Consider the following 55,604-nt stretch of genomic DNA (forward strand, 5'->3'; position numbering starts at 1 on the left):
ACCAGACCGGCCTCGGTCAGCGCGGCGCGCAGGGTCTCCGGGGCCAGCTCGTCGAGCGAGCCGCGCCCGAACAGCGCCTGGCTCGCCGCCACCGCCTGCGCCATCTCCCGCTCGCCGTGCACCAGCGTGGTGAGCTCCTCGGCGAGCGCCCGCTGGGCCAGGCGCGCCTGCGGGCGTTCCGCTGTCGCCTTCTCCAGCTCCTCCAGCTCCTCGCGGGAGCGGAAGCTGAAGTACCGCAGGTAGCGGCTGACGTCGCGGTCGTCGGCGTTGACCCAGAACTGGTAGAACGCGTACGGGCTGGTCATCTGCGGGTCGAGCCAGACCGTGCCGGTCTCGCTCTTGCCGAACTTGGTGCCGTCGGCCTTGGTGACGAGGGGCGTGGTGAACGCCTCCACCGGCCCGGCGCCGCGCCGCCGGATGTAGTCCACCCCGGCGGTGATGTTGCCCCACTGGTCGGAGCCGCCGTACTGGAGCCGGCAGCCGTGCCGGCGGTGCAGCTCGAAGTAGTCGTTGGCCTGCAGGAGCTGGTAGCTGAACTCGGTGTAGCTGATGCCCGTCTCCAGCCGCGCCTTGACCACCTCGCGGGCGAGCATCTTGTTCACCGGGAAGTGCTTGCCGACGTCCCGGAGGAACTCGACCACCGACATCTCGCCGGTCCAGTCCAGGTTGTTGACGAGTTGCGCCGCGTTCTCCCCGGTGTACGTGACGAACGGCGAGAGCTGCTCGCGGATGCGCTCGACCCAGCCGGCGATCACCTCGGGCGGGTTCAGCGTCCGCTCCGCGCTCTCCTTCGGGTCGCCGATCTGCCCGGTGGCGCCACCGACGAGCAGCAGCGGCCGGTGCCCAGCCTGCTGGAGCCGGCGGGCCATCACGACCTGCATCAGGTTGCCGATGTGCAGGCTCGGCGCGGTGGGGTCGAAGCCCACGTAGAAGGTGGTGCTCCCGCCGTCGAGCAGCTCGCGCAGTTCGTCGAGGCCGGTCGAGTCCTGGATCAGGCCCCGCCACAGCAGGTCGTCGGTCAGGGAGTCCCGCCCCTGCGGGAGGTTGCTGTCGGTCACGGTCACCGATTCTCCCCCATTGCCGGGCCCGGCCCGTACCGGGTTTGCCGAGGTGCGGCCGACTAGGCTGGCGGCGCCGTCGAACGCGAGGAGGAACCGCGGTGGACATGCCGAACCTGACCGGTGGCTTCGTGGCCCTGCTGGGCCTGACGTTCGACGAGGTCAGCGGGGACCGGGTGGTGATCCGGTGGAAGGTGCGCCCGGAGCTGCACCAGCCGTACGGGATCCAGCACGGCGGCGTCTACTGCTCGGTGGTGGAGACGGCGGCCAGCATCGGCGGCGCGCTCTGGCTGGGCGACAAGGGCAACGTGGTCGGGGTGTCGAACCAGACCGACTTCCTGCGCGCGGTGCGCGACGGCGAGCTGACCGCCGTCGGCACGCCGGTGCACCGGGGCCGCAGCCAGCAGTTGTGGCTCGTGGAGATCACCGACGCCGACAGCCGGCTGGTGGCCCGCGGCCAGGTGCGGCTGCAGAACCTCACCGCCTCCTGACGCATTCGCCCGAAACCGGGCACTGACGGCGATATCGTCGCCTCGGTGAGGACGTTCGCTCCCGGCCCGACGTGAGGAAGCTGTTCGCCGCCACGCTCGGCGTGCTGTCGGCCGTCGGCGGCTTCGTCGACATCGGTGACCTGGTGGCGGCCAGTCAGGCCGGCGCACTGTTCGGCATGGCCCACACCTGGGTGCTGCTGGTCGGAGTGGTCGGCATCTGCGCGTACGCGGAAATGGCCGGCCGGATCGCGGCGGTGAGCGGACGGGCGGTGTTCGACCTGGTCCGGGAGCGGCTCGGGCCGCGGGTGGCACTGCTCAACCTGGTCGCGTCGTGGCTGGTCACCGTCGTCACGCTCGCCGCGGAGCTGGGCGGGGTGGCGCTGGCGCTGCAACTGGCGACCCGGCTGAGCCACCTGTTCTGGGTGCCGCTCGCAGCGCTGGCGGTCTGGCTGGTGCTGTGGCGGCTGCGCTTCGAGCTGATGGAGCGGATCTTCGGCCTGGCCGGGCTGGCGCTGCTGGTGTTCGCGGTCGCGCTGGTGGCGCTGCCGACCGACTGGCCGGCACTCGGGCAGGGCGTGTGGCAGGTCAGCGCGTCCGGGCACGGCTGGCCGCTGTACTGGTTCGTGGCGGTGGCGCTGTTCGCCTCGACTGTGAGCCCGTACGAGGTGTTCTTCTTCTCCTCCGGCGGCGTGGAGGAGCGGTGGGGCGCGGCGGACCTGGCGCGGGCCCGCTCGAACGTGCTGATCGGCTTCCCGGTGGGCGGGTTCCTGGCGTTGTCGCTGGTCGCCGTCGCGACAGTGGCCTACCACCCGTCGGAGGCGTCGTTGAGCACGCTCGACGAGGTGGCGCGGCCGGTGGCGACGGCGCTCGGCGGCGCCGGCCTGGCCGCCGCGGTGCTCGCGTTCTTCGCGGTGACGTTCGGCGCGGCGCTGGAGACCGGGCTGTCGGCGGCGTACGCGGCGGCGCAGTACTTCGGGTGGCAGTGGGGCAAGCGGGTCCGCCCCCGGGAGGCGGCCCGGTTCCACAGCGTGCTGCTCGTCGGGCTGCTGCTCGGTGTGGTGATGCTGATGACGACGGTGGACCCGGTGCGGCTGACCGAGTACATGCTGGTGCTGAGCGCTGTGGTGCTGCCGCTGACGTACCTGCCGATCCTGGTCGTCGCCAACGACCGCGGGTATCTCGGCGACCGGGTCAACGGGCGGTGGATGAACCTGCTCGGCGCGGTGTTCCTGCTGCTCATCGTCGCGGCGTCGGTGGCGGCGATCCCACTGGCGATCATGACGGGGATGGGGCGATGAGGGTCCAGCTCGCCAAGCGGCTGCTCGACCGGCAGATCGTCGACGTGGACGGGCGGCTGGTCGGGCGGGTCGACGACATCGCGTTCGCCGTCGACGACGAGGGTTTCCCGTACGTCGACTGCCTGCTCACCGGGCAGGGCGCCCTCGGGGAGCGGATCGGCGGGCGGGTCGGGCGGCTGCTGGTGGCGGTGGCGGACCGGTTCACCGACGACCCGCCGGTGCCGCCGTTACGCGTACCGCTGTCCCAGGTGGCCCGCGTGGACAGCGCGGTGCGGCTGCGCTGCCCGGCTTCGGACCTGCCGCCGTCACCGGTGGAGGCGTGGCTGCGCCGGCACCTGATCGAGCGCATCCCGGGGTCCGGCCGTGCGAGCGGGTGAGCTGCTCGGCCGCACCGCGTACGACCTGCACGGGCGGAGGCTGGGCCGGGTGGTGGACGTGGTGGTGCGTGGCGGGTGGCCACCGGACCGGCTGCTGATCACCGACGTGATCGTCGCCGGGCACTGGTGGACCCGGGTGATCAGCGGGCTGATCGGCCCCGAGCTGCACCCGTCCGGGCCGTGGCTGTTGCGGGTGATCGCCCGGCTGGTCGGGCGGAGCACCCGTCAGCTGCCCGCCGACGCGGTGCAGCTGCTCCCGCCGGTGCCCGGTTTCCCGTTCGGCCCGCCGGCCGGAGGCCGCTGAACCGGGCACCGGGAGAACCGGCGCCGGTCAGCGGCGGGCGTCGTCGAGTTCCGGCGCGTCGGCCGGGTCGGCCGCGTCGCCTGTGGTGTCGTCGTCCGGGGAGCCGTCGTGGCGGCTGCGGCGGCGTACGTGCACCTCGGTGATGGCCCGCTGGTCGACGTCGGCCACGGACAGCTCCCAGCCGTCCACGGTGACCTGCTCCCCCGCCACCGTCGGGATGTGCCCGAGGCAGATCAGCACCAGCCCGGCGACGGTGGTGTAGTCGCCGGCCGGCCGGTTCGGCAGCTCCACGCCGAGGTCGGTCAGGTCGTGCACCGGGAACGTGCCGGGCAGCACCAGCGTGCCGTCGGCCTCGGTCCGCACGGCGCGCAGGTCCCGGTCGGTCTCGTCGTAGATCTCGCCGACGATCTCCTCCAGGATGTCCTCCAGCGTCACGATCCCGTCGACCGCGCCGCGCTCGTCGACCACGAGCGCGATGTGCTGGCGTTCGGCCTTGAACTGGCGCAGCGCGTCGACCACCGGCAGCGAGTCGGGCAGCAGCATCGGCGGGCGGGCGATCTCGTCGACCGGCCGGTCGTCGGAGACGCCGACCAGGTCCCGCAGGTGGATCACGCCCACCGCCTCGTCCAGGCCGCCGTGGCGGACCACCGGCGCCCGGGAGTGGCCGGTCGCCGCCAGGACGAGCCGGGCGGCCTCCGCGGTGGTGCCGCTGTCGAGCGTGAAGACCTGCAACCGGGGTACGAGCACCGCCCGCAACTGCCGGTCGGCGATCTCCACCGCGCCGGCGATGATCGTGCGCTGTTCCTTGGTGAAGCCGTGGTTGCCGGCCACGATGTCGCGCAGTTCGTCCGGGCCGATCTCGTCCGGCTCGGCCTTCGGGTCCAGACCGAACAGGCGTACCACCAGGTCGGTGGTGGCGCCCAGCAGCCAGACGGCGGGCCGGGTGATGCTGGACAGCACGTCCAGCGGGCGGGCCACCAGCAGCGCCCACCGCTCGGCCGACTGCATCGCGATCCGCTTCGGCGCCAGCTCACCGAAGACCAGCGTGACGAACGTGAGCACCAGCGTGACAGCGACGATGGCGACGGTCTCGGCGGCGTTGCCGAAGACGCTGAGCAGCGGCACGAGCGGCCGGGCCAGCGACACCGCGGCGGCGGCGGAGGCCAGGAACCCGGCGAGCGTGATGCCGATCTGGATCGTGGCCAGGAACCGGTTCGGATCCTTCGCGAGGCGGGCCAGGGTCCGTCCGCCGCGGCTGCTGCGCTCCAGCCGCTGCACCTGGCTGTCGCGCAGGGACACCAGTGCCATCTCGCTGCCGGCGAACGCCGCGTTGAGGATCACCAGCACACCGACCAGGGCAAGCTGGCTCCAGTAGCTCTGCACGACCGGTTATCTCCCTCGGCCCGATCCGGGTCGGCCGATGGCCGACTCGCCGGCCGGCAGATCCGGTCGGCGTGGCCCTCTGTTGCCCCGCGGGCCCGCCGCTGAATCATGACCGGCTCCGGCGTGGACCGCCGGAGCCGGGTCTCAGGCCGGTACGGGCAGGTCGAGCACGTACGCGCCGCCCTCGGAGCGGAATCCGAGCCGGTGGTAGTAGGGGGCGACCATGCCGGGCGGGCTGACCACCCGGCGGAAACCCCGGTCGGTGAACAGCCGGCTGCGCCGGTAGACGAACTCCCCGGGCGTGAAGTCGCGGAACGGCGGGGTCACGTAGTCCAGGTCGATCTGGGCCACCCCGCCCGGTTCGGCGTGCGAGAGCATCACGCCGACCACCTCGTCGGCGCGTACCACCAGGAAGGCCGAGCGGTCCGGAGCGGCCGGGTCCCAGTGGAAGCCGGGGTTGAACCGGGCGATGTCGGCGGCGTGCACCCGCAGCGTGTGCGCCAGGAACGCGTCGCCGGTGCCCACCTCGACCACCTGGTAGGTCTGCTCGTCGTGCCGGGTGGCCAGCAGCTTGCGCAGGTACCAGACGTTGATCACGGCGAGCACCACGTTCAGCCCCACCATCGGCCAGACCTGCACGGCGGCGTTGTAGCCGATCAGGATGAGGCAGCCGACGAGGTTGAGCGCGCGCAGCCGCAGGATCCGGGTCTGCAGCAGGGACCAGACCAGCAGCGCGGAGCCGGCCCAGCCGACGAGTTCCAGCCAGTTCACCCGGGGAGACTAGCGGTCTGCCTGGTCAGACCCCTCGGCGGGCAGCTCCAGCACGTACTCCTCGACCTCGGTGCCGCGCGACGGGGCGTACCCGGAGTCCTCGCCGACCACGACGAAGCCGCACTTGCGCAGCACCGCGAGCGAGGCGGCGTTGTCCTTCGCGGCGCGGGCGTGCAGCGGCCGGTGCGGCACCTCGCGCAGCAGCGCGCGCAGCGCAGCGGTGGCGTGGCCGCGCCCCCAGTGCGCCGCGTCGATCCAGTAGCTGACCTCGGTCTGCTCGCCGACCGGGAACGCGGCGACCCGGCCGATCACCTGGCCGTCGACGGTGACGGCGCGGTTGACGATGCGCGCGTCGGCGCGGATGCGCGCCCAGTGCGCGTCGAACGCGGCCCGGTCGGACGGGTCCTTCGGGCCGAACGCGGCCATCCAGTTCGCCTGCGGGTCCTGCTCGTGGGCGAAGAAGGCGGGCAGGTCGTCGTCGCGCACCGGGCGGAGCAGCACCTCGTTGGTCACGGCCGGGACGATACGTGGCCCCACCGACACTCTCGGGACCTCCGGCCCGGTGTGTGTCCCGTCCGGCCCTGCCGCGCCGCCGCCCGCCCCGGTTACCAAGGAGGTGGAACGACGCAGTCGAGGAGGCCGGACCATGTCGAAGTACGTCTACGACTTCATCGAGGGTGACCGCAGCCGGGCCGACCTGCTCGGCGGCAAGGGCGCGAACCTCGCCGAGATGACCCGGCTCGGGTTGCCGGTGCCGCCCGGGTTCACCGTCACCACCGACGCGTGCCGGGCGTACCTGGCCACCGGCGCGCCGCCGGACGGCCTGTACGAGGAGATCAACGCGCACCTGCGGGAGGTGGAGGCGCGGCTGGACCGGTGGCTGGGCGACCCGAGTGACCCGCTGCTGCTGGCGGTGCGCTCCGGCGGGCGGTACTCGATGCCGGGGATGATGGAGACGATCCTCGACATCGGGCTCAACGACACCACGGTGGCCGGTCTGGCCGCACGCACCGGCGACGAGCGGTTCGCCTGGGACTCGTACCGGCGGCTGATCCAGATGTTCGGCCGGACCGTCCACGGCATCCCGGCCGACGAGTTCGAGCACGAGCTGGCCGCCCTGCGCGCCACCGCCGGGCCGGACGGGCCGGGCGCCGGGCAGCTGCGCGACCTGGTCGAGACGTACAAGAAGATCTTCGTCCGGCACGTCGGGCACGACTTCCCGCAGGCCCCGCACGAGCAGCTGTTCCTGGCCGTCCGCGCGGTGTTCGAGTCCTGGCACTCGGAGCGGGCCCGGATCTACCGGCGGCAGGAGCGCATCCCGGACGACCTGGGCACCGCCGTCAACGTGATGGCGATGGTGTTCGGCAACCTCGGCCCGGACTCCGGCACCGGGGTGGCGTTCACCCGCGACCCGGCCACCGGCGCCCCCGGCGTGTACGGCGACTACCTGACCGACGCGCAGGGCGAGGACGTGGTGGCGGGCATCCGCAACACGGTGCCGCTGACCGAGCTGGCCCGGCTGGACCCGGTCAGCTTCCACCGGCTGCGGGAGATCATGGCGACGCTGGAGCGGCACTACCGCGACCTGTGCGACGTCGAGTTCACCATCGAGCGCGGGAAGCTGTGGATGCTCCAGACCCGGGTCGGCAAGCGCACCGCGGCGGCGGCGTTCGTGATCGCCGCGCAGCTGGCCGAGGAGGGCCTGATCACCGCGGACGAGGCGCTGACCCGGGTCAGCGGGGCGCAGCTCGCCCAGCTGATGTTCCCGGCCTTCGACGCCGCCGGCGCGCCCGAGCCGCTCGCGGTCGGCGTCGGCGCGTCGCCCGGCGCCGCGGTCGGGCGGGTGGTGTTCGACTCGGCCGCCGCGGCGGCGGCCGACGGACCGGTGATCCTGGTCCGCCCGGAGACCAACCCGGACGACCTGCCCGGCATGATCGCCGCGACCGGGGTGCTCACCTCGCGCGGCGGGAAGACCTCGCACGCCGCGGTGGTGGCCCGGGGCATGGGCCGGACCTGCGTGTGCGGGGCCGAGGCGCTGGGCATCGACGTCGAGCGCGGCGAGTTCGCCGTGGGCGATCAGGTGGTCCGCGCCGGCGACCTGATCTCGATCGACGGCACCAGCGGGCGGATCTGGCTCGGCGAGGTGCCGGTGCAGCCGTCGCCGGTGGCCCGGTACCTGACCGGTGAGCTGCGGCCCGAGGCCGACCCGCTGGTCGCCGCCGTGCACCGGCTGCTCGGGCACGCCGACGCGGTGCGCACGCTCGGCGTCCACGCCAACGCGGACACGCCCGACGACGCCCGCCGGGCCCGTGAACTCGGCGCCGCCGGGATCGGGCTGTGCCGCACCGAGCACATGTTCCTCGGCGAGCGCCGGGAACTGGTCGAGCGGCTGATCCTCGCCGACGGCCCGGCCGAGGTGGGCGCGGTGCTGGACGAGCTGCTGCCGTTGCAGCGGGCCGACTTCCTCGGGCTGCTCACCGCGATGGACGGGCTGCCGGTCACCGTCCGGCTGCTCGACCCGCCGCTGCACGAGTTCCTGCCTCCGCTCGCCGAGCTGACCGCCCGGGTGGCGGGCGCGCAGGCGCGCGGCGAGGAACCGGGCCACGACGGCGTGCTGCTGGCCGCGGTGCGGCGGATGCACGAGACGAACCCGATGCTGGGGCTGCGGGGCGTACGGCTCGGCCTGGTGGTGCCGGGACTGTTCGCCATGCAGGTGCGGGCGCTGGCCGAGGCGGCCGCGCAGCGGATCCGGGCCGGCGCCGACCCGCGCCCGGAGATCATGGTGCCGCTCGTCGGGGACGTGCGGGAACTCGCCGCCGTGGCGGACGAGGCACGGCGGGTGCTGGCCGAGGTGCCCGACGCACCGGACATCCCGATCGGCACCATGATCGAAACGCCCCGGGCGGCGCTGACCGCCGGGGAGATCGCCGCCGAGGCGCGGTTCTTCTCCTTCGGCACCAACGACCTGACGCAGATGACCTGGGCGTTCTCCCGCGACGACGTGGAGGGGGCGTTCTTCTCCACGTACCTGGAACGGGGGATCTTCCCGGTCTCGCCGTTCGAGAGCATCGACGCCACCGGCGTGGGCCGGCTGGTCCGCCTCGCCGTCGCCGAGGGGCGGGCGGCCCGGCCGGACCTGACCGTCGGCGTCTGCGGTGAGCACGGCGGCGACCCGGACTCGATCGGGTTCTTCGCCGACGCCGGGCTCGACTACGTCTCCTGCTCGCCGTACCGGGTGCCGGTGGCGCGGCTGGCCGCCGGCCGCGCCGCCGTCGAGGCCCGTACCGAGAAGTCCGACTCCCGCTAGGAGGGCAGCGCCATGACCGCCATCTTCAACCCGACCGGACCGGCGCTCACGCCGCTCCCCCGGCCCGCGCCGCCGCAGGCCGCGACGCCCGCCCCCGCCCCGGCCGCGACGCCGGACGGGCCGGTCGGCCCGGTGCTGGAGCTGCCCGGGGACGCCGCGCTGGTGCCGGTGAACCGCGACGGCCGCCCGGTCGGCGTGTTCGTCGCGGCGGGCGGCCGGGTCCGCTACCGGCGCGTGGTCGAACCGGATCAGCTCGTCGCCGCCGCCACCGGGGCGTTCGCGGTCGCCGCGCTCACCGCCGCCGTGGCGCTGTGGTCGCGGCGCCGGCCGCCGTCGGTCGGCACCGTCACCATGGGCCCGGGCGGATGGGTCAGCCTGCGCGGAGTGCCGGCGCCGCGGCTGCGCCCGGACCACAGGCCCTGGTGGGCGCGCGTGCTGCGGGCCCGCCGCCTGGTCGTCGATCGCTGACCACCCCAGGGGTACGGCCGCCGGTACGTCACCGGCGGCCGTACCGCCGTTCCCGGCCGGGAAGGGGCCGTTGGTCCCGGGTCACCGCGGTCCTGCGCCCCTGCCCGGCAGCGCCCGGACCGACGACGCTGAGGGTGAGAACGAGACCGAGGGAGGCCCCCGATGCGCGCCAGTGTCGTCACCGCGTTCGACCGTCCGATGGAGATCACCGAGCGTCCCGTGCCGGAGGCCGGCCCGGGCGAGATCCTGGTCCGCATCGAAGCCAGCGGACTCTGCCACACCGACATCCACGCCGCCCGCGGCGAGTGGCCGGTCAAGCCTGCCCCGCCGTTCGTACCCGGTCACGAAGGCGTCGGCCTGGTCGAGCAGGTCGGCCCCGGCGTCACCGAACACGCCGTCGGCGACCGCGTCGCGCTGCCCTGGCTCGGCTGGGCCTGCGGCACCTGCTCGTACTGCGTGACCGGCTGGGAGACGCTGTGCGAGTCGCAGCGCAACACCGGCTACAGCATCGACGGCGCGCACGCCGAGTACGCGGTGGCCTCGGCCCGCTACGCGGTCCGCGTACCCGACGGCGTGGACCCCCTCGAAGCCGCGCCGCTGACCTGCGCGGGCGTCACCACGTACAAGGCCGTCAAGGTCGCCGGAGTACGGCCGGGCGAGCGGGTCGCGATCTTCGGCATCGGCGGCCTGGGCCACCTCGCGCAGCAGTACGCGCAGATCTTCGGCGCCGAGACTGTGGCGGTGGACGTGACCGCCGAGAAGCTGGACCTGGCCACCTCGCTGGGCGCGGCGCACACGGTCGACGCCGCCACCACCGACCCGGTCGAGCGGATCACCGCGCTGGGCGGCGTGGACGTGGCGATCGTGCTGGCCGCGAGCCCCCGGGTGATCGAGCAGGCCCACCTCTCGCTGCGCCGCGGCGGCCGGCTGGTGCTGGTGTCGCTGCCGGCCGACAACGCGATCACCCTGCCCGTCTTCGAGACGGTGCTCAAGGGCATCACGGTGCTCGGCTCGATCGTCGGCACCCGCGCCGACCTGGCCGAGGTCTTCGCGCTGCACGCCGCCGGCCGTACCCGGGTCGTCTACGAGACCCGCAAGCTGGACGACATCAACGACGCGGTGGACGACGTCCTCGCCGGCCGGGTCGCCGCCCGGCTCGTGCTCCAGCCCTGACCCCGCCCCCGGTCCCCGCAACCGGCGGGGACCGGGCCACCGCCGACGCCCGGAGAGGGACCGACATGACCGCCACCGAACCCCTGGCCCCCTGGCGCGGATTCCACGCCGGAGCGTGGCAGGAGACAGTCGACGTGGCCGACTTCGTCCGCCACAACCACGAGCCGTACACCGGGGACGCGTCGTTCCTCACCGGGCCGACGCCGCGCACGCTCGCGGTGTGGGACCGGCTGCGGGAGATGTTCCCGGAGGAGCGTCGGCGCGGCGTGTACGACGTCGACGCGGCCACGCCGTCGTCGATCACCTCGCACGCACCCGGGTACATCGACCGGGAGCGGGAACTGATCGTCGGGTTGCAGACCGACGCGCCGCTGCGGCGGGCGATCATGCCGGCCGGCGGGCTGCGGATGGTGGAGACGGCGCTGCGCGCGTACGGGCGTGAGCCGGACCCGCGCGTGCACAAGATCTTCACCCGGTACCGCCGCACGCACAACGACGCGGTCTTCGACGCGTACCCGGAGACCGTGCTCGCGGCGCGGCGGTCGCACGTCATCACCGGGCTGCCCGACGCGTACGGGCGCGGGCGGATCATCGGCGACTACCGCCGGGTGGCGCTGTACGGCGTGGACCGGCTGGTCGAGGAGCGCCGCGCGCTCAAGGCGGCGCTGGACGACCGGCGCAGCACCGACGACGTGATCCGCGACCGGGAGGAACTGGCCGAGCAGATCCGTGCGCTCGGTGAGCTGAAGGAGATGGCCGCCTCGTACGGCTTCGACACCTCCCGCCCGGCCGCCACCGGCGCGCAGGCGATCCAGTGGCTCTACTTCGCCTACCTGGCCGCCACGAAGGAGCAGAACGGCGCCGCGATGTCGCTGGGGCGCACCGCCGGGTTCGTCGACGCGTACCTGCGGCGGGACATCGCCGAGGGGCGGCTGGACGAGAGCGGCGCGCAGGAGCTGATCGACGATTTCGTGATCAAGCTGCGGATCATCCGCTTCCTGCGTACCCCCGAGTACGACCAGTTGTTCTCCGGCGACCCGACCTGGGTCACCGAGTCGCTCGGCGGGATGGGCGCGGACGGACGGCCGCTGGTCACCCGCACCACGTTCCGCTACCTCCAGACGCTCTACAACCTCGGCCCGGCGCCCGAGCCGAACCTGACGGTGCTGTGGTCGCCGCGGCTGCCGGAGGGGTTCAAGCGGTTCTGCGCCCAGGTGTCGCTGGACACCAGCGCCATCCAGTACGAGAACGACGAGCTGATCCGCCCGGCGTACGACGACGACACCGCGATCGCCTGCTGCGTGTCGGCCATGCGGGTCGGCCGGGACATGCAGTTCTTCGGCGCTCGGGCGAACCTGGCGAAGGCGCTGCTGTACGCGATCAACGGCGGCCGGGACGAGCTGACCGGCACGCAGGTCGCCCCGCCGGCCGCGCCGGTCGGCGGCGAGACGCTCGACTACGACGAGGTGCTGGCCGCGTACGACCGGACGCTGGACTGGCTCGCGGAGACGTACGTGGACGCGCTGAACGTGATCCACCACCAGCACGACAGGTACGCCTACGAGCGGCTGGAGATGGCGCTGCACGACCACCCGGTGCGCCGGTTCATGGCCACCGGCATCGCCGGCCTGTCGGTCGCCGTGGACAGCCTGTCGGCCATCCGGTACGGCCGGGTGAAGGTGCTGCGCGACGACACCGGCCTGGCCGTCGACTACGCGGTCGAGGGCGAGTTCCCGACGTACGGCAACGACGACGACCGGGCCGACGAGATCGCGGTGTGGCTGGTCGAGACGTTCGCGGAGAAGCTGCGCCGGCAGCGCACCTACCGCGACGCGGAGCTGACCATGTCGGTGCTCACCATCACCTCGAACGTGGTGTACGGCAAGCACACCGGCAACACGCCGGACGGCCGGCGCGCCGGTGAGCCGTTCGCGCCCGGGGCGAACCCGATGAACGGGCGCGACACGCACGGCCTGGTCGCCTCGGCGCTGTCGGTGGCGAAGCTGCCGTACGACGCGGCCCGCGACGGCATCTCGCTGACCGGCACCGTCACGCCGGACGGCCTGGGCCACACCCGCGACGAGCGGATCGCGAACCTGGCCGGGGTGCTCGACGGCTACGCCGACGCCGGCGGGTTCCACCTCAACGTCAACGTGCTGGACCGGGCCACATTGCTGGACGCGATGGCGCACCCGGAGCGGTACCCGCAGCTCACCGTCCGGGTCTCCGGTTACGCGGTGAACTTCGTCCGGCTCACGCCGGAGCAGCAGCGCGACGTGGTGTCGCGGACCTTCCACGGGTCGCTGTGACCGGCCGCCCGCCCGCGCCGCCGGAGGTGACTCCGGCGGCGCCGGGTGCCGTCACCGGCGCGGTGCACTCGTGGGACACCTCGGTCGGGGTGGACGGGCCGGGCACCCGGTTCGTCGTGTTCCTGGCGGGCTGCCCGCTGCGCTGCCGCTACTGCCACAGCCCCGACACCTGGTACGGCCGCAGCGGCCGGCGCCGCACGGTGGACGAGATGGTCACGCTCGCCGGCCGGTACCGCCGGTTCATCCAGGTGGCCGGCGGCGGCGTCACGGTGAGCGGCGGGGAGCCGCTGCTGCAGCCGGCGTTCACCGGCGAACTGCTGCGCCGCTGCCACGACCTCGGCCTGCACACCGCGCTGGACACCTCCGGCTTCCTCGGCGTCCGCGCCGACGACGCGCTGCTGGACGCCACCGACCTGGTGCTGCTCGACGTCAAGGCGGGCAACCCGCAGACGTACCGGCGGGTGACCGGCACCGGCCGGCTCGCGCCGACGTTGCGGTTCGCGCAACGGCTGGCCGACCGGGGTACGCCGATCTGGATCCGGTACGTGCTCGTGCCCGGCCTGACCGACGCGGTCGACGAGGTGGAGCGGGTGGCCGACGTGGCCGCCGGGCTGGCCACCGTGCAACGCGTCGAGGTGCTGCCGTTCCACCGGCTCGGTGCGCACAAGTACGCCGAGCTGGGGCTGACCTTCCCGCTGGCGGACACCGAGCCGCCGGATGCCGACCTGCTGGCCCGGGTACGCGGGCAGTTCGCCGCCCGCGGTCTCACCGTCACCTGACCGGTTCCCCGCTGCGCCACTAGGATCGGGGCATGTCTCGTCTACGCCCGATCGCCCGTGTCCGCCCGCTGGCCGTCACCGGGGCGCGGGCCGTCGGGGCGCAGGCCACCGGCGCGGGTGCGACAGGCGCGCGGGCGCTGGGCGCGACGGCGATCGGCGCACTGGCCTTCGGCGCGTTCGCGCTCGGCGCCGTGGCGGTCGGCTCACTCGTGGTCGGCCGCCTGGCCGTGCGCCGCGCGGTGATCCGCGAGCTGCGCATCGGCCGGCTCGAGGTGGACGAGCTGGTCGTCCGCGACCGCTAGCTCGCCGCGGCGGTCGGATAGCCGTACAGGTCGAGCAGCCGGACCCGGGACGCCTGGAGCCGGTCCACCACCACGCTCATGAACCGGCTGGTGAGCTGACGGCCGAGCGTGTCGTCGGACTCCATCAGCCGGCGTACCCCGTCGGCGTCGAGTTCGACGGCGGTGCTGCGCTGGGTGGCGACCGCGCCGAACTGCCAGCGGTACGGCGGGAACAGCCAGGACCAGCCGAGCACGCCGCCCGGCCCGATCGTCTCGATGCCCACGTCACCGCGGCCCGGCACCGGGAAGTCCAGCGCCACCTGGCCGCCGCGGACCAGCCAGAACCGGTCGGCCTGCTGGCCGGCGCGGAACAGCCGGTGCCCGGGGTGCCAGACCACTGGACGGGCGTAACCGGTGAGCCGGGGCAGCCACTCGTCGGGCAGCCCGGCCAGGAAGGGGTGGACGCGGAGCATCTCCAGCGGGGTCATCGCGCCTCCAGGATCGACAGGAGGGGAGCACTGGGTTCCATTCCACCTCGCGAACGGCCCGGCCGGTAGGGGCCGATGGTCCCGGCCGGGCCGGGCGGATCGACTCTGCCCAGGTGGGAGCCGTCGGCGCAGGCTGGAGGGGAACCGAAGGAGGACGTGATGACCGACAGGACCGGTGCCCCCGTCGTGGTGGGCGTGGACGGCTCCCCGTCCGCGCTGGACGCGGTACGGCTGGCCGCACGCGAGGCGGTGCTGCGGCACCGGCCGCTGCGGGTGGTGAACGCCTTCCTGTGGCCGCTGGTCGGCACGCCGCTGGGCATGGTCGCCCCGGTGCTGCCCGACATCGAGCTGCGCCAGGAAGCCGAGAAGCTGGTCGAGGAGGCGGTGGACGAGGCCCGCAAGGTCGACGCGGAGCTGGCGGTGACCGGCGCTGTCGTCGACGGCGGGCCGGTGGCGGTCCTGTTGCGGGAGAGCCGCGACGCCGCGCTGCTCGTGCTGGGTCACCGGGGACTGGGCGGCTTCGCCGAACTGCTCGTCGGCTCGGCCGCGGTGCAGCTGTCCGCCCGCGCGGACTGCCCGGTGCTCGTCGCCCGGGGTGAGGCCCGCGCCGACGGCCCGGTCGTGGTCGGCGTGGACGGCTCCGCGCTGTCCGACGAGGCGGTCGGCTTCGCGTTCGCCGAGGCCGCGGCGCGCGGCGCCGAACTGGTCGTGGTGCACACCTGGCTGTACCCGCAGCCGGTGACCTACCGGGAGGCGTTCGGTGACGTCGTGCCGCTGGCGTACGACCCGCGGGAGCTGCGCGCCGACGAGCAGCGGGTGCTGGCCGAGGCGATCGCCGGCTGGGCCGAGCGCTACCCGGAGGTCACGGTACGGCCGAAGCTGGTCGCCGCCGCCACCCCGTCCCGGGTGCTGGTCGAGGAGTCCGTCGGCGCGCAGCTGACGGTGGTCGGCGCGCACGGGCGCGGTAGCCTCGGTGCGCTGCTGCTCGGCTCGGTCAGCCACGCCGTGCTGCACCACTGCCACAGCCCGCTCGCCGTCGTCCGGCACCGGGGGAACCGCGCCCACTGAGCCGGTTCCCCGGCCCGGGCGGGGCAGGTACCGCCACAATGGCCTGAGCCGACCGGAGGGAACGCACCAGATGAACCGACCCGTCGTGGCGGGAGTGGACGGATCGCCGTCCAGCCTGGCCGCCGCCGACCTGGCCGCCGCGACCGCCGTCGCCCGTTCCCGGCCGCTGCTGCTCGTGCACGGCTACCTGCACCCGATGGGCTACGGCGTGCCGCTCAACCCGTACGACCTGGGGGTGCCGGCGCCGACCGCGGAGTCGGAGAAGATGCTGGAGTCGGTCGCCGCCGACCTGGCCGAGCGGCACCCGGGCCTGCGGGTGCAGGTGCGCCAGGTGGCCGGCGGTCCGGGCGCGACGATGGTCGAGGAGTCCCGCCGCGCGGAGCTGGTGGTGGTGGGCAGCCGGGGCGTGGGCGGCTTCGCCGGCCTGCTGCTCGGCTCGGTCAGCGGGCAGCTCGCGCAGCACGGGCACTGCCCGGTGCTGATCGTCCGGCCCGAGGAGCAGCCGATCCCGGTGGACGGCCCGGTACTGGTCGGCGTGGACGGCTCCGACCCGGCCGCGTACGCGATCGAGCTGGCCGCGGACGAGGCCGAGCGGCGCGACGCGGAGCTGGTGCTGATGCACGTCCGGTCGCCGGAGCGCGGCGCGGTGGCGCCGGAGGTCGCGGCGGAGGCGTCCACCGCCGAGCGGGCCGAGGCGGCGGGACTGCTGGTGGAGGCCGCGGACCGGGTCCGGGCCGCGCACCCGGGCCTGCGCGTGACGGAGCGGGCCGTGACCGCCGCCTCGCCGGAGACCGCGCTCGTGGAGGCCAGCGGCGAGGCGTCGCTCGTGGTGGTCGGCTCCCGGGGCCGGGGCGGCTTCGTCGGGCTGCTGCTCGGCTCGGTCAGCCAGGCGCTGGTGCAGCACGCCCACTGCCCGGTGCTCGTCGCCCACCGGCCCGAGCCGGCCGACGACTGACGCGCCACGCGGCAGGCAGGGGTCCGGTCCGGTCCGGTCCGCCGAGCCGCCCGGTTAGAGGGATGTCCTGCAAGCGTTATGACTGAGAGGCATATTCATGCCTCTCAGTCATAACCGGTTTCCGGTGGGGTTCGCCGACGACGGCTACGCCCGGTAGCGGTCGCCTCCGCGCCGATCCGCCCGGCGTCAGGACGGGTCGCGGCCGGCGAGCAGGTCGGCGAAGTCGGTGGTGAGCGCGAACGGGTCGGCCGGGCCGGTCGCGGGCGGGCGGCGGTCCACCTGCTCGGCCAGTTCGGCTCCAGCCCGGCGGATCCGGGACCGCAGCGCGCTGTCGCCGTCGTCGCCGGCCCAGTCCTCGGGCGCGGCGAACACCGCCGTGGGCAGCGTCGCCGCCCGCAGGTACGTGAACATCGGCCGGACCGCGTGCTCCAGCGCCAGCGAGTGCCGGGCGGTGCCACCGGTCGCCCCGAGCAGCACCGGCTTGCCGGCCAGCGCGTCCCGGTCGACCACGTCGAAGAACGACTTGAACAGCCCGTTGTACGACGCGTTGAAGATCGGCGTCACCGCGATCAGCCCGTCGGCGGCGGCCACCTCGTCGAGCGTGCGCCGCAGCGCGGCCGGCGGAAAGCCGGTGAGCAGGTGGTTCACCACGTCGTGGGCGTGCTCGCGCAGCTCCACCACGCGCAGCTCGACAGTGGCGCCGCGGCCGGCCAGCTCGTCGCGGGCGGCCGTGGCGAGCTGGTCGGCGAGCAGGCGGGTGGACGACGGCTGGGCGAGACCGGCCGAGACCACCGCCAGGGTACGGCTGGTCATCGCTGCTCCCCGTCGGCCGGCGCGGCGTCGCGGGCGGCCAGCAGGCCGGCGTGGGTGGGCGCCTCGGGCACGTGCGCCGGACGCAGCGAGTCGAACTCCTTGCGCAGCACCGGCACCACCTCCTCGCCCAGCAGGTCGAGCTGCTCCAGCACCGTCTTCAGCGGCAGGCCGGCGTGGTCGATCAGGAACAGCTGCCGCTGGTAGTCGCCGACGTACTCGCGGAAGCCCAGCGTGCGGTCGATGACCTGCTGCGGGCTGCCCACCGTCAGCGGCGTCTCGCGGGTGAACTCCTCCAGCGACGGGCCGTGCCCGTAGACCGGGGCGTTGTCGAAGTAGGGGCGGAACTCGCGTACCGCGTCCTGGGAGTTGCGGCGCATGAAGACCTGCCCGCCGAGGCCGACGATGGCCTGGTCGGGCGAGCCGTGGCCGTAGTGCGCGAACCGCTCCCGGTAGAGGCCGACCATCCGCTGGGTGTGCTCCTTGGGCCAGAAGATGTGGTTGGCGAAGAAGCCGTCGCCGTAGTACGCGGCCTGCTCGGCGATCTCCGGGCTGCGGATCGAGCCGTGCCAGACGAACGGCGGTACGCCGTCGAGCGGGCGCGGGGTCGAGGTGAACGACTGCAGGGGCGTCCGGAACCGGCCCTTCCAGTCGACCACGTCCTCGCGCCACAGCCGGCGCAGCAGGTCGTAGTTCTCGATCGCGAGGGGGATGCCGTTGCGGATGTCCTGCCCGAACCACGGGTACACCGGGCCGGTGTTGCCGCGCCCCATCATCAGGTCCACCCGGCCGTCGGCCAGGTGCTGGAGCATCGCGTAGTCCTCGGCGATCTTCACCGGGTCGTTCGTGGTGATCAGCGTGGTCGCTGTCGACAGCAGCAGCCGTTCGGTGCGCGCGGCGATCCAGCCGAGCATGGTGGTCGGCGACGACGGCACGAACGGCGGGTTGTGGTGCTCGCCGGTGGCGAACACGTCCAGGCCGACCTCCTCGGCCTTGAGCGCGATGGCGGTCATGGCCTTGATCCGCTCACGCTCGGACGGCATCCGCCCGGTCGTGGGGTCGACGGTGACGTCACCGACGGTGAAGACTCCGAACTGCATGACCAGCTCCTCGCGTGGGGTCCGGACCGGTCGCCCGGGATCGCTCCTCACAACATATTTGACGAGTCAACTATTCCGGCCACCGCCCGCCCCGGCGTGGCCCGGATCACGTGCCACCCACCGACTACCCTTGCCGCGATGACGTACCCCTGGCTCGGCGCACCGGCCGCTCAGGTCGCCGACACCGCGCGGACCCTGCTCGGGTGGACCGTGTCGGCCGGCGGCGTCACCGTCCGGCTCACCGAGGTCGAGGCGTACGCGGGCACCGGCGAGGACCCGGCGTCGCACGCCCACCGCGGGCCGACGCCGCGCAACAGGGTCATGTTCGGGCCCGCCGGGCACGTCTACGTGTATTTCGTGTTCGGCATGCACTGGTGCGCGAACATCGTCTGCGGTCGCGACGGCGAGGCGGCGGCCGTGCTGCTGCGCGCCGGCGAGGTGGTCGACGGCGTCGAGATCGCCCGCGAGCGCCGGCCGCGCGCCGCCGACCGGGAACTGGCCCGGGGTCCGGCCCGGCTGGTCACCGCGCTCGGACTCGGGCAGGACGCCAACGGCACCTCGGCGATCGACGGCAGCGGCCCGCTGCTACTGACGCCACCGGCGAGCCCGGTCGACCCGGCGCGGATCGTCGCCGGGCCACGCGTCGGGGTCGCCGCCGCGCACGACCTGCCGTGGCGGTTCTGGCTGGCGGACGAGCCGAGCGTGAGCGTCTACCGGCGGCACACCCCGCGCCGCCGGCCCGCCTCGGCCGCCTCGGCGCGCAACTCACCGGCCTGAACCGGCCGTTCCGGGCAACCCGGAACACCCCGCACCGCGTCTGTGGTGCATGACGCGCCGCCTTGTCACCACACCCTGAGGGCGCGACGTTGCGCACGAATGCCTTTCAACAGGGTGTTGACAACAGGTCATTCTTGGGTGTGGGATGGACGGCATGGTCACCGTGGACAACGACCCGTTCACCGCTCCGGATGCTGCCCAGGCCCGGGCGCACCGCAACTACGCGGCGCTGCTGCGGATCGCCGAACGGCACGCCGGCACGAACTCCCGTCGCCGGCGGTACGCCCACCCCGACGTGCCCGACGCCTACGAGGCGGCCACGCTGGTGATGGCGCTCGCCGGAGGCGCCGAGCTGGACGAGGGTGAGGAGCCCGTCGACCAGGCCGACCTGATGGCCGCGCTGACGCTGATCCCGCACGTACGCGCCGAGGTGGACGCGCTGGAGGCCGGCCTGTTGCAGGTGGCCCGGGGCCGGGGCATGACCTGGCAGGCGATCGCCTTCGGGCTGGGGCTGGGCAGCGCCCAGGCGGCCCGGCAGCGCTACGAGCGGCTCACCGTCCGCACCGGCACCGGCGACTGACCGGCGGCGCGCACTGTCACAGGGGCGGGCGAGACTGTGCCGGACGACGGCACGAGAGGACGCGATGACGCGCGAGGAGATGCTGGCCTACTGCCTGGCCAAGCCGGGAGCCTGGCTCGACCGGCCGTGGGAGGGCGACGAGGTGGTGAAGGTGGGCAGCCGGATCTTCGCGTTCCTCGGCTCGCCCGAGGGTGAGGCGCGGGTCGGGGTGAAGTGCGGAGCGTCCCGGGAGGTGGCCGACGAGTGGCTGCACCGGTTCCCGGCCGACGCGCGCCCCTCCCCCTACATCGGCCGGTCGGGCTGGAACACGCTGCGGCTCTCCGCCGGCATCCCGGACGACGAGCTGATCGAGGCGGTCGACGGGTCGTACGACGCGGTGGTGGCCAAGCTCCCGAAACGCGAGCGCCCCACAGGTTGAGCAGTGTGATCCGGGGCAGGCGGATGCCTACCCCGGATCAGCGGTGACTCAGCGGGGGACGACCCGCTCGGCGGCCCACTCCCGCCAGCCGGTCAGCTTGTCCGCCGCGGCGGCGAGCTGGTCGGCCACCGGGCCGGGGCCGGTGGAGCCGGGCGTGATGCGGGCGGCCAGCGCCGAGCGCACCGAGAGCACGTCGCGCACCGACGGGTCCAGGTGCTCGCTCACCGCGGCGAGGTCGGCGTCGGACACCTCGTCCAGCGCGCACTCGCGGGCGGCGCAGAGCGCCACCAGCTTGCCGGTGATCTCGTGCGCGTCGCGGAACGGCACGTTGCGCCGCACCAGCCAGTCGGCGACCTCGGTCGCCAGCGAGAAGCCCGACGGCGCGCTGGCCACCAGACGGTCCACCCGGACCGTCATCGTGGAGATCATCCCGGCCAGCGCGGGCAGCAGCAGTTCCAGCGTGTCGACCGCGTCGAACGCCGGCTCCTTGTCCTCCTGCATGTCCCGGTCGTACGTCATGGGCAGGCCCTTGAGCATGGTGAGCACGCTCATCAGGCCGCCGACCAGCCGGCCGGACTTGCCCCGGGCCAGCTCGGCGATGTCCGCGTTCTTCTTCTGCGGCATGATCGACGAGCCGGTGGCGAAGGCGTCGTCCAGCTCGACCCAGCCGAACTCCTGCGACGTCCAGAGCACCACCTCCTCGCCGAGGCGGGACAGGTGCACGCCGATCATCGCGGTGACGAACAGGAACTCGGCCACGAAGTCGCGGTCCGCGACCGCGTCCATCGAGTTGGCGAACGAGGTGCGGAAACCCAGCTCCTTGGCGACCGCCACCGGGTCCAGCGGCAGCCCCGAGCCGGCCAGTGCGCCCGCGCCGAGCGGGCTGATCGCGGTCCGCTCGTCCCAGTCGCGCATCCGCTCCAGGTCGCGCAGCAGCGGCTGCACGTGGGCCAGCAGCCAGTGCCCGAACGTCACCGGCTGGGCGTGCTGCAGGTGCGTCATGCCCGGCGCGGCGGTGTCCACGTGCCGCTCCGCCTGCTCGACGAGGGCCTCGGCCAGCTCGACCAGCCGGGCGGCCACGCCGCGGGCGTGGTCGCGCAGGTAGAGCCGCAGGTCGGTGGCGACCTGGTCGTTGCGGGACCGGCCGGCGCGCAGCTTGCCGCCGAGGCTGCCGAGGCGCTCCAGCAGGCCGCGTTCCAGCGCGGTGTGCACGTCCTCGTCGTCCACGGTCGGGCGGAACGCCCCGGAGGCGCAGGCCGCCTCCAGGTCGTCCAGCGCCGCGAGCATCCGGCCCAGCTCGTCCGGGTCGAGCAGGCCGGCGCCGGCGAGGACCCGGGCGTGCGCGCGGGAACCGGCGATGTCGTACGGGGCGAGACGCCAGTCGAACTGGACGCTCACCGACAGCCGCGCGAGCGCCTCGGCGGGACCGCCGGCGAACCGGCCACCCCAGAGGCTCGTCCGGTTGGCGGGGGCGCTGTTCTCGGTCAGGCTCTTGTCGTCCACCCCACCCATTGTGGTGCCCCCCATCAGGCCCCTCCCATCCGGGCGTCCCGTTGCGCGGCCATCGTGCTGGGCAGTCCCCACAGTCGTACGAATCCCTTCGCCAGCGACTGGTCGAACGTGTCGCCGGTGTCGTAGGTGGCGAGACCGAAGTCGTAGAGGCTCGCCTCGGAGCGCCGGCCGGTGACCACCGCCCGGCCGCCGTGCAGGCGCAGCCGCACCTCGCCGCTGACGTGCCGCTGCGCGTCGTCGATGAACGCGTCCAGCGACCGCTTCAGCGGCGAGAACCAGAGCCCGTCGTAGACCAGTTCACCCCAGCGCTGGTCGACGCCGCGCTTGAACCGGGCGAGATCCCGCTCGACTGTGACCGCCTCCAGCTCCTGGTGGGCGGTGATCAGGGCGAGGGCGCCGGGTGCCTCGTACACCTCGCGGCTCTTGATGCCGACCAGCCGGTCCTCGACCATGTCGAGCCGGCCCACGCCGTGCGCCCCGGCGCGCCGGTTCAGCTCCCGGATCGCCTCGTAAGGCGTGACCGTCTCGCCGTCGATCGCGACCGGGACGCCGCCGTCGAACGTGATCACCACGTCGTCCGGGTCGCGTTCCGCCGCCGGGTCCTCGGTGTACGCGTAGAGGTCCTCGACCGGGGCGTTCCAGATGTCCTCCAGGAAGCCGGTCTCCACAGCCCGGCCCCACAGGTTCTGGTCGATCGAGTACGGCGACTTCGCCGACACGTCGATCGGCAGCCCCTTCTCCTGCGCGTACGCGATCGCCTTGTCCCGGGTCCAGGCGAAGTCCCGGGCCGGCGCGACGACCGTCAGGTCCGGCGCGAGGGCGGCCAGGCCGACCTCGAACCGGACCTGGTCGTTGCCCTTGCCGGTGCAGCCGTGCGACACGATCGTGCCGCCGTGGGCGCGCGCCGCCGCGACCAGGTGCTTGACGATCAGCGGCCGGGACAGCGCGGACACCAGGGGGTAGCGGTCCATGTAGAGGGCGTTGGCCCGGATCGCCGGCAGGCAGTAGTCGGCGGCGAACTCGTCGCGGGCGTCGACCACCTCGGACTCGACGGCGCCGCAGTCGAGCGCGCGCTGCCGGATCACGGCCATGTCCTCGCCGCCCTGGCCGACGTCCACGGCTACCGCGATCACCTCCGCGCCGGTCCGCTCGGCCAGGTACGGGATGGCGACCGAGGTGTCCAGGCCCCCGGAGTACGCCAGCACGACCCGCTCGGTCACGAGGTGCCCCCTTCGGCGGTGTCGTCGCGGCGGGCCCAGGCGGCGAGCCGCTCGCCCAGCGCGGCGCCGCCGTCGGCCTCGCGGGCCACGACGAGGATGGTGTCGTCGCCGGCGATGGTGCCGACGATCTCGGTCAGGCCGGCCCGGTCCAGCGCGCTGGCCAGGTACTGGGCGGCGCCCGGCGGCGTGCGCAGCACCGCGATGTTGCCGCTGGAGTCGACGCCGTTGAGCAGCTCACGCAGCAGCCGGACCAGCCGGGCCGGTGCGCCCTCGGCGTCGCGCAGCGGCCGGTGCCCGTCCTCCGGGATCAGGTAGACGCCGCGCCCGTCGCCGCCCCGCGCGGTCACCGCTCCCAGTTCCTTCAGGTCCCGCGACAGCGTGGCCTGGGTGACCTGGATGCCGTCCCCGGCGAGCAGGTCGGCCAGCTCGGTCTGCGAGTGGATGGGGGTGTCGCGGATCAGCTCGACGATGCGGGCGTGCCGCGCGGCGCGGGTCAGCGGAGCGGTCATGCGGATTCCTCCAGGAGAAACGTCAGCAGCGCCTTCTGGGCGTGCAGCCGATTCTCCGCCTGGTCGAACACCGCGCTGTGCGGGCCGTCGAGCGCCTCGTCGGTGATCTCCTCGCCCCGGTGGGCGGGCAGGCAGTGCAGCACGATCACGTCGGCGTCGGCGTACCCGAGCAGCGCGTCGTTGACCTGGTACGGCAGGAACGGGGTGATCCGGTCCAGCCCGTCGGACTCCTGCCCCATCGACGTCCAGGTGTCGGTGGCGACGACGTGCGCGCCGCGTACCGCCTTCGCCGGGTCGGTGAGCACCTGGACCGAGCCGCCGGTGGTGGCGGCGATCTTCTCGGCGCGGGCCACGATCTCCGGGTCCGGCTGGAAACCGGCCGGCCCGGCGATCCGCACGTGCATCCCGGCGGTCGCACCGGCCAGCAGGTACGAGTGGGCCATGTTGTTCGCCGCGTCGCCCACGTACGTGAGGGTCCGCCCGGCGGTGCCGCCGAAGCGCTCCCGCACGGTGAGCAGGTCGGCCAGCAGCTGGCAGGGGTGGTACGTGTCGGTGAGCGCGTTGACGACCGGCACCGTGGCGTGCGCGGCGACCTCGGCGATCCGGTCGTCGCCGTGGGTGCGCAGGACGATCGCGGCGACGTAGCGGGACAGCACCCGGCCGGCGTCGGCGAGCGTCTCGCCCCGCCCGAAGTGGGTGACCTGGGTGTCCACCACGAGCGGGTGCCCGCCCAGTTCGGCGATGCCCACGTCGAACGAGATCCGCGTGCGCAGGCTCTGCTTGTCGAACAGCACCGCCACCGACTTCGGCCCGGCCAGCGGCTGGTGCCCGTACCGGTCGGCCTTCATCCGGGCGGCGAGGTCGAGCACGGCGGCCTGCTCGGCGGGCGTGAGGTCGTCGTCGCGCAGGAAGTGGCGGATCATGCGGGAGCCTCCGTCGGGGTCGTGGCGTCGGACGCGGCGGCGGCGGTCGCTGCGGCGTCGGTGGAAGGGGGCGGCACGGCGGCGGACAGCGCGGCCGGCAGCGCGGCGAGGAACGCGTCGGCCTGCGCCGCGGTGAGGATCAGCGGCGGCGCGAGCCGGACCACGTCCGGCTGCACCGGGTTGACCAGGAAGCCCGCCTCGCGCAGCGCCGCCGCGGCAGCGCCGGAGACCGGCTGGTCGAGCACGACGCCCAGCAGCAGCCCGGCGCCGCGTACCTCGCGGACCAGCGGATGCCCGAGCGCCTCGACGCCGCGCCGCAGCCGCTCACCGATCCGCTTGACGTGGTCGAGCAGGCCCTCGTGGGCGATCGTGGAGACGACGGCGAGCGCGGCGGCGCAGCTGACCGGGTTGCCGCCGAACGTGGTGCCGTGCGAGCCGGGGGTGAGCAGGTCGGCGGCCCGCCCGAAGGCCAGGCAGGCACCCAGCGGCAGCCCGCCGCCGAGACCCTTGGCGAGGGTGATGACGTCCGGCTCGACGCCCTCGGCCTGGTGGGCGAACCAGTGGCCGGTCCGGCCGACGCCGGTCTGCACCTCGTCGAGCACCAGCAGCGCGCCGTGCGCGGCGGTGATCCGCCGGGCCGCGGCCAGGTAGCCGGGCGGCGGGACGACCACGCCGTTCTCGCCCTGGATCGGCTCGATGATCAGCATGGCGGTGTCGTCGGTGACCGCCTCTGCCAGCGCGTCGGCGTCGCCGAACGGCACATGTGTGACGTCGCCGGGCAGCGGGCGGAACGGGTCGGCCTTCGCCGGCTGCCCGGTCAGCGCCAGCGCGCCCATGGTCCGGCCGTGGAAACCGCCGTGGGTGGCGACCACGTGCCGGCGGCCGGTGAGCCGGGACAGCTTGAACGCCGCCTCGTTGGCCTCCGCGCCGGAGTTGGCGAAGAACACCCGGCCCGGGCGGCCGGCCAGCGCGAGCAGCAGCTCGGCCAGCGCCACCGGTGGCTCGGCGACGAACAGGTTCGACACGTGCCCGAGCGTCGCGACCTGCTTGCTGACGGCGGCCACCACCGCCGGGTGGGCGTGGCCGAGCGCGTTGACGGCGATGCCGCCGAGCAGGTCGACGTACTCGCGGCCGGTCTCGTCGACCACGACGGCGCCGGAGCCGGAGACGAGCGCCAGCGGCGGCGTGCCGTAGTTGTCCATCATGGTGGCGTTCCACCGCTGCAGAAGCGTGCTCATGAGTCGATCACCATGGTTCCGAAGCCTTCCGACGTGAACACTTCCAGCAGCGTGGAGTGGGCGACCCGGCCGTCGACGACGTGCGCGGCGGGCACTCCCCCGCGCACCGCCCGCAGGCAGGCCTCCATCTTCGGGACCATGCCCGACTCCAGGGACGGCAGCAGCTTCGCCAGGTCGTCCGCGGTGATCTCGCTGATCAGGCTGGACGTGTCGGGCCAGTTCGCGTACAGGCCCGGCACGTCGGTCAGCACGACCAGTTTGCGGGCGTCCAGCGCCACCGCGAGCGCGGCGGCGGCGGTGTCCGCGTTCAGGTTGTGCAGCACCCCGTCGGCATCAGGCGCGACGGTCGAGATGACCGGGATCCGGCCGGCGGCGATCAGGTCGGTGACCGCCGAGACGTTCACCGACTCCACGTCGCCCACCTGGCCCACGTCGACCGCTTCCCCGTCCACGTACGCGGGGCGGCGCACCGCGGTGAACAGCCCGGCGTCCTCACCGGAGAGGCCGACCGCGTACGGGCCGTGCGCGTTGATCAGCCCGACCAGTTCCCGGCCGACCTGACCGACCAGGACCATCCGGACCACGTCCATCGCCTCCGGGGTGGTGACCCGCAGGCCGCCCCGGAACTCGCTGGCGATGCCCAGGCGGCCGAGCATGGCGGAGATCTGCGGGCCACCGCCGTGCACCACGACCGGCTTGAGGCCGGCGTAGCGCAGGAACACCATGTCGGCGGCGAAGGCGCGCTGGAGTTCGGGGTCGACCATGGCGTTGCCGCCGTACTTGACCACGACGGTGGCGCCGGAGAAACGGGCCAGCCAGGGCAGCGCCTCGATCAGCGTGGCGGCCTTGGCCTGGGCCCGGGTGAGGTCAGCACTCAGATTCATGTGGAATAGGCCGAGTTCTCGTGGACGTACGCGTGGGACAGGTCGTTGGTCCAGATGGTGGCGGCATCGGCGCCGGCGTGCAGGTCGATCCGGACCGTGACGCCGCGGCCGGTGAGGTCCACCTTGGCGCGGTCCTCGGCGGCGGCACCGCCCCGGCACACCCAGATGCCGTTCACCGCGACGTCCACGGCGTCCGGCTCGAACACGGCGGCGGTCGTGCCGACCGCGGCGAGGATCCGGCCCCAGTTCGGGTCGTTGCCGAACAGCGCGGTCTTCACCAGGTTGTTGCGGGCCACCGTGCGGCCCACCTCGACCGCGTCGTCCTCGCTCGCCGCGCCGACCACCTCGATCGCGACCTCCTTGGTCGCGCCCTCGGCGTCGGCCAGGAGCTGCTGGGCCAGGTCGTGGCAGGCGGTGGTGACCGCGGCGGTCAGCTCGGCCTCGGTCGGCTCGATGCCGGAGGCGCCGCTGGACAGCAGCAGCACCGTGTCGTTCGTGGACATGCAGCCGTCGGAGTCGATCCGGTCGAACGTGATCCGGGTGGCGGCGCGCAGCGCGGCGTCCAGGGCGTCCGGCCCGGCCACCGCGTCGGTGGTGAGCACGCAGAGCATGGTGGCCATGGCCGGGGCGAGCATGCCCGCGCCCTTGGCCATGCCGCCGACGGTCCAGCCCGTACCCTGCGCCACTGTCGTCTTCGGCCGGGTGTCGGTGGTCATGATCGCCTCGGCGGCGGCCGGGCCGCCGTCGCGGGACAGGCCGCGCACCGCCTCGCGTACGCCGGGAAGAAGCTTGTCCATCGGCAGCCGCTCGCCGATCAGGCCGGTCGAGCAGACCGCCACCTCGCCGGCGCCGACGATCAGCCGCGCGTTCGCCGCGGTGATCGCGGCGGCGGTGTGCTCGGCGGTGGCGTGGGTGTCCTGGAAGCCGGCCGGGCCGGTGCAGGCGTTCGCGCCGCCGGAGTTGAGCACCACGGCGCGCACGACACCGCCGTGCACGACCTGCTGGCTCCAGAGCACCGGCGCGGCCTTGACCCGGTTGGCGGTGAAGACGCCCGCCACACCGGCGTCCGGGCCGTCGTTGATCACGAGGGCGACGTCGGCGGCGCCGGAGGACTTCAGTCCGGCCGCGACACCTGCGGCGCGGAACCCACGGGGGACGGTGACGCTCACGGGGCCACTCCAAACACGGACAGTCCGGTGGTCTCCGGGAGACCCACCATCAGGTTGGCGTTCTGCACGGCCTGACCGGCCGCGCCCTTGCCCAGGTTGTCGATCGCGCTGACCACGATCACCCGGCCCGAGTCGACGTCCACCGTCGCCTGGAGGTGGCAGGAGTTCGAGCCGGCGGTGGCGGCGGTGTGCGGCCAGGCCCCCTCGGGCAGCACGTGCACGAACGGTTCGTCGGCGTACGCGGCGGCCAGCACCGCGCGCGGGTCGGCGTCGCCGGTGGGCACGGCGGTGACGGTGGCCAGGATGCCCCGGGGCATCGGTGCGAGCACCGGGGTGAAGGACAGGCCGGTCGCGCCGGTGGCCTGCTTGATCTCCGGCACGTGCTGGTGCGCGCCCACCTTGTAGGGGGTCAGGTCGCCCATCACCTCGCTGCCGAGCAGGTGGGCCTTGGCGGCCCGGCCCGCGCCGGAGGTGCCGGAGGCGGCGACCACCACCACGTCGTCGGGGCGTACCGCGCCGGCCGCGATCAGCGGGGCCAGCGCCAGCGTGGTCGCCACGGCGTAGCAGCCGGTGCTGGCGACCCGCGTCGCGGCGGCGATCCCGGCCCGCTGTCCGGGCAGCTCGGGCAGCCCGTAGGTCCAGGTACCGGCGTGCTCGCCGCCGTAGTAGCGGGACCAGGCGACGGCGTCGCGCAGCCGGTGGTCCGCGCCGAGGTCGACCACCTTGACCGAATCGGGCAGCGTCGCGGCGAGCGCCGCGGACTGCCCGTGCGGCAGGGCCAGGAAGACCAGGTCCGCGTCGGCGAGGGTCGCCGGATCGGTCGCGGCGAACACCAGGTCGAGGCCCGCGAGGTGCGGGTGTACGGCGGTGACCGGTTGACCGGCCTGGCTGTGCGCGGTGGCGGCGATCAGCTCGAACTCGGGGTGACCGGCGAGCAGGCGCAGCAGTTCGCCTCCGGCGTACCCACTCGCCCCGGCCACAGCAAACCGAATGCCCATACCCACCTCCGCATGACTATGCAGAGAAGGGTACCGGTCGGGGCAGCGCCACCGCAAGGTCATACGGCGCGTTGCATAGCCATGAGATGGCGTTCACCCGCGGTTCGGGCGCCGCTCGCGCGCGCCGGTGTTGTTAAAAGGGGCCCCCTCCTCTACCGGAGGCGTTAAGAGGGGGCCCCTCCTTCAAGCGCCGCGCAGGGTGGCGCCGAAACGCTCGGCGGCGACAGCGACCGCCGCGTCGCGCGCGGCCACCGCCTCCTCGCCCGCGAGGGTCCGGTCCGGGGCGCGGAACGTCAGCTTGTACGCCAGCGACTTGCGTCCCGCACCGAGCTGCTCGGAGGTGTAGACGTCGAACAGCCGGACGTCCTCCAGCAGCGCGCCGGCGCCCTCGACCAGTGCCGCCCGCACGTCGGCCGCCGGCACCGAGTCGTCCACCACCAGCGCCACGTCGATCAGGGCCGGCGGGAACGTGGAGATGGTCGGTCCGGTCGCCAGCGGCGCGGCGGGCAGCGCGTCCAGGTCCAGTTCCATGGCGCTGGTACGCCGGGGCAGCTCCAGCGCGGCCAGCACGGCCGGGTGCAGCTCGCCGGCGTGGCCGACGACCACGTCGTCCACCACCAGTTCGGCGCAGCGGCCCGGGTGCCAGGGCGCGCGCTCCCCGGCCCGTACCGTCACCCGGTCGGCGGGGATCCCGGCGGCGTCGAGCACCGCCCGGCCCGCCTCGATCGCGTCCGCCCAGCCGGCCGTGCGGCCCACGCCCCACCAGCCGGCCGGTTCGATCTCACCGGTGAGCGCCACCGCGACGTGCCGCGGCTGGGCGGGCACCACCGCGTCGGCGGCGGCGAACTCCTCGTCCGTGGGCCGCCGGTCCACGCCCATGGCGGGCGGGGCGCCGGCGCCGGGACGCGGGTGGAAGACGGTGCCGATCTCGTAGATCGCCACGTCCCGCTGGCCCCGGCCGACGTTGCGCTTGACGATGCCGAGCAGCGGGCCGAGCAGCGTGGTGCGCAGCAGCGGCTCCTCCTCCGACAGCGGGTTCGCCAGCCGTACCGCGGGGCGGCGGGGGTCGTCGGCGGGCAGGCCGAGCTGGTCGACCAGTTCCGGCGCGACGAACGGCTGTGCCAGCACCTCGACATAGCCGCGCTCGGCGAGGGAACGGGCGACGGCCCGGCGGCGCTGCTGCTGCCAGGTCAGGCCCCGGCCGGGCGGCGCGGTGGGCAGCACCGACGGCACCCGGTCGTAGCCGTCGAGGCGCACCACCTCCTCCACCAGGTCGGCCGGGTCGGTCAGGTCGGGCCGCCAGCTCGGCGGCGTCACGGTCAGCACCTCGCCACCCCCGGCGGCGGAACCGCCACCGGTGGTCGTGCCGACGCTGCCCGGGTCCTCGGCGAGCCGGTCGGCGCCGCGGGTGACGGTGCAGCCGACCTGCTCCAGCAGCTCCACCACCCGGTCCGGCGAGTAGGTCACGCCGACCCGGCGCGACGGCAGGTCCACCGGCAGCGTCACCGGCGTACGCGGCGCGACGTGGTCGATGTCGAGCACCTCGGCGCCCGCGGTGCCGCCGGCGAGGTCGGTGAGCAGCCGGACCGCCTTCTCCAGCGCGACGAGCGGCAGCGCCGGGTCCACGCCCCGTTCCCACCGCTTCGCGGCCTCGCTGAACAGCTTGTGCCGCCGCGCGGTACGGCCGACGGTGGCCGGATCCCAGTGCGCTGCCTCGAACAGCACGTTCGTGGTGGAGGCGAGCACCTCGCTGGTCTCGCCGCCCATCACCGCGGCCAGCGAGATCGGAACGCCGGCGTCCTCGCCTGCGAGGGCGTTGGGCAGCCCAGCGTCGCAGATGACCAGGTCCTCGGCGGACAGCGTGCGGTTCACCCCGTCCAGCGTGGTCAGCTTCTCCCCCGCCTCGGCGCGGCGCACCACGAGCGTCCCGGCGATCCGGTCCGCGTCGAAGGCGTGCATCGGCTGGCCGAGTTCGAGCATCAGGTAGTTGGTGATGTCGACGGCGAGCGAGATGCTGCGCACCCCGGCCACGGTGAGGCGCTGCCGCATCCAGCCGGGCGTCTCCACGGTCGGGTCGACGCCGCGCACCATCCGCGCCGCGAACCGGTCGCAGCCGACCGGGTCGCGGACCTCCACCGGGTACGCCGGCTCGGCGGTCGCGCCGGGCGCGGGCGCGTCGGCCGGGTCGCGGAACGGCACGCCGAGCGCGTGCGACAGCTCCCGGGCGATGCCGCGCACGCTCAGCGCGTACCCGCGGTCCGGGGTGATCTCCATCTCGACCACGACGTCGTCCAGGCCGACGACGGGCCGGGCGTCGTCGCCGGGCTGCGCCTTGACGTCCTCGGGCAGCACGACGATGCCCGAGTGGTCGTCGCCGAGCCCCAGCTCCTGCGCGGAGCAGATCATGCCGTGGGAGTTGCGCCCGTACGTCTTGCGCGCGCCGATGGCGAACCCGCCGGGCAGCACCCCGCCGGGGAGGATCACCACGACCTTGTCGCCCACGGCGAAGTTGCGCGCCCCGCAGACGATCTCCTGCGGCTCGCCGGTGCCGTTCGCGGCACCGACGTCCACCCGGCAGAAGCGGATCGGCTTCTTGAAGCCGGTCAGCTCCTCGATCTCCAGAACCTCGCCGACGACGAGCGGGCCGGTGACCGACTCGCGCAGGTCCACGACGGACTCGACCTCGATGCCGAGGTCGACCAGCGCCTGCTCCAGGTCACCGGTGGGCAGGTCGACCGGGAGGTCCACGTACTCCCGCAGCCAACTGACAGAGACTCGCATGACTGTTAAACCACCGTTCCCGTAGCTCAGGCGCCGAACGCGCGGGTGAACCGCACGTCGCCCTCGGCCATGTCCCGCATGTCACTGACGCCGTGCCGGACCATCACGGTCCGGTCGATGCCCATGCCGAACGCGAATCCGGAGTAGACCTCCGGGTCGATGCCGCAGGCGCGCAGCACCCGCGGGTTGACCATGCCGCAGCCGCCCCACTCGACCCACTGCGGACCGTCCCGGTGCTCCGGGAACCAGACGTCGAACTCCGCCGACGGCTCGGTGAACGGGAAGTAGTGCGGCCGCCAGCGCGTCTTCGCGCCCTCGCCGAACATGGCCCGGGCGAAGTGGTCGAGCGTGCCGCGCAGGTGCGCCATGGTGATGCGCTTGTCCACCACCAGACCCTCGACCTGGTGGAAGACCGGCGCGTGGGTGGCGTCCAGCTCGTCGGTGCGGTAGACCCGGCCCGGCACCACCACGTAGATCGGCGGCTTGCGGCTGAGCATGGTGCGCGCCTGCACCGGCGACGTGTGCGTGCGCAGCACCAGGCCACTGCCCTCAGGTGCGATGTGGAACGTGTCCATCAGACCGCGCGCCGGGTGGTCGGCCGGGATGTTCAGCGCGTCGAAGTTGGTCCACTCCAGCTCGACCTCGGGGCCCTCGGCCACCTCGTAGCCCATGCCGATGAACAGATCGCTGATCTGCTCCATCAGCACACTGAGCGGGTGGCGGGCGCCGCGCGGCCGGCGGTCGTACGGCAGGGTCACGTCGACCCGCTCCTCGACCAGCACCCGCGCGGCCCGTTCCCGGTCCAGGATCTCCTGCCGGGCGGCGTACGCGGACTCGATCGCCCGGCGGGCCTCGTTGACCCGCTTGCCGGCGTCGGCCTTCGCGGCCGGCGGCAGCGCGCCGATCTCCCGGCGGGCCAGCGACACCGGGGACCGGTCACCGAGGTGCGCGGGGCGCAGCGCGGTGAGCGCGTCCGGGTCGGCGGCCCCGGCGAACGCCTTCTCGGCGTCGGCCACTGCTCCGGCCAGGGCGTCCGGGTCGAGCAGGGCGACCTGCTTCGGGTCGTACGGATCGTTGCGGTAGCTCATGGTGAACGGGCACTCCCTCACGGCGGCGCCGACCCTCACGGGTGGCTAGGCGAGTCTACGGACGCGCGGCTTCGCCGCAGCCCGCCGGTGGGGAGTCGTGCAGGGGGAAGGGTCAGGCCCGCCGCCCGCCGACACCGGCGGGCTGGCTAAACGAACGCCGTGGCGCGTTCATGACGAGGCGGACTCCCCTGCTGTGTCGTGCGTGACCGTGGGCCGACGCAGTGCTCTCGCGGAAGAATACAGGCAGACGGCCGCCGCCGCAGCCAGATTGAGACTCTCCGCGCGCCCGTGCAGCGGCACCCGGACCCGGGCGTCGGCGGCGTCGGTCAGCTCCTCGGGCAGGCCGTGCGCCTCCGAGCCGAACAGCCACGCGGTGGGTGCGGCCAGCCGTCCGGCGTCGGCGAGGTCGTCCAGGTCGCTGTCGCCGTACCCGGTGGTGGCGAAGACGGTGAGGCCGGCGGCCCGCAGCGCCTCGACTGCGGCGAGCGGGTCGGCGGCGCGCACCACGTCGACGTGGAAGAGGCTGCCGGCGGAGGCCCGCACGCACTTGCCGTTGTAGGGGTCGACCGCCTCGCCCGCGAAGACCACGGCGCCCGCGCCCGCCGCGTCGGCGGTGCGCAGCACCGTCCCGGCGTTGCCCGGGTCGCGGATCCCGGCGAGCACCGCGACCAGTCGCGGCCCGCGCGCCACGGCCTGCTCCAGGGGTACGTCGAGGTGGCGGCACACCGCCACCAGGCCCTGCGGGGCGACGGTCTCGGCCAGCGCGGCCAGCGCGTCGTCGGTCACCTCGGAGACCGGCACGTCGGCCCGGGCGGCGGCGGCCGCGAGGTCGGCGTACCTGTCGAGTGCCGCCGGGGTGCCGAACAGCTCGACCACGGTGCCGGTGCGGGCGAGCGCCTCCCGGACCGCCTGCGGCCCCTCGGCCAGGAACCGGCCGGCCTGGTCGCGGTCGCGACGGCGCTGCAGCCGCCGGGCCGCCACGATCCTCGGGGTACGCGGGGTGAACGGTCCGGGAACGGCGTCGAGGCGCCTCCCCTGCGAATGTGACTGCATGGGAGACGCCTCGATCTGCCGTACGGGGTGGGTCAGGCGGCCTGAGCCGCGGCGCCACCGGTGCCCTCGGCCGCCACGGCGGCGCGGGCCAGCTCGACGATCGCCGCGAACGAGGCGGCGTCGTTGACGGCCATGTCGGCCAGGATCTTCCGGTCGACCTCGATGCCGGCCAGGCGCAGGCCCTGGATCAGCCGGTTGTAGGTCAGGCCGTTGGCCCGGGCGCCGGCGTTGATCCGCTGGATCCAGAGCTGCCGGAAGTCGCCCTTGCGGTCGCGACGGTCCCGGTAGGAGTACTGCATCGAGTGCAGCACCTGCTCCTTGGCCTTGCGGTACAGCCGGGAGCGCTGACCGCGGTAGCCGCTCGCGGTCTCCAGCAGGGTACGACGCTTCTTCTGGGCGTTCACAGCCCGCTTGACGCGTGCCATCTCAACTCCTTCTTCGGTTCAGGTGGCTCGCGTCAGCGGCCGAGCAGCTTCTTGATGCGCTTGACGTCGGCCTTGGCCAGCTCGACGGTGCCGGTCAGCCGACGGGTCTGGGTGCTGGGCTTCTTCTCCAGGTTGTGGCGAAGGCCGGCCTGCTGGGCAACGATCTTGCCCTTGCCGGTCACCTTGACCCGCTTGCCCATACCCGTGTGGCTCTTCATCTTCGGCATTGGAACGTCTTCTCCCCTGTTACTGGCCGCTGGTCTCAGCGGTCGTGCCGGTCTCACCGGCTGCTGCGGTCTCGCCGGCCGCCGGGGTCTCGCCGGCCGGAGCGGCCGGTTCCTCCGCTGCCCGGTCACGCGGTCCACCGCGGGACGCCGTGGCGGCGACCGCGGAGGCCTTGACGGCCCGGTGCGGAGCGAGAACCATGATCATGTTTCGGCCGTCCTGCTTCGGCGCGGCCTCGACGTATCCAAGGTCCGTGATCTCGGACTCGAGCCGGCGCAGGAGCCGGTAACCCAGCTCCGGGCGGCTCTGCTCCCGACCGCGGAACATGATCGTCACCTTGACCTTGTCGCCGGCCTTGAGGAACCGCACCACGTGACCCTTCTTGGTCTCGTAGTCGTGCGGGTCGATCTTCGGCCGGAGCTTCATCTCCTTGATGACGGTCTGCTGCTGGTTACGCCGCGCTTCGCGCGCCTTGAGTGCGCTCTCGTACTTGAACTTGCCGAAGTCCATGAGCTTGCACACCGGCGGGCGCGCCATCGGCGCAACCTCGACCAGGTCCAGGTCGACGTCCGCGGCCAGCTGCAGGGCGCGCTCCAGCGGGACGATGCCCACCTGCTCACCCTCAGGACCGACCAGTCGGACCTCACGTGCCCGGATCTGCTCGTTCACGCGTGGTTCGACGCTGATGGGGCCTCCTCGAGTCGAGTCTCCTACGGTGCCGACTCCGTGGGCTCCCGGGTGGGAGCCGACCCGGAAAGCAGAAGGCCCCGGCGTATGCCAGGGCCCACTCGACCGGTCGGCACGATCACAGGATCGCGCATCCGGCGTCGGGACATGCCCGAAACCGGGGACCGGACCCGGCCACCGTGGCGGCGACTCGGGTGGGAGCGGGCGCTCCGCTTCACGACCGCCCGCGCGTCAGGGACGGGGGCAGTCTGGTCGACTCCGCAACACTACACCCTCGGCCCAGGCCCGCCCAAACCGGGCTCCCTGGTCAGCGGGGTGCCGACTGGCCGGCGGACAGCGCCGCCAGGTGCGCCTGGTGCAGGCGGCGCAACGCGCGGACCGCCTCGACCGCGCTCTCCTTGTCGGCGGCCTGCAACGCGACCATCGGCAGCAGGTCGTCGTCGTGCAGCTCCAGGCTGGCCCACGGGGCGCCCCGGTCGAACCGGACCCCCCGGATCACCTCCCAGGGCAGCTCGTACGAGCTGATCACGTTGCGCACCCGGACGCCCTTGGCGTCGGCGATCACGCGCGGGCGGGTGAACAGCAGGAAGCCGAGCGCGCCGAAGACGCCCAGGCCGATCATGGCGAACTGGTCGCCGCGCTGGAACGTGCCGTAGCCGTTGCCGGTGGCGCCGGTAAGCGACGTCGCGACGAGGCTGAACACCACGACCAGCGTGACGGCCGACACCCAGCAGACGACCCGGATGCGGCGGGGTCGCACGGTCACCACGGAATCGCTCACCCGACCAGTCTGCCATCCGGTTCGCGCGCGCCTTCGGCCGCCACACGGTCCGGGCCGCGCCGGCCCAGCCCGGTGACCACCACGGCGAGCAGCGTGAGCAGGGCGCCGGCCAGCACCGGCAGCCGGACACCGGGCCCACCGGGCAGGACCAGGTCCAGCAGCAGCGCGCCGCCGAGCTGCCCGGCCACCAGCGCCAGGCCGGTGCGCAGCACCCCGGCGGCGCGTACCCCGACCAGCAGCGAGAGCACGATGCCGACGCCGAGCAGGCCGCCGACGTAGAGCCACCACTGGCCGGGCCAGCGGGGCTGGCTCGCGAGCGCGCCGGTCAGCGCCGCCACCGCGCCGATCACCACGGTGCTGACCGCGAAGTTGACGGCGAGCCCGGCGGCCGGGCCCACGGTGGCGGCGACGCGGCCGTTGAGCGCGGACTGCGTCGCCACCGCCAGCCCGCCCAGGACGCAGAGCAGCACCAGCCCGACCGCCAGGTCACCGACCGGGCGGCCGAGCTGCGCGAGCGCGACAGCGCCGACGCCGAGCACCGCACCGCCGACCCGGGGCACTGTGAGCGGCATCCGCCCGGTCGCGGCCAGCCCGGCCCGGTCCACCGCCAGGCCGCCGAGGCTGCCGCCGGCCACCTGGGCGATCGTGAACACCGCCACCCCGAGCACCGGCACCACCACCGGCGCGACCAGCACGATCACCGCGCCGCCCACCCCGCCCAGGTACGCCCACCAGGGCAGCCCGGAGCGGCGCAGCCCGGCCAGCCCGGCACGCATCGACGGCAGCGCCACGACTCCGGCCAGCACCAGCAGGCAGCCGCCGAGGTTGTTGACGACCGCGCCGAGGACCGGGGCGCCGGTCCGCTCCCCCATCTCGGCGTTGACCGCGCCCTGGGCGGCCGAGGCCACGCCACCGGCCACGACCACGGCGAGCGCGGCCGGAAGCGGCAGCGGCCTCACAGCCGGCAGGCGTGGATGTTGGTGACCAGGATCGCGCGGGCGCCGAGCTCGTACAGCTCGTCCATGATCCGGTGCACGTCGTCGCGGAGCACCATCGCCTGCACCGCGACCCAGCCCTCCCGGTGCAGCGGCGAGACGGTCGGCGACTCGATGCCGGGGGTCAGCGAGCTGGCCCGGTCCAGCAGGCCGGCCGGTACGTCGTAGGCGAGCATCACGTACCGGCGGGCGACGAGCACGCCGTGCAGGCGGCGCAGCAACTGCTCCTGCTGGGGGCCGCCGGGCGCGCCGGCGCGGCGGACCAGCACCGCCGAGGAGCGCAGCAGCGGCTCGCCGAAGACCACCAGGCCGGCCTGGCGCAGCGTCGCGCCGGTCTCCACCACGTCGGCGATCACGTCGGCCACGCCGAGGCGGATGGCGTTCTCCACCGCGCCGTCCAGGCGGATCACGTCGGCCTTGACTCCCGTCTCGGCCAGGTGCCGCTCGACCAGACCGGGGTACGCGGTGGCGATCCGGTGCCCGCCGAGCTGCTGGACCGTGGCCACGTCGTCGGGCCGGGCGGCGAACCGGAACGTGGCCCGCGCGAAGTCGAGGTCGAGGATCTCCTCGGCCGGCGCGCCGGAGTCGATCAGCAGGTCGCGGCCGGTGATGCCGACGTCCAGGTCGCCGGAGCCGACGTAGGTGGCGATGTCCTTGGGGCGCAGGTAGAAGAACTCGATGTCGTTGGGCTCGTCCCGGCAGACCAGGTCCTTCGGGTCGGTGCGCTGGCGGTAGCCCGCCTCGCGCAGCATCCCGGCGGCCTTCTCGGCCAGGGCGCCCTTGTTGGGTACTGCGACACGCAGCATGGGAGTGCTCCTTCGTTCGATCGGATGATCAGCGGACGGGCACTCAGAGATGTCGGTAGACGTCCTTCAGTTCCAGGCCGGTGGCGAGCATCAGCACCTGCGCCTGGTAGAGCAGCTGGGAGATCTCCTCGGCGGCCCGCTCCGGGCCCTCGTGCTCGGCGGCCATCCACGACTCGGCCGCCTCCTCGACGACCTTCTTGCCGATGAAGTGCACGCCCTTGGCGAGCGCCTCCACGGTGCCCGAGCCCGGGGTGCCGGCGGCGGCCTTGGCCTGCAGCTCGGCGAACAACTCCTCGAACGTCTTCACGGAAGGCGATTCTTCCAGCCGCTCCCGGTGACGGGCCGGGTGGGTCAGGCGAAGCCGACCCGGTGGGCGGACTGGGCGTCGAGGGCGCGCACGGCCAGCGCGGCGTCCAGCGCGGCGACTGTCGCCGACCAGCCCTTGTCCTCGGCCGAGCCGGGCAGCCCGGCCCGGTCCCGGGCCTGCTCGATGGTGTCCACGGTGAGCACCCCGTGCGCCACCGGCTTGCCCTCGTCCAGCGCCACCCGGGTCAGCCCCTCGGTGACCGACTGGCACACGTAGTCGAAGTGCGCCGTCGCGCCACGGACCACCACGCCGAGCGCGACGACCACGTCGAAGCGGCGGGCCATCGCCTGGGCCACCACCGGCAGCTCCACCGAGCCCGCCACCCGGGCCACCACGGCCCGCGCCCCGCACGCCTGCGCGGCGGCCACGGCCCGCTCGGTCATGTGGTCGGTCAGGTCGCCGTGCCACCGGGCGGCCACCACGCCGACAGTCATCCCGGCGGCGTCCACCGCGCTCACGCCCGGCTCACCGAAACCCGCCATCGCCCTACGCTCCGATCTCGTCACCGGCGACCGGGCGGCCCATCGGCGCCTCGGTCACCTCGTCCAGTCCGTCCAGCAGGTGACCCATCCGGTCCCGCTTGGTGCGCAGGTAGCGCACGTTCTCCGGGTTGGACCGCACGGGCAGCCCCTCCCGCCCGGTCACGGTGAGGCCGTATCCCTCCAGCCCGGCCCGTTTGGCCGGGTTGTTGGTCAGCAGCCGCATCGACCGCACGCCCAGGTCGTAGAGGATCTGCGCGCCGGTGCCGTAGTCGCGGGCGTCGGCCGGCAGGCCCAGGTCGAGGTTCGCGTCCACGGTGTCGCGGCCCTGGTCCTGGAGCTGGTACGCCTGGAGCTTGTGCAGCAGGCCGATGCCCCGGCCCTCGTGCCCGCGCACGTAGAGGACCACACCGCGTCCCTCCGCGGCGACCCGGGCCAGCGCGGCCTGCAACTGCGGCCCGCAGTCGCAGCGCAGCGAGCCGAACACGTCGCCGGTGAGGCACTCGGAGTGCACCCGCACCAGCACGTCCCGCCCGTCGCCCAGGTCGCCCATGACCAGCGCGACGTGCTCGGCCGGGTCGTGCTCGGCGCGGTAGCCGAGCGCCCGGAACACGCCGTACGGGGTGGGCATCCGCGCCTCGGCGGCCAGCTCGACCTGCTTCTCGGTACGCCGCCGGTAGGCGATCAGGTCCGCGATGGTGACCAGCGTCAGCCCGTGCTCGGCGCAGAACTTCTCCAGGTCCGGCAGGCGCATCATGGTGCCGTCGTCGTTCACCAGCTCGCAGAGCACGCCGGCCGGGCGCAGCCCGGCCAGCCGGGTCAGGTCCACCGCCGCCTCGGTGTGCCCGGGCCGGCGCAGCACCCCGCCGGCGCGGGCGCGCAGCGGCACCACGTGACCGGGCCGGGCCAGGTCGGTGGGGCCGGTGGCGGCGTCGGCGAGCAGCCGGATGGTGTGCGACCGGTCGGCGGCCGAGATGCCGGTGCTGACGCCCTCCCGGGCGTCCACCGTCACCGTGTACGCGGTGCCCCGCCGGTCCTGGTTCGTGTGGTGCATCGGCGGGAGGTCGAGCCGGTCGCACTCGTCCTCGGTCAGCGGCACGCAGATGTAGCCGGAGGTGTAGCGGACCATGAACGCGACCAGCTCCGGGGTGGCCAGCTCGGCCGCGAAGATCAGGTCGCCCTCGTTCTCGCGGTCCTCGTCGTCGACCACCACCACCGGACGCCCGGCGGCGATGTCCGCCACCGCCTGCTCGATCGAACCGAACGTGCTCATGCCACGGCCTCCGAGTACGTCGCCGGGATCGGGGCGGGCGCGGTCGCGACGGCCCGGGAGGTGCGCCACCAGCTGTACAGGCCGGCGGCGCAGAACGCGCCGTAGACCAGGTACATGGCGGCCGACGGGTAGAAGCCGCCGCGCAGCAGCAGCGGTACGCCGACCGCGTCGACGGCGATCCAGATCAGCCAGAACTCGACCCAGCCGCGGGCCATGCCGTAGGTGGCGAGCAGGCTGCCGACCAGGATCCAGGCGTCCGGCAGCGGCCCCCACGAGCCGAGCGCGGCGAGCACCGGGTACGCGGCGGCGGTGCCGACGACGGCGGCGACGAGCAGGCCGAGCCGCTCCGGCCAGGTGGCCCAGCGCGGCACCACGGCCGGCTGGTCCCCGCCACCGCCGCGCCGGTTGCGCGACCAGCGCCACCAGCCGTACACGCTGACGGTGAAGAAGAAGACCTGCCGGCCGGCCTGGCCGTAGAGGTCGTGCGCCTGCGGGGTGACGAAGACGCCGCCGAGGAACACGGTGAGCAGCAGCGCGTTGCCGATCATGCCGACCGGCCAGGCCCAGACCACCCGGCGCAGCCCGAGCAGCGCCGAGGCGAGCCCGAAGCCGTTGCCGACGATCTCCCGGACCAGCACCGGCGAACCGGCCACGTGCACCTGGGCGTCGAGCAGCCAGCCGAGCGGGCCCATCACCGCGCACCCCCCGCGCTCCGGTCGCCGAGCAGCCGCTCGACGTACTTGGCCAGCACGTCCACCTCGAGGTTGACCGGGTCACCGACCTGCTTGCTGCCGAGCACCGTGAGTTTGAGCGTGGTGGGGATCAGACCGACCGAGAACCAGTCGTCGCCGGCCTCGGCGACGGTCAGGGACACGCCGTCGACGGTGATCGAGCCCTTCTCCACGACGTACCGGGCCAGCCCGGCGGGCAGCCGGAACCGCACGGTCTCCCACTGCGCGGCCGGCTCCCGGGCGACGATCTCACCGACGCCGTCGACGTGACCCTGCACCAGGTGCCCGCCGAGGCGGCTGTTGAGCGCGGCGGCCCGTTCCAGGTTGACCGGGTCGCCGGGGCGCAGCGCGCCCAGCGCGGTGCGGCGCAGCGTCTCGCCCATCACGTCGGCGGTGAAGACACCGCCGTCGACGTCGACCACGGTGAGGCAGACGCCGTTGACCGCGATCGAGTCGCCGTGCCGGGCGTCCGAGGTGACGAGCGGGCCGCGGATGGCGACCAGCGCGGAGTCGTCCCCGGTCTCGGTGCTCCGGACGATCTCGCCCAGTTCCTCGACGATGCCGGTGAACATGTCAGGCCTCCCTCTTCCGGGGCAGCGCGGTGATCCGCAGGTCGGGACCGACCCGCGTAACGTCGGTGATCTCCAGGTCGATGGCGTCGGCGATGGTCGTCACGCCGGCGTCGCGCAGCGCGGTCGGGCCGGCGCCGAGCAGCTTCGGCGCGACGTACCCGACGATCTTGTCGACCAGGCCGGCGGCGAGGAACGCGCCGGCCAGCGTGGGCCCGCCCTCCAGCAGCGCGGCCCGCACGCCCCGGTGGTGCAGCTCCGCGAGCAGCGCCGCCAGGTCGACCCGGCCGTCCGGGCCGGCGCCGACCTCCGCGGCGGTGGCCACCCAGGTGCGGGCGGCGCCGTCGCGGACCCGGGCGTCGGCCGGGGTACGCCCCGAGCTGTCCACCACCACCCGCAGCGGCTGCCGGATGGCGAGCGTGCCGTCGCGCAGGTTGCGTGCGGTGAGGCGGGGGTCGTCGGTGAGGACGGTGCCCACCCCGGCGAGCACCGCGTCGACGGTGCCGCGCAGCGCGTGCACGTCGATCCGGGCCGCCTCGGAGGTGATCCACATGCTGGTGCCGTCGGCGGCGGCGGAGCGCCCGTCGAGCGTGGCCGCGTACTTCCAGATCACGTACGGCCAGCCCCGGCGCATCGAGGTGAGCCAGGCCACGTTGCCGGCCTCGGCCTCCTGGCCGCGTACCCCCAGATCGACCTGGACCCCGGCGGCGCGCAGCGTGGCCGCGCCGCCGGAGGCGACCGGGTTGGGGTCGGGGACGGCGATCACCACGCGGGACACCCCGGCGGCGATGAGCGCGTGGCTGCAGGGGCCGGTGCGGCCGGTGTGGTCGCAGGGTTCGAGGGTGACCACAGCGGTGCCGCCGCGGGCGCGCGTGCCGGCCTGGGCCAGCGCGACGATCTCCGCGTGCGGGCCGCCGGCGTACGCGTGGAAGCCCTCGCCGACGACCTCGCCGTCGGCGCCGAGCAGCACGCAGCCGACCACCGGATTGGGGCTCGTGGCGCCGAGGCCGCGCGCGGCCAGTTCGATGGCACGACGCATCGCCTCGTCGACGGAGACGCTCGCCATGGCCGCCTGTCCTCCCGCTCGCCGGTCACGCGCGGGCGGTTCGGGAGCAGCGGCACGAAGGCCGCGGACACGCGGCGGCGGGAAACCCGGGGACGGCAGTGCCGACCCCGGGGAGCCCACGCGGCGGCTGAGGGTGCTCAGCGGCCGGCAGGGGCCTCCCCCGTTCCGCGCGCTGTCTCCCATCCGGACTTTCTGGGGGCGGACGAGCCGCACCCCAACCGTCGGCCCCGGATTCTCACCAGGTCCACCGTCCGGCCGAAGCCGTCCGGGTCGCGGGCTTACCACGGTCGGACCGTGGATCACCGCCGGTTCGGAATTTCACCGAGCCCCGCCAGCGCGTGGTGGGTACACGGGAAGTCTTACACGTTCCGCCCGGCCGTGCGCCACAGAGGCGAGCTACCTCACAGGGCCGGTCAGGTGACGCCGCGACGGCGGTCCACCGCCACGTACGAGCCGGGCTGGCTCTTGGCCACTGTCTTCATCTCCGAGGCCACCGCGATCGCCTCCAGCGGGTCGGTGAACCGCTTGCCGGAATCGGACAGCGACACGCCGATGGAGAGCGTGACGAGCGCGGCGCGGCGGATGTTCCCGCGCCGGTCCTTCAGCTCGACGAAGCCGCGTTCCCGGTCGGTGGCGTCGTAGAGCGCGTCCGCGGCCTTCTCGAAGTCGACCACGGCCCGGCTGGTCAGCGGCCGGACCTGGTTGGGGGCGCAGACGATGACGAAGTCGTCGCCGCCGACGTGGCCGAGGAACGCCGGTGGCAGCCCGATCGACACCACCGCCCGGTGCAGGCTGCGGGCCAGGGCGGAGATGAACTCGTCGCCGCGCACGAAGCCGTACCGGTCGTTGACGCTCTTGAACCGGTCGATGTCGATGTAGCCGACGGCGTAGTCGACGCCGTTGCGCACCCGGTCGCTGATCTCCCGCCGGATCCGGCTGTTGCCGGGCAGGCCGGTCAGCGGCGAGACCTCCCGGAACTCCTTGTTGCGCCGCAGCGTGGAGTTGACCCGGGCCACCAGTTCCAGCGTGTCGAACGGCTTGACCAGGTAGTCGTCCGCGCCGACGCTGAGCCCGTTGACCTTGTCCTGGGTCATCCCCTTGGCGGTGAGCATGATCACCGGCAGGGCCGAGGTCATCGGGTCGGCGCGCAGCCGCCGGGTCAGTTCCAGCCCGTCGATGCGCGGCATCATCAGGTCGACCACGGCGAGGTCGGGCCGCTGCCGCTCGATGATCTCCAGCGCCTCCTGGCCGTCGGCGGCGTGCAGCACCTCGAAGCCGTGCAGGCGCAGGTTGAACTCGACGAAGCGGGCGATGTCCTCGTCGTCGTCGACGACGAGGATCACGTCGGGTCGCTCGCCGGCCGGGTCCATCTCAGGCCCCGGTCATCGCGCGTTCCGCCAGGCCCCGCAGGCGGCGTACCGCCTCCGCGGGATCGTCAGCGCCGTAGACGGCGGTGCCCGCGACGAACGCGTCGGCGCCGGCCGCGGCGGCCTGCTCGATGGTGTCCGCGGCGATGCCGCCGTCGACCTCGATGCGCAGCTCCAGGTGCCCGCTGTCGACGTGCCGGCGGGCCGCGCGCACCTTGTCCAGCAGTTGCGGCAGGAAACGCTGGCCGCCGAAGCCGGCCTTGATCGTCATGATCAGCAGCGTGTCGAAGCTCGGCAGCAGCTCCAGGTACGGCTCGATCGGAGTGTCCCGGTCGATCGCCAGCCCCGCCTTCGCCCCGGCCGAGCGCAGGTCCTTCGCGAGCGCCACCGGGTCGTCGCACGCCTCGGCGTGGAACGTGACGTTGTACGCGCCCGCGTCGGCGTACCCGGGCGCCCAGCGGCGCGGGTCCTCGATCATCAGGTGCACGTCGAAGGGGATCTCCGTGACGGCACGCAGGCTCTGCACCACCGGCAGCCCGATGGTCAGATTGGGCACGAAGTGGTTGTCCATGACGTCCACGTGCAGCCAGTCGGCGGCGGGCTCCACGGCACGGACCTCGTCGGCGAGGCGGGCGAAATCGGCGGCCAGGATGCTGGGCGCGACGATCGGCGGCGGTACTGTCACCGGGCCAGTGTACGAACGCGGTGATCCGGAGGTAGCGGCACGGCTCCCGGAGCGACAGCTGGTGATCCTTCCGTGACCGATGGTGCATCATCGGGCCGTCCGGCGAGAAATTCGGCACGAATAGTCGCCGGTGACTGGCCGATCGATTGAAAGGTGACGAAACTCCTACAGGGACGGTCACGTATGCTGCACGCCCGGGCGCGGGGGACGCCGGTCGGGCCTATGACGACCGGCTGTCATCTCTCCCGGAAGGGGCGGACGATGCGACGGTGGCTCCACGTGCTCGCGCTGGCCGGCGCCGCGACGGTGGTGCTCGCGGGATGCGCACAGGCGCACCGGGCCGACGGCGACCTGATCGACGACTGGGCGGCACTGCCGGTGCCGCAACTGTTCGTCCCGGCGACCGAGGCGTGCCTGCCCCGGCTGAGCACCGTGGTGTCCGCCGCCACGTACGAGACGGTGAACTGCGCGGGCAGCCACCTGGCCGAGACCGTGCACGTCGGCCGGTTCACCGGGCCGGAGGCGCAGGGCGTACGCCCGGAACCGGGCTCGCCGGCGCTGCGGACCGCGCGCGCCGAGTGCGACCAGCGGGCGCGGGAGATGATCGGCGGGGACTGGCACGCCGCCCGGCTCACGCTGAACATCGCGCTGCCGACGGTGACCGCCTGGGCGTCCGGCGCCCGCTGGTTCCGGTGCGACCTGGCCGAGACCGACAGCATCGACAACACCCGCCCGGTCAACCGGGTCGGCAGCCTGCGGGGCGCGCTCGTCGGCGACAACCCGCTGGTGCACAGGTGCTTCGACCCGAAGCTGATCGGCCAGAACCTCAACTACATGGCCCCGGTGCTGTGCACCGAACCGCACCGGGCGGAGTTCGTCGGCGTCTACGAGGAACGCGACATGAGCTGGGCGGAGTTCACCCGCGGCGCGCCCACCACGCACCGGCGCTGCATGACGCTGATCGCCGCGTTCGCCGAGGTGCCGGACAACGCCGAGCTGCCGTACCGGGCCGGGTCCATCTTCTACCCGCCGTCGGAGCGGGAGTGGGAGGAGGGCGACCGGGGCGTGCGCTGTTTCCTGTGGAGCGACGACCGCAAGCTGAACCGCTCGGTGCGCGGAGCCGGGCCCGAGGGACTCCCGGTGACCTGAGCGACTGCCGTATGCTGCACCGCCGAGGCGTACCGGTCGGCCGGACGGCTCCGGACGACGGGGGAGGTCGGTCGGGATGCGGCGATGGTGGACGGCGGTCACCGTGGGCGCGGTGATGGCGCTGGCGCTCGGCGGCTGCGCCGCGCCGGCCGGGGTCGACAGGGACCTGACCGACGACTGGCCCGCGTTCGCCGCGCCCGTCGGTTTCGTGCCGCAGTCCGGCGCCTGCCATCCCACCGTCGCCGACGTCGGATACCTCAGCGGCTACCAGCCGGTCGACTGCGCCGCCCCGCACCGCACCGAGACACTGCACGTGGGCACGATGACCGGGGCGGAGGCGGAGCGTTCCGCGCCGCCGCGCACCGGATCGGCCGGGATGCGCGCCGCGCACGCCGACTGCGGCCGGCAGGTCACCCGCGCCGTCGGCGCGGACTGGCGCTCCGGGCGGCTGCGACTGGCGGTGGTCTTCCCGTCGGCGCTGGCGTGGTCCGGCGGGGCCCGCTGGTACCGCTGCGACGTCGCCGAGGTGACCGATCTGGACGAGGGCGCCGTGGCCCAGCGCACCGGAAGCCTGCGCGGGGCGCTCAAGCCCGGCTCGAAGCTCGCGCTCGGCTGCTTCAACCCGAAGCTGCGCAAGGACGAGGTGGAGTCGATGCGGCCGGTGGCCTGCACCAGCAAGCACCACGCCGAGTTCGTCGGCGTCTACCAGGCGCCGGACATCAGCTACGCGGAGTTCGACCGCACGCCGCTGCGCACGCACAAGGCCTGCCGGGGCCTGATCGCCAAGTACGCCGGGCTGCCGAACGACGGCAACATGCAGTACCGGGCCGGGACCATCATCTACCACCCGTACGAGGAGCAGTGGCGCGACGGGGACCGGGGCGTGCAGTGCTTCCTGTGGGTCTCCGGGCGGACGCTGACCAAGTCGGTCAAGGGCGCGGGCGCCAAGGCGCTGCCGATCAACTGAGACCCGGGCGGGGCGGGCCGGCGCCCACCCCGCCCGGGGCCGCTCAGCCGACCTGCAGCGTCACGTCGTCGACGACGAAGCTGGTCTGCAACGAGGAGTCCTCGACCCCGGTCCACTTGAGCGTGACCGTCTGACCGGCGTACGCGGCCAGGTTGAAGGTGCGCTGGGTGTAGCCGGTGGCCTTGTTCAGGTTCGAGTACGTGGCCAGCGTGGTCGAGCCGACCTGCACGGTGAGCTTGTCGTACGCGACCGAGCTGGTCGTCTCGGCCGTGTCGATGTGCAGCCAGAACGAGAACGTGTAGCTGCTGCACCCGGCCGGCAGCGTGACCGACTGGGACAGCGTGTCGGTCCGCGAGGAGCCGTACCCGTTCATCCACGCCTTGTACGACCCGGTGCGGGCCGCCTGGCTGGAGCTGTTGGTGATCACGCCGGAGCTGGCGGTCCACGGCGTGGTGCCGGACTCGAAGCTGCTGTTGCCGATGAGCTGCCCGCCGGTGCAGCCGCCGCTGCCGCCGGTCACGGTGATCGTGTAGCTGGCGGTGCGGGTGGCCGAACCGGTGCCGGTCACGGTGAGCGTGAACGTGCCGGTGGTGGCCGACGACGAGGCGCTGACCGTCATGGTGGACGAGCCGCCCGACGTGACCGACGACGGGCTGAAGCTCACCGAGACCCCGCTCGGGGCGCCGCTGGCGGACAACGAGACGGTCTGCGCGCTGCCGGCGGTGGTGGCGGTGCTGACCGTGGCGGTGGTGGAGCCACCCCGGGCGACGCTGCCGGAGGTGGGGCTCACCGAGACGGAGAAGTCGTTGGTGGGCGTGCCGCCGCCGACCGCGAGCGCCCAGATCGCGTACGCCACGCCGTCCGCGGCCCGGTTCAGGATGGTCGTGTTGATGTTGCTGGTGTTGTCGCAGGAGCGGTGGTAGCAGCCGTCGTACGCCGCGCCCGCGGTGCCGCCCCACTTGCTGGCCTGCGCCGAGGACTTGGTGTAGCTGGCGCCCGCCGCGTAGCCGGAGGTCTGGATGCCGGCGTTGGCGAACGAGTAGTCGTCGGAGCGGCCCTGCCCCTCGGTGTTCTCCTCCGGCGAGATGCCGAACGAGTCCCAGTACGCCTTCAGCGGCGCGGCGGTGGCCGAGGTGATCCGGTTGATGAAGTAGCCGCCGTTGGGCGAACCCACCATGTCGAAGTTGTAGTAGCCCTTGATGTAGCCGCGCTGGGTGGAGCTGAGCTGGTTGACGTAGTGCTTGGAGCCCTGCAGCCCCTGCTCCTCGCCGTTCCACCAGGCGAACCGGACCCGCTTGGTCATGGTCGGGTTCTGCGCGGCCAGTACCAGCGCGTTCTCCAGCAGCACCGACGAACCGGAGGCGTTGTCGTTGATGCCGGGGCCGGCGGCGACGCCGTCCAGGTGCGCGCCGAACATGACGACCTGGTCCGAGGGGCCCTGCGGCCACTCGGCGATCAGGTTGTTGCCCGGGTAGGTGCAGGTGGAGCAGTTCTGCTCGGTGACCGTGTAGCCGGCGGCCTGGAGCTTGCCCTTGACGTAGTTGACCGACGCCGTGTAGCCGGCCGAGCCGGAGCGCCGGTTGCCCCCGTTGCTGGTGGCGATGGAGTTGAACTGGCTGAGGTGGGCCTGGATGTTGCTGAGGGAGACGTCCGGCGCGGCGAGCGCGGCGACGGCCGGGGCGGGGGCGGAGGCCGGAGCGGGCGCGGCGGAGGCGGTGCCGGCCAGGCTCGCCGTCGTCAGGGTGGCGACGAGGGCGAGCGCGAGGCTCGTGGTCGGCGTTCTGCGTCTCATGGAGACTCCTCGTGGGGGTTCGGCGGGCGGGGTGCCGGGACCGGTGATCGGAACAGTTACATGTATCGATCGCACAGTCAACGGGCTGTCACATCCCACCGACCCCCTCCCCCCACCGGGATGCCGCACACGCTCCATCCCTCCCCATTTCGCCGCACGACGATCAAGGAGTTCGCGCCCGGGCACGACGGACCCGGAGGCACGAACTCCTCGATCGACTGCGGGAGGGGTGGGTCAGGTCCGGCGGAGAACCGCCAGAAACATGGCGTCGGTGCCGTGGCGGTGCGGCCACAGCTGCACCGTGGGCCCGTCACCCAGGCCCGGCATGCCCGCCGGCAGCAGCGGCCGCGCGTCGACGAAGTCGACGCCGAAACCGCACCGCCGGGCCGCCTCGGTCACCGTCACGTGCGTCTCCACCACGTGCGGCGAGCAGGTCACGTACGCGACCAGGCCACCCGGCCGGGCCGCCCGCAGCGCGGCGGTGAGCAGTTCGCGCTGCAACCGGGTCAGCGGCGGCAGGTCCGACGGCTGGCGGCGCCACCGCGCCTCCGGGCGGCGGCGCAGCGCGCCCAGCCCGGTGCACGGCGCGTCCACGAGCACCCGGTCGAAGTGCCCCTCCGGCAGCTTCGGGTCGCTGCCCACGCTGCGCCCGTCGGTGTGCAGCACCGTCACCGGCAGCCCACGGGTGGCCTGCTCCACCAGCCGCGCCCGGTGCTCGGCCACCTCGACCGCCGTCAGCCGTGCGCCACGGGTCGCGGCGAGCGCGCCGAGCAGGCCGGACTTGCCGCCCGGGCCGGCGCACAGGTCCAGCCACCGGCCGTCCGGGCCGTCCAGCGGGGCCGCCGCCAGCGCGTCCGCCACCAGCTGGGACCCCTCGTCCTGCACGTGCGCGCGGCCGTCGGCCACCGCCGCCAGCTCACCCGGCGCCCCGCCGGGCAGGTAGACCGCGTACGGCGAGAACGCGCCGGGCGCGCCGCCCACCTCGTCGGCCAGCGCCACCGGGTCGGCCAGGCCCGGCCGGGCGCACAGGTGCACCGGCGGGCGCTCGTTGTCCTCGATGAGCAGCCGGGTCGTCTCACCCATGTCGCCGCCGAGCGCCTCCGCGAACGACCGCGCGATCCACTGGGGATGGCTGTACGCCAGCGCGAGGTGCCCGATCGGGTCGGTCTCCTCGGACGGGGCGAGCTTGGCCACCCAGGCGTCGGCGTCCCGGCTGGTGATCTCCCGCAGCACCGCGTTGGCGAACCCGGTGGCGCCCGGTCCCACCGACCGGACCAGGTCGACGGTGGACGACACCGCGGCGTGCGCGGGCACCCGGGTGTGCAGGATCTGGTACGCCCCGAGCCGCAGCGCGTCGCGCACCGGCGGGTCGATGCGCTGCACGTCCCGCCCGGCCGCGTCGGTGACGATCGCGTCGAGCGTGCCGGTGTGCCGCAGCGTGCCGTAGGTCAGCTCGGTGGCGAACGCGGCGTCCCGGCCGGTCAGCCCGGCCTCGCGCAGCATCGCCGGGAGCACCAGGTTGGCGTACGCGTCGTCGCGGTGCACCGCCGCGATCGCCTCGTACGCGACCTGCCGGGGCAGGTCGACGGCCGGACGGGCCGGACGCCCGCCCCGCCGGTCCCCGCCGAACCGGTCCCCGCCACGCCGGTCGCCGCGCTCACGGTCACCGCCGGACCGGTCGCCGGCACGCCGGTCCGCGGCGGGCCGGTCGGCGCGCTGCCGGGTACCGCGCTCACGGTCGCCGAACCGGTCCGGACGCGACGGCCCCGTCACGCGAACACCTCGCCGGCGGTGACCCGGGCGCCGCGCGCCCAGTCGCCGGCGGGCATGGCCTTCTTGCCGGCGGCGCGCACCTCGCCGAGGCGCACCGGCGTGGTGGCGGTGCCGACGAGCACGCCCGACTTCTCCACGTGCAGCTCCCCCGGCTTCAGCTCCGGGCCGTCGGCCACCGGTGTGACCGGGCCGAGCTTGACCCGGTCGTCGCGGAACGTGGTCCACGGGCCGGGCGCGGGCGTGCAGGCGCGGATGCGCCGGTCCACCGCGAACGCGGGGTCGCCCCAGCGGACCCGGGCGTCCTCCACCGTCAGCTTCGGGGCGAGCGAGACGCCGTCGGCGGGCTGCGGCACGGCGCGGGCGGTGCCGGCGCCGATCGCGTCCAGGACGGCGACCAGCAGCCCGGCGCCGGAGTGCGCGAGCCGTTCCAGCAGGTCACCGGAGGTGTCGGCGGGGCGGATCTCGTCGGTGACGGTGCCGTAGACCGGGCCGGTGTCCAGCCCCGCCTCCAGCTCGAAGACGCTGGCCCCGGTCAGCTCGTCGCCGTGCAGCACGGCGTGCTGCACCGGCGCGGCGCCACGCCAGGCGGGCAGCAGCGAGAAGTGCAGGTTGATCCAGCCGTGCCGGGGGATCTCCAGCGCCACCGGCGGCACCAGCGCGCCGTAGGCGACCACCGGTACGCAGTCCGGCGCCAGCTCGCGCAGCCGGTCGAGGAACTCCGGCTCGCGCGGGCGGGCCGGGGTGAGCACCTCGACGCCGTGCGCGTCGGCCCACGCGCCGACCGGCGAGCGGACCAGTCCCCGGCCACGACCGGCCGGGGCGTCGGGGCGGGTGACCACGGCGAGCAACTCGTGCCCGGAAGCGGCGATCGCGTCCAGGGCCGGTACGGCGACCGCCGGGGTGCCGGCGAAGACCAGGCGCATCCGGGTCACCGCCCCAGGCCGAACGGGTTGCCGGCGGCGTGCGGGCTCAGCTTGACGGTGGGCGGCGCGGCCTGGTCATACCACTCGGCCTGGCGGATCGCCTTCATGGCCTCCTTGCGGCCGGCCGGGTCGAGCCGGTCGACGAAGAGGACCCCGTCGAGGTGGTCGGTCTCGTGCTGCACGCAGCGGGCCATCAGGCCGGTGCCGACGATCTGCAGCGGGTCGCCGTAGCCGTTGAAGCCCTTGGCGATCACGTTCTGCCGGCGCTTGGTGTCGAAGTAGAGCCCGGGGATGGACAGGCAGCCCTCCGGGCCGTCCTGCTCCTCCTCGTCAGGGAACTCCAGCACCGGGTTGACCAGGTGGCCGAGGACGTCGTCGACGTCGAAGGTGAACACCCGCAGGCCCACCCCGAGCTGCGGCGCGGCCAGGCCGGCGCCGCTCTGCTCGCGCATCGTGTCGGTCAGGTCGGCGATCAGCTTGCGCAGCTCGACGTCGAAGTCGACGACCGGGTCGGCCGGCGTGCGCAGCACCGGATCGCCGAACAGACGGATGGGCTGGACGGTCACTCGGCGTGGCTCCTTGTCTGGGTCGAACGATGCGCGTCCAGTCTACGGAGTCGGCCCGGCCGCCCCGGGTCGCGTACCGGGAACGGTGACCGGGGCCGCCTCCCGCCCCACCCGCACCGGCAGCGTGGCGTGACCACGCAGGGTGAGCCGCACCCGCCGCTCGGGCCGGCCCGCGAGGGCCATCTCCGGCAGCCGGCGCAGCAGCAGCGGGAACGCCACCTGCGCCTCCAGCCGGGCCAGCGCCGCGCCGAGGCAGTAGTGCGGCCCGGCACCGAAGGACAGCGGCGCGATCTGCGCCCGCCACGGGTCGAAGCGGGCCGGATCCGGGTAGCGGCGCGGATCGCGGTTGGCCGCGCCAAGCAGCACGATGACCCAGCTCGCCGGCGGCAGGTCGACCTCGCCGTACCGGGCGGGCGCCGTGCTCATCCGCGAGGTGAGCTGCACCGGCGAGTCGTAGCGCAGCAGCTCGTCGACGTAGGCGGGGGCGAGGTCGGGCCGCTCGCGCAGCGCCGCCGCGGCGCCCGGATGCGCCAGCAGCGCCACCAGGCCGTTGCCGAGCAGATTCGTGGTGGTCTCGAAGCCGGCCACCAGCAGCACGATCAGGTTCGCCAGCAGCTCGTCGCCGGAGAGCCGGTCGCCGCCGTCGTGGGCCTGGACCAGCGCGGTGGTGAGGTCGTCGGCCGGCGCCCGGCGGCGGGCCGCCACCAGCTCGGTGAAGTAGGCGCGCAGCTCCGCCGCTCCCCGGTCGGCCACGGCGAGCTCGTCGGCGGTGATCTCCGGTTCGAGCGCGCCGGTCAGGTCGGCGGCCCAGCGCCGGAACAGCGGCCGGTCCGCCGACGGGACGCCGAGCAGCGCGCAGATCACCCCGACCGGAAGCGGGTACGCGAACGCGCCCATGAAGTCGACCGGCTCGTCGGCGGTGAGCATCGCGTCGACCAGCTCGTCGGCCTGCGCCCGCACCACGTCGCGCATGGCGGCGATCCGGCGCGGGGTGAACGCGCCCGCGGCCAGCCGTCGCATCCGGCTGTGGTCGGGCGGGTTGGTGCGCAGCATCGACCGGGAGATCGACAGCATCGCCGGGCTGTCCCGCCAGCCGGGCAGGAACTGGTCGCGCAGCGCGTCGTCCATCACCCCGAACTGGGCGTCGCGCAGGATCGCGTCGGCCTCCGCGTACCCGGTGACCACGTAGAAGACCGGCCCGGCCTGGACCACCGGGCCGTGCGCGCGCAGCCGCTCGTACGTCGGGTAGGGGTCGAGGCGCCCCTCGGGGGACATCAGCAGCGCGAGCGCGTCGGTGGGATCCACGATTCCGCCTCCCCAGGCATCGGAGGCCTTCATCATGCTCCCGCCCGCCGGATCGGGTGAACCCGTGACGGCGAGGTGGCGGTGTCCCCCGCGGTCAGGCGCCGGCGCCCGGCTCCCCGGCGAGCACCGGGCCGCTGCCGAGCAGCGCGTGCTCCGGCAGCGGCAGCGTGATGCCGTGCGCGTCCTCCCAGTCGTGGATCAGGCCCGGCCGGGCCTGCGCGGTGAAGAACTCGACGGCGCTGATCCCGCCGACCACCGGCTCCTCCACCTCGGCGACCAGCCGGGCCGCGACCATCGGCAGGCCGGCGCGCACGGCGGCGCTGAGCCGCCGGTGCCCGTCGACGACGAAGAAGTACTCGCCGGTGTAGCCGATGCTCAGCGGCTCCGGCTCCCCGTCGCCGCCGGCCGCCTCGGCCGCGACGTCGGAGTCCCAGAGACCGCGCAGCGTCGACACGTCCTCGGTGGGGTACACCCGGGCCGGGTCGAGCAGCAGCAGCGGCTGGCCGGCGCGCAGCACGTCGGCGCCGAGACGGCCCTCGTAGACGTCGATGACGTGCGCGATGACCTGCTCCGGGTTGGCCCGGGTGGTGTCGCAGACCAGGTCGTAGTTGCGCAGGCGGGCCTTGTCGACGCCGTACCGCACGATGAACCGGCCGCGCTCGCTCTCGCTGCGCTCGCGCAGCTTGGCCCGCGCCTCCTCCAGCGAGGTGTAGCTCTCGGCCGGGCCGGACGGGCGGGCCAGCACGCGCCGGGCCGCCTCGGTCGGCTCGGTGATCATGTGCACCTTGAGCGCGTCGGTGAAGAAGTGCCACGCCAGGCGGGAGTCCATGACCAGGGACTCGCCGGAGGCGGCGATGTCGCGCTGGAGCTGGTCGACGTAGCCGTCGACGGCCTGGTCCAGCTCGGCGTGCAGGTTGAGCTGGAGGGCGGTCATCTGCCGCTCCTGGGCCATCTGGCGGTAGAGGTCGCCGACGCTGACCCGGCGCAGCCCCAGCCGCTTGGCGATCTCGACCGAGACGGTGCTCTTGCCACTGCCGAGGTCACCGTTGAAGACGATCGACTGACGAACGGTCACGACTGGTCCACCCCTGCTCACCGGCTGACTGACGACATCGAGTGTCGGCCCGACGTGCTCTGGCACCCGCCGCGCCGCGTCCCGCGCGGGGAAAGCGCGCGGCTGGGCATGACGGGCGATGCTATCACCGTGCGCTACCCGATTGCCGGACCAGGTGTGCGGCAAACCCCAGCTCACGACCGTCCGCGAGGGCCCGCGTGCGCAGTGTCACGCCGATCGGGTCCGGTCAGAACAGGGTGAGCGGATCGACCTGCAGCCGCACCGGATCGGCCGCCTTGCGGGCGCTGCGCTGCCCGGCGGCGGAGTGCAGCGCCTCGGCCATCGCGGCGGCCCGGGACCGGGGCACGCGGACCAGCATCCGCTCCCGGCCCTCGTCCGCCGGCACCGGGCCGAGCACCTCGGCGTCATCGGGCAGCCGGGCGCCGGCGAGCAGGTCGGCCACCGCCTCGGCCGCGCCGGTGACGCTCGCCATCCGTACCGCGGGCGGGAAACCCAGCTCCCGCCGCTCGGCCAGCTCCCGGGCGGCGAACCAGGCGGAGTCCCAGCGCAGCAGCGCCTGCACCGGCGCGAGCGCGCCGTCGGCGACCACCACCACCCGGCCACCGGCCGGGCCGGGCCGGGCCAGCGCGGCGGCGGCCATCCAGCGCCGCAGCGCCTCCTCGCCGGCCCGCAGGTCGGCCCGGGTCAGCAGCGCCCACGAGTCGAGCAGCAGCACCGCGCCGTAGCCGCCGTCGGCGACCGGCTCGGCGCCCGGCGTGGCGATCACCAGTCCGGCACCGCCCGGCACCGTCGCCAGCACCTCCTCCCGCCCGGAGGTGCGCACCGGCACGCCGGGGAACGCCCGGCCCAGCTCCTCGGCGGTCCGCCGGGCGCCGGTCACCGAGGCGCGCAGCCGCCGCCCACCGCACTCCGGGCAGGCGTACGCGGCGGCCACCCGGCCGCACCAGCGGCAGGCGGGCGTGCCCTGCGCCGAGGGCAGCGCGAGCGGTCCGGCGCAGTGCGGGCAGCGGGCCGGGGCGCGGCAGTCCGCGCAGGCCACCGACGGCACGTAGCCCCGGCGCGGCACCTGCACCAGCACCGGCAGGTCCGCGCGCAGCGCGTCCCGGGCGGTGGTCCAGGCCAGGCTCGGCAGCCGCGCCGAGGCCGCGCCGGGATCGCGGGCCAGTTGCGGGTCGTCGCCGGTGGGCGCCATGGCCGGGGTACGCGCGCGCACCACCGCCCGGTCGGCCACCACCTCGCGCGCCCAGCCGGTCTCCACGAGCAACTGCGCCTCGGCGGTACGGGCGTACCCGCCGACCAGTGCGGCGACGTCGCCGAGCTGCGCCCGGGTGAGCAGCACGTCCCGGGCGTGCGGGTACGGCGCGCGAGGCTCGGCGTGCAGGTCGTCGCCGTCGTCCCAGATCGCCACCAGGCCGAGGCGGGCCACCGGGGCGAACATCGCCGCCCGGGTGCCGATCACCACGTCGGCGTCCCCCGTCCGGGCGGCGAGGAAGGCCCGGTAGCGGCGGGACGGGCCGTCGGCGGCGGTCAGCCGGACGTGCCGGCCCGCGCCGAGCACGGCGGTCACTGCCGCGTCGAGGCGGTCCAGGTCACGGGTGTCGGCCACCACGACCACGGCGCCCCGGCCGCCGGCCACGGTGGCGGCGACCGCGTCGGCGTACCGGTCGGCCCAGTCCTCCCCCGGCAGCGCGGACCAGACCGCGCGGGCGGGCCTGCCGTCGGTGAGCGCGCGCAGCAGCGCCGGCCCGGCCGGGTAGTCCCGCCAGCCGCGCGGGTCCACCTCCGCCGGGCCGCCCGGCCGGGCGTCGGCGGCCTCGGCCGGCAGGCCGTGGGGCGCGGTGCCGTCGGCGGTGGCGATGCTGCCGTCGGGCGTGGCCGAGGCGGTGGGTGGCGCGTCCGCGGCGGTGGCGGCCTTCTCGGCGCGGGCGTGCCGGGGCGGCACGGCCAGGCGGAGCACGTCGGCGAGGCTGCCGGCGTACCGGTCGGCGACCGCGCGGGCCAGCCGGGCCACCTCCGGGGAGAGCACCG

The 55,604-nt window shown here is 74.1% G+C and carries 56 protein-coding genes and 1 riboswitch (2 of these 57 only partly in view); of the genes, 17 read left to right on the top strand and 39 right to left on the bottom strand.

The features are described 5' to 3' along the window. Positions 1-1,058: the 5' portion of a tyrosine--tRNA ligase gene (gene tyrS, locus O7604_RS27690; RefSeq protein WP_262015738.1), read on the bottom strand. The gene continues 226 nt to the left of window position 1, outside the view; only the first 1,058 of its 1,284 coding nucleotides appear in the window; its start codon is at positions 1,056-1,058; its stop codon lies beyond the left edge, outside the window. A gap of 107 nt (positions 1,059-1,165) precedes the next feature. Between tyrS and O7604_RS27695 the strand changes: the two genes are divergently transcribed. From O7604_RS27695 to O7604_RS27710, 4 genes are all read left to right on the top strand, one after another. After that, positions 1,166-1,549: a PaaI family thioesterase gene (locus O7604_RS27695; RefSeq protein WP_262015739.1), complete on the top strand. Its 384-nt coding sequence runs from the start codon at positions 1,166-1,168 to the stop codon at positions 1,547-1,549. 71 nt (positions 1,550-1,620) lie between these two features. Beyond that, positions 1,621-2,847, top strand: coding sequence for a divalent metal cation transporter (locus tag O7604_RS27700; RefSeq protein ID WP_269700405.1), 1,227 nt, complete (start codon positions 1,621-1,623; stop codon positions 2,845-2,847). Then, positions 2,844-3,224 (top strand): hypothetical protein, encoded by a 381-nt coding sequence (locus O7604_RS27705; protein ID WP_269700406.1) that lies wholly within the window; start codon positions 2,844-2,846, stop codon positions 3,222-3,224. The genes O7604_RS27700 and O7604_RS27705 overlap by 4 nt, the downstream gene beginning before the upstream one ends. After that, positions 3,211-3,528 (top strand): PRC-barrel domain containing protein, encoded by a 318-nt coding sequence (locus tag O7604_RS27710; protein WP_281578297.1) that lies wholly within the window; start codon positions 3,211-3,213, stop codon positions 3,526-3,528. Before O7604_RS27705 ends, O7604_RS27710 begins: the two co-directional genes overlap by 14 nt. Before the next feature lie 27 nt (positions 3,529-3,555). Here O7604_RS27710 and O7604_RS27715 read toward each other — a convergent pair whose 3' ends face one another. The 3 genes from O7604_RS27715 to O7604_RS27725 form a co-directional block, all read right to left on the bottom strand. After that, positions 3,556-4,911 carry a hemolysin family protein gene (locus O7604_RS27715; protein WP_269700410.1) on the bottom strand — a complete coding sequence of 452 codons (1,356 nt, stop codon included), beginning with the start codon at positions 4,909-4,911 and terminating at the stop codon, positions 3,556-3,558. A gap of 144 nt (positions 4,912-5,055) precedes the next feature. Next, positions 5,056-5,682, bottom strand: a complete 627-nt coding sequence (locus O7604_RS27720) for a hypothetical protein (protein WP_269700411.1) — start codon at positions 5,680-5,682, stop codon at positions 5,056-5,058. Between the two features lie 9 nt (positions 5,683-5,691). Beyond that, the gene (locus tag O7604_RS27725; RefSeq protein ID WP_269700412.1) at positions 5,692-6,195 is read right to left on the bottom strand and encodes a GNAT family N-acetyltransferase; all 504 of its coding nucleotides are present in this window, start codon (positions 6,193-6,195) and stop codon (positions 5,692-5,694) included. A gap of 133 nt (positions 6,196-6,328) precedes the next feature. Here O7604_RS27725 and ppdK point away from each other — a divergent pair, with 133 nt between their 5' ends. The 6 genes from ppdK to O7604_RS27755 all read left to right on the top strand — a co-directional run bounded on the left by ppdK (position 6,329) and on the right by O7604_RS27755 (position 14,020). Then, positions 6,329-8,989 carry a pyruvate, phosphate dikinase gene (gene ppdK / locus O7604_RS27730; protein WP_269700414.1) on the top strand — a complete coding sequence of 887 codons (2,661 nt, stop codon included), beginning with the start codon at positions 6,329-6,331 and terminating at the stop codon, positions 8,987-8,989. Between the two features lie 12 nt (positions 8,990-9,001). Next, positions 9,002-9,457 (top strand): hypothetical protein, encoded by a 456-nt coding sequence (locus tag O7604_RS27735; RefSeq protein ID WP_269700416.1) that lies wholly within the window; start codon positions 9,002-9,004, stop codon positions 9,455-9,457. 162 nt (positions 9,458-9,619) lie between these two features. Continuing rightward, entirely contained in the window at positions 9,620-10,630 is a 1,011-nt protein-coding gene (locus tag O7604_RS27740) for a zinc-dependent alcohol dehydrogenase (protein ID WP_269700417.1), read from the top strand. A 65-nt stretch (positions 10,631-10,695) separates the two neighbouring features. After that, positions 10,696-12,939 (top strand): formate C-acetyltransferase, encoded by a 2,244-nt coding sequence (gene pflB, locus O7604_RS27745; RefSeq protein ID WP_269700418.1) that lies wholly within the window; start codon positions 10,696-10,698, stop codon positions 12,937-12,939. Beyond that, the gene (gene pflA, locus O7604_RS27750; RefSeq protein ID WP_281578298.1) at positions 12,936-13,718 is read left to right on the top strand and encodes a pyruvate formate-lyase-activating protein; all 783 of its coding nucleotides are present in this window, start codon (positions 12,936-12,938) and stop codon (positions 13,716-13,718) included. The genes pflB and pflA overlap by 4 nt, the downstream gene beginning before the upstream one ends. Before the next feature lie 32 nt (positions 13,719-13,750). Beyond that, positions 13,751-14,020 (top strand): hypothetical protein, encoded by a 270-nt coding sequence (locus tag O7604_RS27755; protein ID WP_269700422.1) that lies wholly within the window; start codon positions 13,751-13,753, stop codon positions 14,018-14,020. Here the strand turns inward: O7604_RS27755 and O7604_RS27760 are convergent. After that, complete coding sequence (locus tag O7604_RS27760) at positions 14,017-14,487, bottom strand: cyclic nucleotide-binding domain-containing protein (protein ID WP_281578299.1); 471 nt, start codon at positions 14,485-14,487, stop codon at positions 14,017-14,019. The two genes, O7604_RS27755 and O7604_RS27760, sit on opposite strands and share 4 nt — an antisense overlap. Before the next feature lie 159 nt (positions 14,488-14,646). On the opposite strand from O7604_RS27760, the gene O7604_RS27765 reads away from it, so the two are divergent. Then, positions 14,647-15,555 (top strand): universal stress protein, encoded by a 909-nt coding sequence (locus O7604_RS27765; RefSeq protein ID WP_281578300.1) that lies wholly within the window; start codon positions 14,647-14,649, stop codon positions 15,553-15,555. Between the two features lie 70 nt (positions 15,556-15,625). Further along, the gene (locus tag O7604_RS27770; protein ID WP_281578301.1) at positions 15,626-16,510 is read left to right on the top strand and encodes a universal stress protein; all 885 of its coding nucleotides are present in this window, start codon (positions 15,626-15,628) and stop codon (positions 16,508-16,510) included. 186 nt (positions 16,511-16,696) lie between these two features. Here O7604_RS27770 and O7604_RS27775 read toward each other — a convergent pair whose 3' ends face one another. Both O7604_RS27775 and O7604_RS27780 read right to left on the bottom strand, forming a co-directional pair. After that, positions 16,697-17,323, bottom strand: coding sequence for an FMN reductase (locus O7604_RS27775; RefSeq protein WP_269700428.1), 627 nt, complete (start codon positions 17,321-17,323; stop codon positions 16,697-16,699). After that, positions 17,320-18,420 carry an LLM class flavin-dependent oxidoreductase gene (locus O7604_RS27780; RefSeq protein WP_269700429.1) on the bottom strand — a complete coding sequence of 367 codons (1,101 nt, stop codon included), beginning with the start codon at positions 18,418-18,420 and terminating at the stop codon, positions 17,320-17,322. The genes O7604_RS27775 and O7604_RS27780 overlap by 4 nt, the downstream gene beginning before the upstream one ends. A 138-nt stretch (positions 18,421-18,558) precedes the next feature. Between O7604_RS27780 and O7604_RS27785 the strand changes: the two genes are divergently transcribed. The 3 genes from O7604_RS27785 to O7604_RS27795 all read left to right on the top strand — a co-directional run bounded on the left by O7604_RS27785 (position 18,559) and on the right by O7604_RS27795 (position 20,195). Further along, a complete protein-coding gene (locus tag O7604_RS27785; RefSeq protein ID WP_281578302.1) occupies positions 18,559-19,197 on the top strand; it encodes a DNA-3-methyladenine glycosylase in 639 nt (212 codons plus the stop codon). 154 nt (positions 19,198-19,351) lie between these two features. After that, a complete protein-coding gene (locus O7604_RS27790; RefSeq protein ID WP_013285554.1) occupies positions 19,352-19,777 on the top strand; it encodes a hypothetical protein in 426 nt (141 codons plus the stop codon). 64 nt (positions 19,778-19,841) lie between these two features. Next, positions 19,842-20,195: an MmcQ/YjbR family DNA-binding protein gene (locus O7604_RS27795; RefSeq protein ID WP_269700433.1), complete on the top strand. Its 354-nt coding sequence runs from the start codon at positions 19,842-19,844 to the stop codon at positions 20,193-20,195. Between the two features lie 48 nt (positions 20,196-20,243). On the opposite strand, the gene argH is transcribed toward O7604_RS27795, so the two are convergent. The 25 genes from argH to rpe form a co-directional block, all read right to left on the bottom strand. Next, positions 20,244-21,707, bottom strand: a complete 1,464-nt coding sequence (gene argH, locus O7604_RS27800) for an argininosuccinate lyase (RefSeq protein WP_281580013.1) — start codon at positions 21,705-21,707, stop codon at positions 20,244-20,246. Positions 21,708-21,721: 14 nt separating this feature from the next. Then, a complete protein-coding gene (locus O7604_RS27805) occupies positions 21,722-22,927 on the bottom strand; it encodes an argininosuccinate synthase (protein ID WP_281578303.1) in 1,206 nt (401 codons plus the stop codon). Next, positions 22,924-23,436, bottom strand: coding sequence for an arginine repressor (locus O7604_RS27810; RefSeq protein ID WP_120570478.1), 513 nt, complete (start codon positions 23,434-23,436; stop codon positions 22,924-22,926). The genes O7604_RS27805 and O7604_RS27810 overlap by 4 nt, the downstream gene beginning before the upstream one ends. Further along, a complete protein-coding gene (argF, locus tag O7604_RS27815; protein ID WP_281578304.1) occupies positions 23,433-24,359 on the bottom strand; it encodes an ornithine carbamoyltransferase in 927 nt (308 codons plus the stop codon). Before argF ends, O7604_RS27810 begins: the two co-directional genes overlap by 4 nt. Continuing rightward, entirely contained in the window at positions 24,356-25,597 is a 1,242-nt protein-coding gene (locus O7604_RS27820; RefSeq protein WP_281578305.1) for an acetylornithine transaminase, read from the bottom strand. Before O7604_RS27820 ends, argF begins: the two co-directional genes overlap by 4 nt. Then, positions 25,594-26,481 carry an acetylglutamate kinase gene (gene argB, locus O7604_RS27825; protein ID WP_269700440.1) on the bottom strand — a complete coding sequence of 296 codons (888 nt, stop codon included), beginning with the start codon at positions 26,479-26,481 and terminating at the stop codon, positions 25,594-25,596. Before argB ends, O7604_RS27820 begins: the two co-directional genes overlap by 4 nt. Beyond that, a complete protein-coding gene (gene argJ / locus O7604_RS27830) occupies positions 26,478-27,650 on the bottom strand; it encodes a bifunctional glutamate N-acetyltransferase/amino-acid acetyltransferase ArgJ (RefSeq protein ID WP_269700442.1) in 1,173 nt (390 codons plus the stop codon). The genes argB and argJ overlap by 4 nt, the downstream gene beginning before the upstream one ends. Then, positions 27,647-28,648, bottom strand: coding sequence for an N-acetyl-gamma-glutamyl-phosphate reductase (gene argC / locus O7604_RS27835; protein ID WP_281578306.1), 1,002 nt, complete (start codon positions 28,646-28,648; stop codon positions 27,647-27,649). Before argC ends, argJ begins: the two co-directional genes overlap by 4 nt. 183 nt (positions 28,649-28,831) lie before the next feature. After that, positions 28,832-31,429 (bottom strand): phenylalanine--tRNA ligase subunit beta, encoded by a 2,598-nt coding sequence (locus O7604_RS27840; protein WP_281578307.1) that lies wholly within the window; start codon positions 31,427-31,429, stop codon positions 28,832-28,834. A 26-nt stretch (positions 31,430-31,455) separates the two neighbouring features. Further along, a complete protein-coding gene (gene pheS / locus O7604_RS27845) occupies positions 31,456-32,517 on the bottom strand; it encodes a phenylalanine--tRNA ligase subunit alpha (protein ID WP_281578308.1) in 1,062 nt (353 codons plus the stop codon). 168 nt (positions 32,518-32,685) lie between these two features. Continuing rightward, positions 32,686-33,570, bottom strand: coding sequence for an RNA methyltransferase (locus O7604_RS27850; RefSeq protein ID WP_269700448.1), 885 nt, complete (start codon positions 33,568-33,570; stop codon positions 32,686-32,688). Positions 33,571-33,602: 32 nt separating this feature from the next. Beyond that, positions 33,603-33,995, bottom strand: a complete 393-nt coding sequence (gene rplT / locus O7604_RS27855; RefSeq protein ID WP_043324928.1) for a 50S ribosomal protein L20 — start codon at positions 33,993-33,995, stop codon at positions 33,603-33,605. Between the two features lie 32 nt (positions 33,996-34,027). Then, entirely contained in the window at positions 34,028-34,222 is a 195-nt protein-coding gene (rpmI, locus tag O7604_RS27860; protein ID WP_026267805.1) for a 50S ribosomal protein L35, read from the bottom strand. Positions 34,223-34,241: 19 nt separating this feature from the next. Next, positions 34,242-34,889: a translation initiation factor IF-3 gene (infC, locus tag O7604_RS27865; protein ID WP_013285540.1), complete on the bottom strand. Its 648-nt coding sequence runs from the start codon at positions 34,887-34,889 to the stop codon at positions 34,242-34,244. 325 nt (positions 34,890-35,214) lie between these two features. After that, positions 35,215-35,688 (bottom strand): PH domain-containing protein, encoded by a 474-nt coding sequence (locus O7604_RS27870; protein WP_269700450.1) that lies wholly within the window; start codon positions 35,686-35,688, stop codon positions 35,215-35,217. Beyond that, positions 35,685-36,647, bottom strand: coding sequence for a DMT family transporter (locus O7604_RS27875; RefSeq protein WP_269700452.1), 963 nt, complete (start codon positions 36,645-36,647; stop codon positions 35,685-35,687). The genes O7604_RS27870 and O7604_RS27875 overlap by 4 nt, the downstream gene beginning before the upstream one ends. Next, the gene (gene hisG / locus O7604_RS27880; protein WP_281578309.1) at positions 36,644-37,489 is read right to left on the bottom strand and encodes an ATP phosphoribosyltransferase; all 846 of its coding nucleotides are present in this window, start codon (positions 37,487-37,489) and stop codon (positions 36,644-36,646) included. Before hisG ends, O7604_RS27875 begins: the two co-directional genes overlap by 4 nt. A 43-nt stretch (positions 37,490-37,532) precedes the next feature. Beyond that, a complete protein-coding gene (locus tag O7604_RS27885; RefSeq protein ID WP_198039659.1) occupies positions 37,533-37,814 on the bottom strand; it encodes a phosphoribosyl-ATP diphosphatase in 282 nt (93 codons plus the stop codon). 26 nt (positions 37,815-37,840) lie between these two features. Next, on the bottom strand, positions 37,841-38,338 hold the full coding sequence (gene ribH, locus O7604_RS27890) for a 6,7-dimethyl-8-ribityllumazine synthase (protein ID WP_269700455.1): 498 nt from the start codon (positions 38,336-38,338) through the stop codon (positions 37,841-37,843). A gap of 4 nt (positions 38,339-38,342) precedes the next feature. Further along, positions 38,343-39,608 carry a bifunctional 3,4-dihydroxy-2-butanone-4-phosphate synthase/GTP cyclohydrolase II gene (locus O7604_RS27895; RefSeq protein WP_216933127.1) on the bottom strand — a complete coding sequence of 422 codons (1,266 nt, stop codon included), beginning with the start codon at positions 39,606-39,608 and terminating at the stop codon, positions 38,343-38,345. Further along, positions 39,605-40,300: a nicotinamide riboside transporter PnuC gene (gene pnuC, locus O7604_RS27900; protein WP_281578310.1), complete on the bottom strand. Its 696-nt coding sequence runs from the start codon at positions 40,298-40,300 to the stop codon at positions 39,605-39,607. The genes O7604_RS27895 and pnuC overlap by 4 nt, the downstream gene beginning before the upstream one ends. Then, the gene (locus O7604_RS27905) at positions 40,300-40,911 is read right to left on the bottom strand and encodes a riboflavin synthase (RefSeq protein WP_281578311.1); all 612 of its coding nucleotides are present in this window, start codon (positions 40,909-40,911) and stop codon (positions 40,300-40,302) included. Before O7604_RS27905 ends, pnuC begins: the two co-directional genes overlap by 1 nt. Position 40,912: 1 nt before the next feature. Beyond that, a complete protein-coding gene (gene ribD / locus O7604_RS27910; protein WP_269700460.1) occupies positions 40,913-41,974 on the bottom strand; it encodes a bifunctional diaminohydroxyphosphoribosylaminopyrimidine deaminase/5-amino-6-(5-phosphoribosylamino)uracil reductase RibD in 1,062 nt (353 codons plus the stop codon). 167 nt (positions 41,975-42,141) lie between these two features. After that, a riboswitch (FMN riboswitch) is annotated at positions 42,142-42,314 on the bottom strand. A 73-nt stretch (positions 42,315-42,387) separates the two neighbouring features. Next, the gene (locus O7604_RS27915) at positions 42,388-43,344 is read right to left on the bottom strand and encodes a response regulator (protein ID WP_269700461.1); all 957 of its coding nucleotides are present in this window, start codon (positions 43,342-43,344) and stop codon (positions 42,388-42,390) included. 1 nt (position 43,345) lies between these two features. Next, positions 43,346-44,026, bottom strand: coding sequence for a ribulose-phosphate 3-epimerase (rpe, locus tag O7604_RS27920; RefSeq protein ID WP_174534484.1), 681 nt, complete (start codon positions 44,024-44,026; stop codon positions 43,346-43,348). A gap of 261 nt (positions 44,027-44,287) precedes the next feature. Here rpe and O7604_RS27925 point away from each other — a divergent pair, with 261 nt between their 5' ends. Beyond that, positions 44,288-45,175, top strand: coding sequence for a septum formation family protein (locus tag O7604_RS27925; RefSeq protein WP_281578312.1), 888 nt, complete (start codon positions 44,288-44,290; stop codon positions 45,173-45,175). 76 nt (positions 45,176-45,251) lie between these two features. Beyond that, on the top strand, positions 45,252-46,142 hold the full coding sequence (locus O7604_RS27930) for a septum formation family protein (RefSeq protein WP_281578313.1): 891 nt from the start codon (positions 45,252-45,254) through the stop codon (positions 46,140-46,142). A gap of 43 nt (positions 46,143-46,185) precedes the next feature. On the opposite strand, the gene O7604_RS27935 is transcribed toward O7604_RS27930, so the two are convergent. The 7 genes from O7604_RS27935 to O7604_RS27965 form a co-directional block, all read right to left on the bottom strand. Beyond that, the gene (locus tag O7604_RS27935; protein ID WP_281578314.1) at positions 46,186-47,934 is read right to left on the bottom strand and encodes a M28 family peptidase; all 1,749 of its coding nucleotides are present in this window, start codon (positions 47,932-47,934) and stop codon (positions 46,186-46,188) included. 234 nt (positions 47,935-48,168) lie between these two features. After that, a complete protein-coding gene (locus O7604_RS27940) occupies positions 48,169-49,707 on the bottom strand; it encodes a transcription antitermination factor NusB (protein ID WP_269700467.1) in 1,539 nt (512 codons plus the stop codon). Further along, positions 49,704-50,630, bottom strand: coding sequence for a methionyl-tRNA formyltransferase (fmt, locus tag O7604_RS27945; RefSeq protein ID WP_269700468.1), 927 nt, complete (start codon positions 50,628-50,630; stop codon positions 49,704-49,706). The genes O7604_RS27940 and fmt overlap by 4 nt, the downstream gene beginning before the upstream one ends. Positions 50,631-50,635: 5 nt before the next feature. Beyond that, positions 50,636-51,196 (bottom strand): peptide deformylase, encoded by a 561-nt coding sequence (gene def, locus O7604_RS27950; RefSeq protein ID WP_269700469.1) that lies wholly within the window; start codon positions 51,194-51,196, stop codon positions 50,636-50,638. Between the two features lie 42 nt (positions 51,197-51,238). Beyond that, positions 51,239-52,501: a cytochrome P450 gene (locus O7604_RS27955; protein ID WP_269700470.1), complete on the bottom strand. Its 1,263-nt coding sequence runs from the start codon at positions 52,499-52,501 to the stop codon at positions 51,239-51,241. 94 nt (positions 52,502-52,595) lie between these two features. Next, entirely contained in the window at positions 52,596-53,576 is a 981-nt protein-coding gene (locus O7604_RS27960) for an AAA family ATPase (RefSeq protein ID WP_269700471.1), read from the bottom strand. Positions 53,577-53,802: 226 nt separating this feature from the next. Beyond that, positions 53,803-55,604, bottom strand: the 3' portion of a protein-coding gene (locus tag O7604_RS27965; protein ID WP_269700472.1) for a primosomal protein N'. Its footprint extends 196 nt past the window's final position; the window shows 1,802 of its 1,998 coding nt (coding positions 197-1,998); the start codon falls outside the window, past its right edge — the gene reads right to left on this strand; the stop codon is at positions 53,803-53,805.

This window comes from Micromonospora sp. WMMA1947 (assembly GCF_027497355.1).
Classification (GTDB): Bacteria; Actinomycetota; Actinomycetes; order Mycobacteriales; family Micromonosporaceae; genus Micromonospora.

What these genes read in the sequence shown, in the direction of transcription:
- O7604_RS27850 (WP_269700448.1), bottom strand. Translation starts at nt 33,570, where the DNA reads ATGCAGTCACATTCGCAGGGGAGGCGCCTCGACGCCGTTCCCGGACCG.
- O7604_RS27930 (WP_281578313.1), top strand. Translation starts at nt 45,252, where the DNA reads ATGCGGCGATGGTGGACGGCGGTCACCGTGGGCGCGGTGATGGCGCTG.
- O7604_RS27765 (WP_281578300.1), top strand. Translation starts at nt 14,647, where the DNA reads ATGACCGACAGGACCGGTGCCCCCGTCGTGGTGGGCGTGGACGGCTCC.
- O7604_RS27935 (WP_281578314.1), bottom strand. Translation starts at nt 47,934, where the DNA reads ATGAGACGCAGAACGCCGACCACGAGCCTCGCGCTCGCCCTCGTCGCC.
- O7604_RS27695 (WP_262015739.1), top strand. Translation starts at nt 1,166, where the DNA reads ATGCCGAACCTGACCGGTGGCTTCGTGGCCCTGCTGGGCCTGACGTTC.
- O7604_RS27820 (WP_281578305.1), bottom strand. Translation starts at nt 25,597, where the DNA reads ATGAGCACGCTTCTGCAGCGGTGGAACGCCACCATGATGGACAACTAC.
- O7604_RS27775 (WP_269700428.1), bottom strand. Translation starts at nt 17,323, where the DNA reads ATGACCAGCCGTACCCTGGCGGTGGTCTCGGCCGGTCTCGCCCAGCCG.
- O7604_RS27760 (WP_281578299.1), bottom strand. Translation starts at nt 14,487, where the DNA reads ATGACCCCGCTGGAGATGCTCCGCGTCCACCCCTTCCTGGCCGGGCTG.
- ribD (WP_269700460.1), bottom strand. Translation starts at nt 41,974, where the DNA reads ATGGCGAGCGTCTCCGTCGACGAGGCGATGCGTCGTGCCATCGAACTG.
- O7604_RS27895 (WP_216933127.1), bottom strand. Translation starts at nt 39,608, where the DNA reads ATGAGCACGTTCGGTTCGATCGAGCAGGCGGTGGCGGACATCGCCGCC.
- O7604_RS27925 (WP_281578312.1), top strand. Translation starts at nt 44,288, where the DNA reads ATGCGACGGTGGCTCCACGTGCTCGCGCTGGCCGGCGCCGCGACGGTG.
- pnuC (WP_281578310.1), bottom strand. Translation starts at nt 40,300, where the DNA reads ATGGGCCCGCTCGGCTGGCTGCTCGACGCCCAGGTGCACGTGGCCGGT.
- O7604_RS27785 (WP_281578302.1), top strand. Translation starts at nt 18,559, where the DNA reads ATGACGTACCCCTGGCTCGGCGCACCGGCCGCTCAGGTCGCCGACACC.
- pflB (WP_269700418.1), top strand. Translation starts at nt 10,696, where the DNA reads ATGACCGCCACCGAACCCCTGGCCCCCTGGCGCGGATTCCACGCCGGA.
- hisG (WP_281578309.1), bottom strand. Translation starts at nt 37,489, where the DNA reads ATGCTGCGTGTCGCAGTACCCAACAAGGGCGCCCTGGCCGAGAAGGCC.
- O7604_RS27735 (WP_269700416.1), top strand. Translation starts at nt 9,002, where the DNA reads ATGACCGCCATCTTCAACCCGACCGGACCGGCGCTCACGCCGCTCCCC.
- ppdK (WP_269700414.1), top strand. Translation starts at nt 6,329, where the DNA reads ATGTCGAAGTACGTCTACGACTTCATCGAGGGTGACCGCAGCCGGGCC.
- O7604_RS27840 (WP_281578307.1), bottom strand. Translation starts at nt 31,429, where the DNA reads ATGCGAGTCTCTGTCAGTTGGCTGCGGGAGTACGTGGACCTCCCGGTC.
- O7604_RS27780 (WP_269700429.1), bottom strand. Translation starts at nt 18,420, where the DNA reads ATGCAGTTCGGAGTCTTCACCGTCGGTGACGTCACCGTCGACCCCACG.
- O7604_RS27905 (WP_281578311.1), bottom strand. Translation starts at nt 40,911, where the DNA reads ATGTTCACCGGCATCGTCGAGGAACTGGGCGAGATCGTCCGGAGCACC.
- O7604_RS27705 (WP_269700406.1), top strand. Translation starts at nt 2,844, where the DNA reads ATGAGGGTCCAGCTCGCCAAGCGGCTGCTCGACCGGCAGATCGTCGAC.
- argC (WP_281578306.1), bottom strand. Translation starts at nt 28,648, where the DNA reads ATGGGCATTCGGTTTGCTGTGGCCGGGGCGAGTGGGTACGCCGGAGGC.
- fmt (WP_269700468.1), bottom strand. Translation starts at nt 50,630, where the DNA reads ATGCGCCTGGTCTTCGCCGGCACCCCGGCGGTCGCCGTACCGGCCCTG.
- O7604_RS27795 (WP_269700433.1), top strand. Translation starts at nt 19,842, where the DNA reads ATGACGCGCGAGGAGATGCTGGCCTACTGCCTGGCCAAGCCGGGAGCC.
- O7604_RS27810 (WP_120570478.1), bottom strand. Translation starts at nt 23,436, where the DNA reads ATGACCGCTCCGCTGACCCGCGCCGCGCGGCACGCCCGCATCGTCGAG.
- O7604_RS27915 (WP_269700461.1), bottom strand. Translation starts at nt 43,344, where the DNA reads ATGGACCCGGCCGGCGAGCGACCCGACGTGATCCTCGTCGTCGACGAC.
- rplT (WP_043324928.1), bottom strand. Translation starts at nt 33,995, where the DNA reads ATGGCACGCGTCAAGCGGGCTGTGAACGCCCAGAAGAAGCGTCGTACC.
- O7604_RS27770 (WP_281578301.1), top strand. Translation starts at nt 15,626, where the DNA reads ATGAACCGACCCGTCGTGGCGGGAGTGGACGGATCGCCGTCCAGCCTG.
- O7604_RS27740 (WP_269700417.1), top strand. Translation starts at nt 9,620, where the DNA reads ATGCGCGCCAGTGTCGTCACCGCGTTCGACCGTCCGATGGAGATCACC.
- rpmI (WP_026267805.1), bottom strand. Translation starts at nt 34,222, where the DNA reads ATGCCGAAGATGAAGAGCCACACGGGTATGGGCAAGCGGGTCAAGGTG.
- argF (WP_281578304.1), bottom strand. Translation starts at nt 24,359, where the DNA reads ATGATCCGCCACTTCCTGCGCGACGACGACCTCACGCCCGCCGAGCAG.
- O7604_RS27755 (WP_269700422.1), top strand. Translation starts at nt 13,751, where the DNA reads ATGTCTCGTCTACGCCCGATCGCCCGTGTCCGCCCGCTGGCCGTCACC.
- argH (WP_281580013.1), bottom strand. Translation starts at nt 21,707, where the DNA reads ATGGGTGGGGTGGACGACAAGAGCCTGACCGAGAACAGCGCCCCCGCC.
- O7604_RS27790 (WP_013285554.1), top strand. Translation starts at nt 19,352, where the DNA reads ATGGTCACCGTGGACAACGACCCGTTCACCGCTCCGGATGCTGCCCAG.
- argB (WP_269700440.1), bottom strand. Translation starts at nt 26,481, where the DNA reads ATGAATCTGAGTGCTGACCTCACCCGGGCCCAGGCCAAGGCCGCCACG.
- ribH (WP_269700455.1), bottom strand. Translation starts at nt 38,338, where the DNA reads ATGGCGGGTTTCGGTGAGCCGGGCGTGAGCGCGGTGGACGCCGCCGGG.
- pheS (WP_281578308.1), bottom strand. Translation starts at nt 32,517, where the DNA reads ATGAGCTACCGCAACGATCCGTACGACCCGAAGCAGGTCGCCCTGCTC.